We start from the raw sequence: 54,639 nt of genomic DNA on the forward strand, positions 1-54,639 counted from the left end.
CCCGGCGATGACGTACGTGACGGCCCACCCGGAGAACGCGCCCGTGGTGAGGTAGTCGCCGTGCGCGAAGTTCGCGAAGTTGAGGATGCTGTACGTGAGCGAGAGGCCGATACTCGCGAGGCCGATGACGAGGCCGATGACGAGACCGTTCCAGACGTAACTGCTGAACTGGCCGAACGGAATCGCGCCGCCGATACCCCCGGAGAGGTCGCCGACGACCGGTACGTCGCTCACCACCGGGAGCGTCGCGAGGTTGACGCTCACGCCGACGCCGGCGAGTTTCAGGATGAGGTCGACGAGGAGAAACGCGCCGAACCCGGCGACGAGCGCGCCGCCCGGGCCGCTCTTGGCGAACGCGACCCCCCGTTCGAGGGCGGACTGTCCATTGGTTTCTATACCCATGGGTGGTGTCAGGATGCGGGTGTTCAATAATGCTCCGCTCGAACCGATACTTCCCGCTGTTCGCGTGACAGGTCTCAGTTCCGGCGGACGCGCGGCGCGAACGCGGCGAACGCGAGACCGAACACGAGCAGCCAGACGCCGGGCACGAGGAGGTACCACGGCATCCCGAAGTGCATGAAGCCGGGGCTTCCGAACCCGAGCGCGGTCACGGCGAGGTAGGAGAAGGAGAGGAGGGCGGCCTGCACGACCGCGTAGCCGGCGAGCAGGCGCGCGTCGCCGTCGAGTGCGTCGATGGCCATTAGAGCGCGGTGAAGAGGAGGTAGGGCACGCCGAAGAACAGGACGGTCATGCCGGCGAGCACGAGGAGGTAGCTGACGAGGGTTCCGAGGGCGGCCGTCCACGACGGGTGGTCGAACGACTGAACGCTCATACCTCAGTGGACTCCGCGGAGGGTCTTAAAACGTGTCAGTCGAGGATGTCGGCGATGCGCCGCGGCTCCCCCGAGAGGCTGGGGTTCGGTTCGATGAGTTTGATGACGTCGTGGTCGGTCACGTCCGGGTACGGCTTCTCGGTCGCGTCCTCTATCATCTCCTTCTCCAGGCGGAACTCCGTCCCGGCGTAGACGGCGTCCACGCCCTCCTCGTCGAACGACATCGTGGTCATGTCCCGAATCAGGGTGCGCAAGAAGAAAAGCACCACGTCACGGCGATAGTTTCAAATGGATGCCCGCAGTCGATTCGGCCACGATGTCCGCTCCCAACGCATCCGCAGGACGCAGTCGGGAGCGGACAGTGCGTTCGGCCGCGTGACGCGGGCCTCACCCGCCTCGCGCGTCGGGCGCGCTCCCTTCGCTTCTCGCCGCACCGCTTACAGATCCTTCAGAGAGACAGATGTTCCCCGAAACCATCGACACCGACAGACTCGAACTGAAACGCCTCGACACCCACGTGGACGTGCTCGACTACTACGAGGTGTGCGCGCACGACCCCGCCATCGAGGAGATAACGCGGTACATGACGTGGAGTCCGCACGACACGCCGAAGGAGACGAAAGAGTACCTCGACCACGTCCGCGAGCAGTGGGAGGACGCCGAGAGCGCCCAGTACGGCATCTTCCCGACGGACGCCGACGAACTCGCGGGCGCGACCGGGCTCGGCGTGGACTGGGAGCGCGACCTGGGTACGCTCGGCTGTTGGCTCCGCAAGCCCTACTGGGGCCGCGGGTACTCGGGCGAACGCGCGGACGCCCTCCTCGAACTCGCGTTCGACACGCTCGACCTCGCCTGCGTGCAGGTGAGCCACGTCCCCGAGAACGAACAGTCGGAGCGCGCCATCACGAAGTACGTTGAGCGCCACGGCGGCCGCCGCGAAGGCCGCCTGCGGAACGCGCTCGCCGACCAGGACGGCGGCGTCCACGACGAAGTCCGGTACACCGTCACGCGCGAGGAGTACGAGACCGCGCGCGGATAGGGGGTCGGGGTCTCCGAGAGGCTTTTACCCCCTGCCGTCCAGAATCGGGGTGTGCTGGGCACGGACCCCCTCGACGAACTCTCGATTCCGGACGGAACGACGGTCGAAGAACACGACCTCGTGACGGACGGCGACGTGCTCGTCGGCGGGCAGAGCACGGTCGAGTTCGGGGTTCGCGGCCACAACGTCATCGCGGGCGAACGCGTCCAGTTCGACGGCAACATCGAGGCCGAGGGCGACTGCCGGCTCGACATGTGGTGTGAAGTCGAGGGGAACGTGCTCGTCGGCGCGGACGCCTACCTCGGCGAACGCGTGAACATCGACGGCCGCCTCGTCGTCGGCGGCGACCTCGACATCGGCGACGACGTGGACATCACGGAGGGATTCGAGGCGAACGGCTGGATCGTGATTCGGAACCCGATGCCGACCATCGTCTTCTTCATGGTCTACCTCTCCCACCTCCTCCGCATCGGCGAGGAGGAGGAAGCCCAAGACCTCGTGGACGAACTGACGGACGCGGAGGAAGCGGAGCCGGTTCGGGTGCCGCGGAGCGCGCACGTCAGCGACGACGCGTGGCGCGTCTCCACGCCGGCGACCATCGGGGACGAGTGCCGGCTCCACGGGAACGTCCGCGCGACCGAAATCGAGGTCGGGCGAGAGAACAACATCTTCGGGAGCCTGCGCGCGCAGGGCGACATCGTCGTCGGCCCCGACACGAAGATTCACGGCGACGTGACCACCAGGGGCGGCGACGTGACCATCGAGTCGGGGGCGCTCGTCCTCGGGAACGTCTCCGGGACGGACGTGGAGATTCAGCCGGAGGCCGCGGTGGACGGCTCCATTCGGGCGAGCGGCGAGACGCGGATGGCGGGCACGGACGTGGAGCGAGAGCCCGAGTAGTCAGTCGCGCGCCTGGTCGAGCGGGTCGTCGATTTCGCCCATCACCGCCTCGAACGCGTCCGTCGCCGTGACCAATCCGACGACCTCGCCGTCGCGGAGGACGAGTGCGAGTTCCTGATTCTCCGCCTGGAACTGGTCGATAGCGTCGCTGACGGTGGTGTCCGCGGAGAGCGTCATCGGCGGCGCGGCGACCTCGTCGAGCGTCATCTCGCCCGACCGGATGTCGTCGATGTGGTCGATGACCGCGGGCACGTAGACGATACCGACGAGGTCTTCGGGCGTCTCCCCGACGAGCGGGTATCGCGTGTGCGGCGACGACGTGAGGCGGTGGAGGTTCTCCTCGATGGACTCGGCGGTGGAGAGGAACACCACGTCCTCGCTATCCACCATCACGTCCGTCACCGCGGTCGTCCCCACGTCGAGCGCGTTCACGACCTCGGTGAGGCGTTCCTCGGAGAGGTCGCCGCGTTCGAGCACGGATTCGAGGCGGTTCCGGAGTTCCGCGCGACTCTCGATGACGTCCTCCTCGGTTTCGAGCCACGCGCCCGTCATCTCCACGCCGAACAACCGCAGGGTGCCCTTCGCGATACCGTCCCCGAGCGTGATGATGGGGGAGATTGCGAAGTGGAACCAGTAGAGCGGCGCCGCGCCGTACTTCGCGACGAACCGGGAGCGCTCGACGCCGAGGTAGGTCGGCGTCTGCTCGCCGTGCGTCAAGTGGAGGAGGTTGATGAGGAGGAACGCGAGCACCGCGCCCGCGCCGACGGACGCGAGGAACGTCCCGTGGAACACCGGCTCGAAGATGGCGGCGAGCGCGGGTTCGGCGACGATACCGACCGCGATGCTGGACGCCGTAATCCCCACCTGACACGTCGTCAAGTAGAGTTCGAGGTCGTTCGTCATCTCCCACGCGCGCTCCAGCGCGGGGTTCCCGTCCACGAACTCCTCCTCGGTGAACTGGCGGGCGCGCGTCAGCGCGAACTCGATAGCGACGAAGAAGCCGTTCGCGAGAATCAGCCCGAGACCCGCGACGAGACGTATCGTAATCTCAAGCGAATTCATCGTCCCGGCGATTCAGTCCGGCGACGAATAGCCCTTATGGCGATTGTCAGCAACCGAAAGCCCTTCTTCGACGCTGTGACTACTCGGGCTATGCTCTCTCTCGCGCTCGCCGGAAAGCCGAACGCCGGCAAGTCCACCTTCTACACGGCGGCGACGATGGCGGACGTGGACGTGGCGAACTACCCGTTCACGACCATCGACGCGAACCGCGGCGTGACCCACGTCCGCACCGACTGCCCCTGCCTCGAACGCGACGAGCGCTGCGGGCACGAACACTGTCACGACGGGAAGCGCTACGTCCCCGTCGAACTCCTGGACGTGGCGGGGCTCGTCCCGGGCGCGCACGAGGGGAAGGGCCTCGGGAACCAGTTCCTCGACGAGCTCACGAACGCCGACGCCATCCTGAACGTCGTGGACGCCACCGGCGGCACGAACGCCGAGGGCGAACCCGTCGAAATCGGGAGTCACGACCCCCTCGAAGACATCGACTTCATCGAGCGCGAGATGGATCTCTGGCTCGCCGGCATCATCGACCGGAACTGGGAGACCGTCGAACGCCAGTCCCGCAGTCCCGGGTTCGACATGGACGACGCGCTCACCGACCTCCTCACCGGGTTCGGCGCGACCGAACACGACGTGGCGGCCTGCCTCCGCGAACTCGACTACCCCGAGAGTCCGATGGCGTGGGAGGACGACCACCGCGAAGCCCTCGCCACCCGCGTCCGCGAGCGCACGAAACCCATCGTCGTCGTCGCGAACAAGATAGACGCCGCGCCCGCGGAGAACGTCGAAGCCCTCCGCGCGCTCGACAAGCCCGTGATTCCCGCGACCGCGCAGGGCGAACTCGCGCTCCGCCGCGGCGCGGACGCCGGCGCTATCGACTACGACCCCGGCGACTCAACGTTCGAGGTCGTCGGCGAACTTCCCGACGACCAGCGCGCGCTCCTCGACGCGCTCTCCGACACCATGGACGAGTACGGCGGCACCGGCGTCCAGCGCGCGCTCGATTACGCCGTCTACGACCTCCTCGACCACATCACCGCCTACCCCGTCCAGGACGCCTCGAAGTGGACGGACGGCCAGGGGAACGTCCTCCCGGACGCCCACCTCCTCCCCCGCGGCAGCACGCCCGTCGACCTCGCGTACGCCGTCCACTCCGACATCGGCGACGGCTACCTCCACGCCGTCGACGCCAAGACCAGCATGGAAGTCTCGGACGCCTACGAACTCGAAGAAGGCGACGTCGTCAAGATCGTCAGCACCGCGAAGTAGCTACTCGTCGACGGTCTCGACGTTCTCGCGCACCCACTGAGCGGCGCGCTCGACCTCTCCACTATCTGTGCCGGTGACTTTGATGCGGTTCGGGTCGTCGGTCGCGGGATAACTGCCCACGGTCACGTCGAACCCGTCGCGCAGGTCTTCGAGTCGGCCGGTGAGCGCGCCCTCGGGGGCGGGCGTGTAGACGGTTTCCGAGACGACATCGCCGCCGAAATCCGCGGCCATCCGCTCGAAGACGGCTTTCATCTCCGCGGGAACGCCCGGGAGGACGTACACGGACTCGACGACCGCGCCGGGGGCGAGGCCGGCGTCGTTCGGGACGACGCGCGCGCCCTCGGGCACGCTCGCCCACGCGTCGAAATCGAGGTCGAGGTCGTACGCGTCCACCAGCTCGGGGTTGTCGTCCGCGAACTGCTCCGCCGTCTCGACCACCCGTGACTTTGCGTCGTCGCTCACCACGACATCGCGGCCGACGGCGTCCGCGACCGCGTCCATCGTCACGTCGTCCGGCGTCCCGCCGAGGCCGCCCGTGACGAGCACGGCGTCGAACCGCTCGCGCCACTCCCGCGTGTATGACGCGATGGTGTCGTGGTCGTCCGGGACGACGAGCACGCGCGTGACGGTCGCGCCGCGCTCCGTGAGCCGTCGCGAGAGCCAGGACGCGTTCGTGTTCTCCGTCTCCCCCGCGAGGAGTTCGTCCCCGACCGTGAGTAACGCGACTTCCATACCACGCCGTGGGCGCGGCGGACGGGTAAGGGTTATCGCACGCGGTCGGTCGCGCGCCGCATCCGCTCGACGGCCTTCTTGATGTTCTCCACGCCGTTCGCGTACGAGAGCCGCGCGTACCCCTCGCCGCGCTCCCCGAATGCGTCACCGGGGACGGCGACGACGCCCTCGTCCATCACGGCGTCCACCCAGCCCTCCGGCACCTCGGGGAACGCGTAGAACGCGCCGGACGGCGTCGGCACGTCGAGTCCCATGTCTTCGAGGCCGTCGAGCAGGACGTTCCGGCGCTCCTCGAACGCCGCCACCATCTCGTCAACGGGAGCCTGCGGGCCGGAGAGCGCGGCTTCCGCGGCGTACTGGGCCGGCGCGCTCGCGCACGCCTGCACGTACTGGTGGACGCGCACCATGCGGTCGACGCGCCGCTCGCTCCCCGCGACCCAGCCGAGCCGCCAGCCAGTCATCGAGTACGTCTTCGAGCACGCGTTCACCACGACGACGTTGTCGGACTCCGCGAATTCGAGGGGGCTGCGGTGCTCGCCGTCGAACACGATGTGTTCGTACACTTCGTCGCTGATGCAGAGCACGTCGTGTTCGTCCGCGATACGCGCGAACTCCCGCATATCCTCGGGCGGCGACACGGCCCCCGTGGGGTTGCCGGGGCTGTTCACGACGAACGCCGCCGTGTCCTCGGTGATGTGCTCCTCGACGGTCGCGGGGTCGAGCGTGAGGTCGTCACGCAGGGGGAGCGGCACCGGCTCGCCGCCCGCGAGTTTCGTGAGCGCGTCGTACGCGACGAACCCGGGGTCGGGGAACAGCACTTCCTCGCCCGCATCGACGTGCGCTTCCAGCGCGAGGTGGAGCGCCTCGCTCCCGCCGGCGGTGGCGACGACGCCGTTCTCGGGCACCGAGACGTCGTTGTCCCGGGCGTGTTTCTCCCGAATCGCCTCCCGGAGTTCGGGAATCCCGTAGTTCGACGTGTAGCCGTCCGTCTTCCCGGCCTGAATCGCGTCCACCGCGGCGTCCCGCGCGTGCTGGGGCGTCGGGAAGTCCGGCTGGCCGATGCCGAGGTTGATGGCGTCCTCGCTCGCCGCCTCGAACACTTCCCGGATGCCGCTGATGGATATCGACTCCACGCGCTCGGAGAACTCCGTCATACCTACCGACGCGGCGAGAATCCGTATAAACCTACGGCTTCAGGAACTGCGAACAGGCGGCGACTCCCTCGGTCGTGCCGGCGTCCCCGCCGGTTTCGCGCTCCGACACGACCCCACTCGTCAACTCATGGCCGCGACTGGCCGCCCACTCACTGATAAACGTTCGCCGTCAACGAAACAGCCACCACGTGTTCTCGCGCGGAGCGCGAGATTCCCGGTTGCCTCCGGCGACCGCCCTTTTTCGTGAAGGGTTTGCCGCGAGCGGTCAGCGCGCGGCGCTGACCCGAGCGGGAAAACGGTTCATTGGAACATCCGCATCGGCTGGGCCTGACTGGATTCTTCCTCGGACGCCTGTTGCATGCGCTGGGCGAGTTTCTCTTTCTGTTCGCGGATTTCTTCGGCGCGGTCGACGAGTTCGTCGGTGTTGACATCGACGCCGGTGATGGGTTCGATGCCGTTGGTGAGGAGTTGGTTGGCGGCGGCGGGGTCGGGGAACTGGGGGTCGCTCTCCACGACGAGGCCGACGGCGTCGAGGTGGGTTTCGCCGGCGCGGTTGAGGAGTGCGCCGGTGGGGCCGCCGACGACGCCGCGTTCGGGCGGGGTGGGGATGTCGTTCTCGTCGAGGAGGGTGGCGGCGTTCCCGGTGGCGACGCCGTAGATGTCGGGGATTTCGTCGGGCGTCTGGTCTTCGATGGGGAGACCGCTGAGGTAGAGGGGGGTGGCGTCCACGTCGGTGAGCCAGTTGGTGACGCTGTCGGCGAAGTCGACGGCGGCGGTGCGGGAGACGGGAACGTCGCTCTGGAGGGCGAGGAGGTCGCGTTCCTCGTCGGCGTAGATGCGGACGGGTGGTTCGATGCCGCGGTTGCCTTCGTCGTAGATGGCGACGCGGGGGATGCCGTCGGCGTCGATGCTGGCGACGTACTCCATGTCGAACTGGTCGACGAGGAGGTCGGTCGCGATTTTCCCGACCAGTCCGACGCCGGGCAGTCCTTCCACGAGCATCGGGTCGTCGAGGGATACGTCCGTCTTCTCGCGAACTCGGGCCATACTCGGGGGGACGGGGGGCGGACACATAATTCGTGGGGCGGAGGCGAAACGCATTAGCGCGCGCTCGCCCACTCCGCTAGTAATGGAGGCTATGCGGCGGTACGAGTCGATTATCGACGACTTCGAGGCGTTCCTCGACGCGTGCGAGCGCCCGCTCCCGACGGTGGTTCGCGTGAACACGATTACGGGGAGCGTGGAGCGCGCGGTGGCGGCGTTCGAGGACGAGGGCGTGGCGGTGTCGCGCCGCGAGTGGAGCGACCGCGTGCTCGAAGTCGATACGGAGAAACCGGGGAACACGTGGCCGTACGTCCACGGCTGGGTGCACGGCCAGGAGGAGGTGTCGGCGATTCCGGCGCGCGTCCTCGACCCCCAGCCGGGCGAGGCGGTCTGGGACACCTGTGCGGCTCCGGGAAGCAAGGCGACCCAGCTCGCCGACCTGATGGACGACACGGGACTCCTGGTGGCGAACGACGACAACCTCGGGCGGCTGTCGGCGCTCCGCGGGAACGCCGACCGTCTCGGCGTGACGTGCGCGGCGGTGACGAACGCTGACGCGCGCCGGTTCGACCCGTCCGTGGTGGACGTGGACGCGTTCGACCGCGTGCTCGTGGACGCGCCCTGCACGTGCGAGGGGACGATTCGGAAGAACCTCGACGCGCTGGACGAGGCGAGTCCGGGCGCGAGCCGGAACCTCGCTCGACTTCAAGCGGACATCCTGCGGCGCGCCGTCGAACTCACGCGCGACGGCGGCACCGTCGTCTACTCGACGTGCACGTTCGCGCCCGAGGAGAACGAGGCCGTCGTGGACGAGATTCTAGGCGAGTTCGACGCGCTCTCGGTGGAGCCGTACGACATCGCGCTCGACCACGACGACGGCCTCACCGAGTGGAACGGAGAATCGTACGACGAGTCGCTGGCGAACGCGAAGCGCTTCTACCCGCACCAGAACGACACGGGCGGGTTCTTCGCGGCGAAACTCACGCTATGAGAGGAAACGACAGCACGCAGTTCGACCGCCTCCCCGAGACGGCCGCCGACCGCGAGGTCGAGGGCCGCCCCAGTCGGGAGGCAGTGGTGGAGTGGTGGACGGATCGGTTCGGGCTGGACGCGTCGATATTCGAGGGGTACACGTTCTGGGAGAAGGGCGCGGGGCGCGTGTGGGCGCTGCCGGCGAACCCGGAGCTGCCCGTTCCGGTGGAAGCGCTGGGGTTGAACGTTCTCCGGACGCGCCAGGAGCACTGGAAGCCGACGACCGCGGGCGTTCAGCGGTTCTGCCGGGACGCCACGCGGAACGTCGTGGAACTGAACCGCGAGCAGGCGGAGCGGTTCCTCGCGGGCGACGACCAGGAACTCGACTGGGACGGCGACTGGGGCTACCTCGTCGCCGCGCACGACATCGCGGACGGACTCGAACCAATCGGCGTCGGCCTGTTCACGTACGGGTCGCTTCAGTCGATGGTGCCGAAGGGCCGTCGCCGCGAGTTCTAGGCGCGACCGTCGCCGGCGCAGTGACGTATCCGGCGGCGACTCGTTCCCGGTCGCCGTCGCGCTCCCGCTCGAAGTCGCTGAACGTCGGCGGGAGCCCGGCGGCGAGGAAGAAGTTCGGAGTGTCCTGGAGCTGGTAGTGGATGTGGGGTTCCGTGGAGTTCCCGGAGTTCCCGCACGCGCCGAGGCGCTCGCCGCGCTCGACCTCGTCGCCGACGGAGACGCACACGCTGTCCTCCTGGAGGTGGGCGAGCAGGCTGTACTCGCCGTTCCCGTGGTCGAGGACGACGTGGTTCCCGCGGATGTCCCACGTCCGCCACTCCGTCCAGCCGGTGCCGGGCCGGGGGAAGTCCCGAATGCCGTCCGTCGCGCGGACGACCGTTCCGGGTGCGGGCGCGACGACAGGCTCGCCGAAGCAGTGGTAGTCCGCGCAGTCCGCGCCGTCCCCCTCGTGGGTCGCGCCGTCGCGCTCCCGGAGGAAGTCGTACGCGTAGCGTTGCGCGAGCAGCTCCCACGAGTGCGAGGTGTCGCGGGTGACGCCGCCGTTCACGGCCGTCCACGAGCCCTCGAACGGCAGGGTGAGGCGGACGGACTGCTCGTACGACTCCGCGTCAGGGAAGCGCCCGCGGTAGCGGACGAGGGGCGCGAGCTGGCCGGCGAGTTGGGCGAGCGACGCCGCGAGCCGCCACGGCAGCAGTTCGAACAGTACCTGGGAGAGCAGGAAGCGCGCGGAGCGTCCGCGGTCGCCGCCCGCGAGCAGTGGCGCGACGAGCGGCCACAACCCGAAGAGGAAGAACAGCATGAACACCTCCGGCCACTCCGGGCCGACACCGAACGCGGACGGGACGCCGAGGAATCCGAGGTAGAACAGCGACCCGGGATCGAACTTCACCATATCCTCTCCGGGACGCGACGCGGCAAAAACCCACCGCGCCACGGGAGAACGCGCGGGATACTACTTCTCGCGGAGCGTTCCGCCGCCGAGGCCCTCCCAGGCGACCCGGTAGCCGAGTTCCGCGAGCACCGCGCTCGCGTCCGACAGCCCATACCTGTCGAGCACGGCCTCGGCGTCGCTGAACGCCATCCCGGCGTCGAGGTCGTTCGCAAGTTCGTCGAGCACGCGCGGCCGGACGAGCGTCCGACCCACGCGCTCGTGGTCGGGGAAGACCACGCGCTCGATGGCGTCCTCGCTCACGCCGCGTTCGTCCGCGAGCGCCGAGAGCGTGAGCACGTCCGCGTCCGGTCGGAGTTCGTCGGGCAACTCGGCGGCCGCCGCGTCCACGAGGTCGTCCTCGTACGCACGTAGCTCTCCCACCACGTCCTTCACGCGCACCGACCCCGTGTAGGGAATCGCGCGGTGGTCGCGAACCTCGACGTCCTCGCCCGCGCCGAGCGACTCGTCCACCGCGACGAGCAGTTCCTCTTCGACCGCGTCCAACTGCTCCAGTTTCTTTTCGACGTACTCCGGCGTCCAGAACCCCATAATTTCGAAGTAGACGCGGAAGTCGGCGTGGTCGTACTCGAACGCGAAGTCGGGAATCATCACGCGGTCGCCGGCGTCGAGCAGGTCGGGTTCGCGGACGAGCGTCCAGTCGAGGTCGAGGCCTTCGAACGCCGCCGCGAACTCGCGCTCGACGCCGCTGTCGTAGGACACGTCCGTCACGGGTTCGACGCCGGGCGCGCGCAGGGGGTCGTCGCTCGACAGCGTCATTTCGCGCTCGGTGCCGCGGTCGTCGATGGTGGCGTCGAGCTGCCAGTCGTCGGCGTCCACGACCGCGCGCAGCACCCTGGCGAACCGCGTGCCGTACCGCCGGGTCGCGCGGAACAGCGCGTCCGGCCCCGTGAGGACGACCTCGCGTCCGCTGTCGGTTTTCACGATTTCGTACAGCAACCCGAGGCGCTTCACGGCGGAGACGAGTCCGCGCGGGTCGCTCGTCCGCACTCGCACCTCCGTCGCGTCGAACAGCGCGGTCTGTGCGAGCGAGAGGTTGTACTGCGCCACGAGTTCCGCGGGCGTCCAGCGGGCGTCCACGTCCGTGAGCACCTGGCGGGACTCGCGGTCGGCGTACAGCGACCGGTCGAGCGCGTCCGCGTCGGTGTCGAGGCGCTCCGCGGCCTGTGCGAGCGCCGCCTCACGCTCGCGCTCGGTGACGACGCCCACGTCCTCGGCGGCGCGGAACGCGGCGCGGCGGGCGCGCTCCGGGTCCACGTCCGCCCGCGTCTCGAACGCGCAATCGCGCTCGACGAGCGCCGCGAACCCCCGGACGAGCTTGAAGTCCTCGCTCTCGCGTTCGAGGGCGGTGAGCGCGTCGTCGAGCGCCTGCCGGGGTTCCCCGACGTGCCCCTGGTAGGTGCCGAGGACGCGCGCGGCGAGCGGTTCGCTGTCCGCGTCCGCGAACCGAGGCCGGTAGCCGCCGCCCCGCCGCGACACCCGCAGCAGGTCTTTCGTCAGCACGGTTCCGGATAGGGCGGTGGCGGGTAAAAGCCTGACAGAAAGTATTTTCCGCGGACGACGGAACCCACTCGTATGCATCGACGCGCGTTCCTCCGGCGCGGCGCGGCCGTCGGCACCGTCGCGGCGGTCGGCGGGCTCGCCGGCTGTTCGTCCGGCGGTGGCTCCGAGTTCACGCTCTCCACGCACGGCACCACCATCGTCGAACTCGACGACGGCCGCCTCGGCGTCGACGTCACGGTGACGAACACCGGCGACGCCACCCAGTCCGGAATCGTCTACGTCACCGCGGAACTGAACGGCGAGAAGTCCGTCGAACTCCGGCAGGTGACGCTCGACGCGCACGCGACCCGCACCGTCACCGTCCCCTACGACGTGCAGTACAGCGAGGTCGAGTCGTTCAGCGCGAGCGCGACCGTCCGCCGCGCCGAGGACGACTAGCGCCGCCGCGCAGCCACGCGTTCTTCCGCCGTGTCCTCGGAGACGAGTTCGTAGAGCAACGCCCGCCCGCCGTCCTCTTTCGGGCGGAGCACGCGCCCGAGCCGCTGGGTGAACTCGCGTTCGCTCCCCGACCCCGCGAACACCACCGCGACGTTCGCGTCCGGCACGTCCACGCCCTCGTCCAGCACGTTCGCCGTCACCACCCGCGAGTAGTCGCCGCGCCGGAACGCGTCGAGGACGCGCCGCCGCTCCGACGCGCCTGTCTCGTGCGTGATGGCGGGCATCAGGTAGCGCTCGCTCAACCGATAGACGAGGTCGGTCGAGGCCGTGAACACGATGACTCTGTCCCCGCGGTGGCGGTCGAGAATCCCTTCCAGCTCCCGTACCTTGTTCTCGGACTCCTGGACGATTTCGCGGGCGCGCTGTTTCGCCAACAGCGCCTCGCGGGCCGCGGGGTCGCTCCCCGAGCGCTTCACGAGTTCCTGATAGTCGCTGCCCGACCGGAACTGGATGTTCGACGCCTCCAGGTAGTCCGTGAACGTTCCCTGTGCGTCCTCGTAGCGCTCGCGCTCCTCGTCGGTGAGCGGAACCGACCGCCGCTTGATGTCGTAGTCCGCGAGGTGCGTGCCCGCCAAATCGTCCGCCGAGAGCCGGTAGACGACGGAACCGACGAGGTCTTCGATTACCTCGTGCGCGCCGTCCGGCCGCTCGAACGTCGCGGTGAGGCCGAGGCGGGCGGGCGCGGCGAACAGCCGCCCGATGTCCCGGTACCCCTCGCCGCCGAGGTGGTGAACCTCGTCCAGGACGAGCAGGCCGAAGCGGTCGCCGAGGTCGTCCGCGCGCAGGTACGCCGAATCGTAGGTCGCCACCGTGAGGTCTTCGACGACCTGCTCGCCGCCCCCGAGTTGGCCCACCGGAACGTCGAACTCGGCGTCGAGTTCCTCGCGCCACTGCACGAGCAGGTCGATGGTCGGCACGACCACCAGCGCGCTCCGCCCGACGGACTCGATGGCGTTCACGCCGATGACGGTCTTCCCCGACCCCGTCGGGAGTTCGAGCACGCCCCGGCGGTTCGCGTCCCGCCACGCCGTGACGGCCTCGCGCTGGTACTCCCGGAGCTCGTACGACGACGCCACGTCAAGCGGCGCGTCCCGGAGCACGTCGTCCTCGTACGCCGCACCCGCGTCGTCCAGGGCCTCCCGAATCGCGGCGTACCGGTACGCGGGCGCGCGGCCGGTGTCAGTTCGCTCGTCCGACTCCACGCCCGGCAGGTCGAGCGCGTCCGCGCCCGCCACGCGCACCGTGCCGTCCTCGAACGAGAGCCGAATCACTGCCCTCGTCCGGCCTCGCCCTCCCGTTCGCCGTCGCTTCGCTCCTCGTCCTCGCCCGCGACCGCCTGGGAGAACGCGAGGGAGAAGGAGATGCCCATCGCGACGCCGACGCCCATCCAGAGCGCGAGGTTGTCGAGGGCGACGCCGAGCGCGACGCCGATGGAGAGGCCGACGCCGATACCGATGCCGACGCCCGCCGCCGTGAACTCGGGTTCCGTGTCGCTCATACGCCCACTCGGGCACGCCGGCTAATGGGCCTTTCTCGTGGCGTTCTGAAATCCTTATACGGGCGGGCGGCCCAGATTCGGGGTATGAGTGACGAGGAAGCCACCAGCGCCGACGAGACGGTCGAGGCGGGCCGAGATGCGCCCGAGCCGGCGCTCGCGGAGCGCGTGGCCGAGTACGACGACGCGTTGGCCGCCGAGGTCGAGGCGCTCGAAGCGGAGGCCGACGAACTCCGCGCGGAGACCGCCGACCTCGAAGCGGAGGTCGAGGAGTTGGAGGAGCGCGCACAGCGCGTGCAGGCGGACTTCCAGAACTACAAGAAGCGCGCGAAGAAGAAGCAGGCGCAGATAGAGGAGCGCGCGACCGAAGGCCTCGTGGAGGACTTGCTGGACGTGCGGGACAACCTCGCGCGAGCGCTCGAAGAGGACACGGACGACACCGAGTCGCTCCGGGAGGGCGTGGAGATGACGCTCTCCGAGTTCGACCGCGTGCTCGAAAACGAGGGCGTCGAGGAAATCGCGCCCGACCCCGGGACGGACGTGGACGCGAACCGCCACGAGGTGATGATGCGAGTCGAGAGCGACCAGTCCGCGGGGACGGTCGTCGACCTCTATCGGCCCGGCTACGAGATGGGCGGGAAGGTGTTGCGGCCCGCGCAGGTCACCGTCGCGGACGAGTAGCCTACCGCTTCGACATAAAGGTAGTGACGGCGGGCGGCGGCGCGGCCCGAAACGCTCGTTTTCGAGGAGTACGGCGGTCGTGGTAGGCGTTCACACTAGCAAGGTTTAAACGAAACGCGCGGCTTATTCGCTACCAAGATGGCTAGCGAGAAAATTCTCGGTATCGACCTCGGTACCACGAACAGCGCGTTCGCCGTGATGGAGGGAGGCGACCCCGAAATCATCGTGAACTCTGAGGGCGACCGCACCACGCCCTCCGTCGTCGCGTTCGACGACGGCGAACGCCTCATCGGCAAACCCGCGAAGAACCAGGCCGTCCAGAACCCCGACCAGACCATCGCGTCCATCAAGCGCCACATGGGCGAGGACGACTACACGGTCGAACTCGACGGCGAGGAGTACACGCCCGAGCAGGTGTCGGCGATGATCCTCCAGAAGATAAAGCGCGACGCCGAGGACTACCTCGGCGACGACATCGAGAAAGCCGTCATCACCGTCCCCGCGTACTTCAACGACCGCCAGCGGCAGGCGACGAAGGACGCCGGCGAAATCGCGGGCTTCGAAGTCGAGCGCATCATCAACGAACCCACCGCCGCCTCGATGGCGTACGGGTTCAACGAGGGCGACGAGAAGACGATTCTCGTCTACGACCTCGGCGGCGGGACGTTCGACGTTTCGGTGCTCGAAATGGCCGAGGGCTACCACGAAGTCCTCGCGACGAACGGCGACAACGACCTCGGCGGCGACGACTGGGACGAAGCCATCATCGAGTGGCTCGCGGACGAGTTCGAGGACGAACACGGCATCGACCTCCGCGACGACCGCCAGAGCCTCCAGCGGCTGAAGGACGCGGCCGAGGAAGCGAAAATCGAACTCAGTAGTCGAAAGGAGACGACCATCAACCTCCCGTTCATCACGGCGACCGACTCCGGGCCCGTCCACCTCGAAAAAGACCTCACGCGGGCGAAGTTCGAATCCCTCACGTCCGACCTCATCGAGCGCACGGTCGGCCCGACGGAGCAGGCGCTCGCTGACGCCGACCTCACCAAGGACGACATCGACGAAGTCGTGCTCGTCGGTGGTTCGACACGGATGCCCCAGGTGCAGGAGAAGGTCGAGGAACTCGCCGGCCAGGAGCCGAAGAAGAACGTCAACCCCGACGAGGCCGTCGCGCTCGGCGCGGCCGTCCAGGGCGGCGTGCTCTCCGGCGAAGTGGACGACATCGTCTTGCTCGACGTGACGCCGCTGAGCCTCGGTATCGAGGTGAAGGGCGGGCTGTTCGAGCGCCTCATCGAGAAGAACACCACCATCCCGACCGAGGCGTCGAAGGTGTTCACCACCGCCGCCGACAACCAGACCTCCGTGCAGATTCGCGTCTTCCAGGGCGAGCGCGAAATCGCCGAGGAGAACGAACTCCTCGGAGCCTTCCAGCTCTCCGGCATCCCGCCCGCGCCCGCCGGCACGCCCCAGATCGAAGTGACGTTCAACATCGACGCCGACGGCATCGTGAACGTCGAAGCCGAAGACCAGGGCTCGGGCAACAAGGAGGACATCACCATCGAGGGCGGGGCCGGTCTCAGCGACGACGAGATCGAGCGCATGCAGGAGGAAGCCGAGAAGCACGAAGAAGAGGACGAGGAACGCCGCAAACACATCGAGGCCCGGAACGAGGCCGAGTCCGCGGTGCAGCGCGCGAACAAACTCCTCGACGAGAACGACGAACTCGTGGACGACGACACCCGCGAGGACGTCGAAGCCGCCATCTCGGACGTGGAGGACGTGCTCGACGACGAGGACGCCAGCACCGAAGACCTCGAATCCGCCACCGAAGACCTGACCGAGACACTCCAGGAAATCGGGAAGCAGGCCTACCAACAGCAGGCGCAGGCCGGCGCGGCCGGCGGCGCGGGCGCTGGTATGGGCGGCATGGGCGGTCAGGCCGGCCCCGGAGGTATGGGCGCTGAAGGCGGCGACGGCGAGGAGTTCGTCGACGCCGACTTCGAGGACGTCGAGGACGACGAACCGCAGGACGAGGACAACTAACCATCCGTTCACTCGTCAGCATCGATGACTGAGAGCTACTACGACGTGCTCGGGGTGAGTCGGGACGCCGACGAGTCCGAGATAAAGCAGGCGTACCGGGAGCAGGTGAAGAAGTATCACCCCGACGTGAGCGACGAACCCGACGCCGAGGAGCAGTTCAAGAAGCTCCAGCAGGCGAAGGAAGTCCTGACGGACGACGAGAAGCGGCAGGCGTACGACCAGCTCGGCCACGAGCGGTTCACGCAGGCGGAGAAGCGCGGCGGGTTCGACGGCCAGGGCGGCCAGGGCGGCATGGGCGGCGCTGGCGGTCCGTTCGGCGGTCAGGGCGGTGCTGGCGGGATGAACGACATCTTCGAGCAGTTCTTCGGCGGGATGGGCGGCCAGGGCGGTCGCGGCGGCCCCCAGCCCGGTCAAGACCTCCGCACCCGGCTCAGTATCGACCTGGAGGACGCCTACGAGGGCGTCGAGAAACAGGTCACCGTCCGGCGACCCGAGCAGTGTCCGGACTGCGATGGCTCCGGCCACCCCGAGGACGCCGACGTGCGGACGTGCCCGGAGTGTAACGGCCAGGGGCAGACGACGCGAACCCAGCAGACGCCGCTCGGCCGCGTCCAGCAGACCCAGACCTGCCGGCGGTGTGGCGGCGACGGTGAACTCTACAGCGAGAACTGCGACACGTGCGGCGGGCAGGGCGAAGTCGAACGCAACGCCACGCTCACCGTGAACGTCCCCGCCGGCATCCGGAGCGGCCAAACCCTCCGCATGGACGGCGAGGGCGCGCCCGGCGACCGCCGCGCGCCCAACGGCGACCTCCTCATCGAAGTGGACGTGACCGACCACCCCGACTTCGAGCGCGACGGCGACGACCTCCACCACCGCCACGCCATCAGCTTCCCCCAGGCGACCTTCGGGGACACCATCGAGGTTCCCACCGTCACCGGAAGCGCCGAGTTCGACCTCCCCAGCGGCACGCAGAGCGGCGAACGCTTCCGCCTCCAGGGCAAGGGAATGCCGCATCTCCGCGGGCGCGGCCACGGCGACCTCTACGTCACCGTCCAGGTCGTCACCCCCGACAGCCTCAACGAGGAGCAACGCGACGCCCTCGAAGCCTTCGCCGAAGCCGGCGGCGAAGAAATCGACGTCGAACAGGGCTTCTTCGAGAAACTCAAGAACTCCTTCTAACGGACGTTTTTCCTGCTCGGGTTCGGCTCTCTCGAACCAAACCGCTCGCAGCAAAAACCCACTAAAAATGGACGCGGCGAAGCCGCGCCGGACTCGCTCGAACTACCGGACTATTCGAGTCGCTCGTTCGCGCGAACACTCCGCCCGCGTCTCCCTGCGAACCTTCAAATACCATCCCGGGGCCACTCGGCGGTGTGACGTGACCGTCGTCGCGTGTGGGGTTCGCGAAATCCATCGCTCGCCCGCACGCGAATCGAGGTGAGCGATGTGGTAGCCCCCGAGTGCGTCGGATTAATCCCGAGCGACATCTACTCTCCACCATGGAGACGCTGTACGACCTCGTGAACGACCTCCCGGAGTCCGCGGCACTCCGCGCGCCGCCCCGCGAGTACAACCGCCGCGAACTCCGGCAGACGGCGTTCAAGACGGGGAATTTCCTCCGGCATCGCGGCGTCCACGAGGACGCGACGGTCGCCGTCGCGGACGACCGCGCGCCCGAAGCCGTGTTCGCGTTCCTCGGCGCGACCCTGCTCGGCGCGCGCGTCCGATTCGGCGCGACCGCCGAACTCGACGCCCGCGCGTACGTCGCACCCACCGGCCTGCTCGACGACGTGTCGCTCCCCGCGGGCGGCCAGTACGTCGGGTACGGCGAACGTCCGGACGACCCGAGTCGCGCGCACTTCGAGCGGGACGTGTGGAGCGAGAACCCCGCGTTCCCGCCGGTGTCGTTCAGCGGTGACGCGGTCGCGCTCGCCACCGACGACCGCTACACGCACGCCGTCCTGCTGGACGCGGCGCGCCGCCTCGACTACGACAGCGACGACACTGTCGCGGTGCGCGCGCCCCTCACACATCCCGGGACGGTCGTCGCGGGCGTCGTCGCGCCCCTGCTCGCCGGCGCGACGCTTCTGCTCCCCGACGGTGACGCCACCGGCACGGTCGCCGTCGCGACGAGCGACGCGCCCGAATCCCGGACGATAGCCCCCGCCCGGGTTCCCGAAGGCTTATAGCCGCTCTGTGGCTGGGTTCGCGTCCATGCCCGAGAAGACGTGGCGGGACATCCGACCGGTCGCGCTCGGCGTCCTCCGACGCGGCGACGAGGTGTTGCTCGCGCGCCACCACGACCCCGAGACCGGCGAGGCGTTCTACCGCCCCCTGGGAGGCGGGTTCGAGTTCGGCGAACACAGCCGCGACGCCGTCGTCCGTGAGTTCGCGGAGGAACTCGGCGTCGAGTTCACCGTCGAGCGACGGCTGGGGACGTTCGAGCGCGCGTTCGAGTTCGACGGCGAGCGCGGCCACGAGGTGTGGCGGCTCTACGAGGGCGAGACGGTCGAGGACTGGCCGTACGAGCGCGACGAGTTCGTGGGAGAAGAGCCGGAACTGGACGAGACGTTCCCCGTCGAGTGGGTCGAAATCGATTCGTTGGACGACCGAACCGTCTACCCGGAGAGCCTCGCGGGCGTTCTCTAGCGGGCTTCCTTCAGTTTCGCGAGCGCGTCCGGGTTCTCGATGCTGGAGAGGTCGCCGATGTCCTCGCCGGTGTACGCGCCCTCGATGGCGCGCCGGATTATCTTCCCCGATTGCGTCTTCGGGAACTCGTCCACGAACAGGATTTCGCGGGGTTTGAACGGCTTCCCGAGTTCGTCGCCGACTTGCTCGCGGAGTTCCTCGCGGAGCGCGTCCGACGGCTGGTAGCCGTCGGCGAGGATGACGTACGCGACGACGGCTTCGCCGGTGGTATCGTCGGGGACGCCGACGGCGGCCGCCTGCGTGACGGCGTCGTGGTCGATGAGCGCGCCCTCGACTTCAGCGGGGCCGACCTTCCGGCCGGCGACGTTGAGCGCGTCGTCCGCGCGCCCGTGCAGGAACCAGAACCCGTCGGCGTCCTTCTGCGCCCAGTCGCCGTGGTCCCACACGTCCTCGAAGTTGCTCCAGTACTCCTCCAGGTAGCGGTCGTCGCCGCTCCAGAGGCTCCTGGTCATCGACGGGCAGGAGGCGCGCGCGACGAGGAACCCGCGGTCGCCGGTGTCCGCTATCGAGTCGCCCTGGCTGTTCACGATGTCCACGTCCATCCCGAGGCCGGGGCCGCCGAGCGTGCAGGGTTTGAGGGGTTCGGTCGGAAGAGGCGCGAGGAAGCAGCCGAACACCTCGGTGCCGCCGGAGATGTTGATGATGGGCGCGTCGCCGCCGCCGACGTGTTCGTGGAACCACCGCCAGGATTCGGGGTCCCAGGGTTCGCCGGTGGAGCCGAGGATGCGGATGCTGGAGAGGTCGTGGACGTCCAGCCAGTCGTCGCCGTGCTTGCGGAGCGCGCGAACCGCGGTGGGGCTGACGCCGAACGTCGTCACGTCGTGGGTGTCGATGAGTTCCCAGAACCGGTCGGGTTCGGGGTGGTCGGGCGCGCCCTCGTACATCACGACCGTGCCGCCGAGCGCGTGGTTCCCGATGAGCGTCCACGGCCCCATCATCCAGCCGATGTCGCTCACCCAGAAGAAGCGGTCGCTGGGCTTGTGGTCGAAGTTGAAGTGAATCTCCTTTGCGGGCTGGACGAGGCCGCCGGCGTGCGTGTGGACGATGCCCTTCGGTTTCCCGGTCGTGCCGGACGAGTAGAGGAGCATCGACTCGTCCGCGGACGCCATCTCCCGGGTGTCGTACTCGCCGGACTGGCCGGCGACGGCCTCGCGCCACCACTCGTCGCGGTCGTCGTCCCACGGGAGGTCGTCCGTCCCGGTTCCCAGTCGGTCGAAGACGATGGTGTGCTCGACGTGTCCGGCCTGTTCGATGGCGTCGTCCGCGCCGTCCTTGAGGCGGACTTCGCTCCCGCGGCGGTAGAAGCCGTCGCCGGTGAACAGCACGCTGCACTCGGCGTCGGCGATGCGCGTGGCGGTCGCGTCCACGCCGAACCCGCTGAAGATTGGCACCGCAATCGCGCCGACCTTGAAGACGCCGTAGAGGATGGAGACGACCTCGGGCACCATCGGCATGTAGAGAGCGACGGTGTCGCCCCGGCCGACGCCGCGTTCTTCGAGCGCGTTCGCGACCTGGTTCGACTCCCGGTAGACGTCGTGGAAGGTCTGTTCGCGAACCTCGCCGTCCTCGCCCTCCCAGATGGTGGCGACGTGGTTCCGGGTGCCGGAGTCGCGGCGGGCGTGTCGGTCGACGGTGTTGTGCGCGATGTTCAGCGAGCCGCCGGGATACCAGTCCGTGAACTGGGGGCCGTCGGACGCGTCGCGAACCGCGTCGGGGCCGTCGTAGAAGTCGAGTCCGAGGTAGTCTGGGAGTTCGCCCCAGAACCAGTCGAGGTCGCGCGCGGCCTGTTCGCGGAGGTCGGCTTCGCTGTCGATGCCGTACTCCCGCATGAACGCGCGGACGTTCGTCGCGTCCGCGAACGCCTCACTGGGTTCGTGCACCACCTCGTTCACGTCGTCGAGTGACTCCATGCGCGCAAATTCTGCCGGGTCTTTCTTATACTCAGGGGGCTCGCCGGGCCGGGCGGAGGAACGCTTTTGATGCGCGGGCAGGACGTGTCGAGTATGCACGTCAGGCCCGCGGAGAAACACGAGGAGGTGTGGTTGCTGGACCGGCTGGACGAGTTCGGGATGCCGGATCCGGCCTTCCGCTCCCGGGACTACGTGTTCGCCGTGGACGAAGAAACGGGAGAGAAAGCCGGGTTCGGCCGGCTCCGCGTCCACTCGGGCGACGACACGTCCGTCTGCGAACTCACGAACATCGGCGTCCTCCCCGACTGGCGCGGCCGCGGGGTCGGCGCGCACGTCATCGAACGCCTCGTCGAGTCCGCACAAGACCAGGGGTTCGACCGCGTCTTCTCGCTCACCACCGAACCCGCGTACTTGGAGCAGTTCGGGTTCGAGCGCATCGACGAATCGACGCTCCCCGAGCCCCTGGTTCGCCGGCTCTCCGAGGTTCGGGAGACGGAGGGCGAGGACGCGGTTCCGCTCGTTCTCGACGCCGACGCGTTCTCCGTCCCGGGCCGCCTCCGCCGCCGGTTCCGCTCCGACGAGGGCGAGGACGAACCCCAGGAGACCGCCGAGGACTTCGGTATCGACGCGGACACCGCGACCTACAAGTACGACACGGGCGGCTAACGACCCAAGAATCCGCGCCGGTTCACCCTCGGTTTCTAAGCCCCAAACGGCGTAAACGGGGCGTGTCTTTCATACGCTATGGAGCGACGCGACTACCTCATCATGGTTGCGTTCGCCGCCCTCATCGTCGCCGGGGGCGCGATCGCGTCGACCGAACCGCTCGACACGTACCTCCTCACGGGCGCGGAGGACACCGTGCGAACCGCGGTGGAGATGGCGTGGATAACGTGGTGGGCGCTCGTCCTCGGGTTCGCCATCGCCGGCGGCGTCGAAGCCTGGCTCTCCGAGGAGGACATCTCCCAGCACCTCGAAGGCGCGGGCGTCCGCTCGCTCGGCACCGCGACGTTCTTCGGGTTCGTCTCCTCCTCGTGTAGCTACTCCGCCATCGCGACGTCGAAGAACCTCTTCAAGAAGGGCGCGAGCGCCGCCGCCAGTCTGGGCGCGTTCATGTTCGCCTCGACGAACCTCGTCATCGAAATCGGGTTCGTCATCTGGATTCTGCTCGGCTGGGAGTTCGTCGTCGCGGACTTCGTCGGCGGCGTCGTCCTCATCGGCTTGATGGCGGTCGGGTTCCGGTTCGTCCCCGACGAAGTCGTGGAGTCCGCGCGCGAGCACGCCTCCGACGACACCACCGTCCGCGACCCGAACTGCGGGATGGAAGTCGACCCCGACGAGACCGAGCACACCATCGAGTACGAGGGCACGACCTACTACTTCTGCTCCGAGTCCTGTAAACGCGGCTGGAACCCCGAGGAGGCCGACACCACCGTCTGGGAGCAGGCGACCTCGCTCTCCGGGTGGCGCGCGCTCGCGGACAAGCAACTCAAGGAGTGGGGGATGCTCTGGGACGAGATCGCCATCGGGTTCGTGTTCGCCGGCCTCATCGCCGGGTTCGTCCCGGACTCCGTCTGGCACGCCGTCTTCGCCGGCCCCATCGTCGGCGAGTACACGTACGTCTTCTGGACGGCAATCCTCGGCGCTGTCGTCGGTATCGCGACGTTCGTCTGCTCCGTCGGGAACGTCCCCTTTGGCGCGATTCTCTGGACGCGCGGCCTCCCGTTCGGGAGCGTGCTCTCCTACATCTACGCCGACCTCATCATTCCGCCCATCATGCAGGCCTACCGGGAGTACTACGGCACCACGTTCGCCGCCGTCCTTTCGGCGATGATATTCGTCGCCGCCGTCGTCACCGGCGTCATCGTCCACATCGCGTTCGACCTCCTCGGCCTCATCCCCGACCCCGCGAGCGCGACCGTCGAACGCATCTCCATCGAACTCAACTACAAGGCCGCGCTCAACGTCCTCGCCACCGCTGGCTTCCTCGCGCTCTACTACCTCCACCGCACCGGCGGTGACGAGGCCGACCACGGCGGGAGCGGCGGTCACGCGCACGGAAGCGACTGACCGCCCCCGGGTTCCCTAACGTACAACCATTAAGGCGACCTCGCCCGTTCTCCGAGGTATGTTCGACGACGACGACCTCGCGAGTATCCGCGAGGCGAAATCGGAGTGGGAAGCGGAGACGCTCGACCCCGTTCTCGACCGGTTCGGTGAACGGAAGGAGGAGTTCGACACGGACACGGGCGGGCAGACGGTCGAGCGCCTCTACACGCCGGACGACGTGAGCGACCTCGACTACGCGGACGACCTCGGGTTCCCGGGCGAAGACCCGTACACGCGCGGCGTCTACTCCACGGGCTACCGCGGCCGCCTCTGGACGATGCGGCAGTACGCGGGCTTCGGCACGCCCGAGGAGACGAACGAGCGATTCCGCTACCTCATCGACCAGGGCTCCTCGGGGCTGTCGATGGCGTTCGACCTCCCGACCCAGATGGGGTACGACTCGGACGCGGCGATGAGCGCGGGCGAGGTCGGGAAGTCCGGCGTCGCCATCGACACGCTCGCGGACTTCGAGAAGGTGTTCGACGGCATCCCGCTCGACGAAGTCAGCACGTCGATGACCATCAACGCGCCCGCCTCCGTGTTGCTCGCGATGTACATCGCCGTCGGCGACAAGCAGGGCGTCGACCGCGAGGAACTCCGGGGAACCATCCAGAACGACGTGCTCAAGGAGTACGTCGCGCGCAACACCTACATCTATCCGCCCGAGCCGTCGATGCGAATCATCACGGACATCTTCGAGTTCTGCGCGCGGGAGACGCCGAACTTCAACACCATCTCCATCTCCGGCTACCACATCCGCGAAGCCGGCAGTACGGCCGCCCAGGAGGTCGCGTTCACGCTCGGGAACGGCATCGAGTACGTCGAAGCCGCGCTCGACGCCGGCCTCGACGTGGACTCCTTCGCGCCCCAGCTGAGTTTCTTCTTCAACGCCCACAACAACATCCTGGAGGAGGCCGCGAAGTTCCGCGCCGCCCGCCGGATGTGGGCGCAAATCATGGAGGAGCGCTTCGACGCCGACGACCCGCAGTCGAAGCAGTTGAAGTTCCACACGCAGACCGCCGGCTCCACGCTGACCGCCCAGCAGATAGAGAACAACGTCGTCCGTGTCGCGTACCAGGCGCTCGCCGCGGTTCTCGGCGGGACGCAGAGCCTGCACACGAACGGGAAGGACGAGGCGCTGTCGCTCCCGACGGAGAAGTCGGTTCGGACGGCGCTCCGAACCCAGCAGATTCTCGCGCACGAGTCCGGCGCGGCGGACACCATCGACCCGCTCGCCGGCAGTTACTACGTCGAATCCCTCACGGACGACATCGAGGACGAAGCGTTCGACCTGCTCGACACCGTGGACGACAAGGGCGGGATGCTGTCCGCCATCCAGCAGCAGTGGGTGCAGCGCCAGATTCAGGACGTGGCGTACGAACGCCAGCAGGAGATAGAGGACGGCGAGCGCACCATCGTCGGCGTGAACGAGTTCGAGGTGGACGAGGAACCCGAAGTCGACATCGAGGAGGTCACCGAGGAGGACGAGAAACGCAAAATCGAGGGCCTCGAATCCGTGAAGGCCGAGCGGGACGACGACGCGGTGGCGGAACGCCTCGCGGCGCTCCGGGAGGCCGCGGAGGGCGACGAGAACCTCATGCCGTACATCGTGGCCGCCGTGAAGGCGTACGCGACGGTCGGCGAGATATGTAACGTCCTTCGGGACGTGTTCGGCGAGTACCAGCCCGGCACCGCACTCTAACCTTTATCGGGCCGTCGCCCGCCAGTTCGAGGTATGCGTCTCGACCACGTCGGCGTCGCCACTCAGGACGCCGTCAGCCTCGCGGAACAGTACGTCTCGCTGTTCGACGCCGACCTCGTTCACGAGGAGGCCTTCCAGGGGATGAACGTCTGTTTTCTCGACCTCGGGAACGCCTACCTCGAACTCCTCGAACCCACGGGCGAGGAGACGACTATCGGACGATACCTGGCGGAGAACGGGCCGGGGATGCATCACGTCGCGTTCGTCACGGACGACATCGAGGACGCGCTCGCGAACGCCCGCGCTGAGGGCGTCTCACTCGTGGACGAAGAACCGAGGGCGGGCGCGTGGGGGCACACGGTCGCGTTCCTCCACCCCCGCGACACGGGCGGCGTGCTCGTGGAGTACGTCGAACACTAGTCGTCGCCGGCGGCGAGGGACAGGCGCTCCGAGAGGTGGGGGCCGACCTCCGTCGGCGGCCGGGAGAACCACCGCGCGTCCTCGATGTCGGGGCCGGTCGCGATGTCCGTCTCGAACGTCTCCGCCTCGAAGAACACCCAGAGGCCGGTGACGCCCTCGCCGCCGTCCACGAGCGTGAACTCGCGCTCGATGGCGGCGAACGCGTCCACGACCGTGCACTCGATGCCGACCTGGTCGGCGACGTGCTGCGTGCCCGCGGTGGCGTGCGTGTCGTTCCGGGAGAGACTCCCCCCGGGGGCGTCCCAGGCGTCGCCGCCGTCCTCGCGGACGAGCAGGAACTCGTTTTCGTGCGAGACGAGCACGCGGACGCCACCGAGTTCGCCGTTGTCCGCGGCGTTCATGCACTCGACGTACATCTCGCGCGGCACCGGCGTGGACTCGTGGTGAACCGGAATCTCCCCGTGGACGTCTTCGAGCCGGTTCAGAACTCGTTCCACGTCGTGTTCGGGGTCGTCCATTCCAGGGTCTAGGTGGACGGACGGTCGGAGAAAACTTAAACTCGTTCCCCGCGGCTACCCGAACGACTCGATTTTCGCGTCGTCGGACTCGATGCCGCGCGCTTCGAGGAGGTCGGCGACCTCCCGCACGAACTCGCTGAACCCGTAGACGAACACCTGGCCGCCGACCGCGGAGAGCGCGGCGTCCACCGCGGGTTCCACGTCGTCCCCGACGAGGAACACGTCCGCGCCGTGGTCGGCGAGGCTCGCGAGGCGGTCGGTGTGCGCGTGCGCGTCGTCGAGGTAGACGACCGCCACGTCGCCGCCGTTCTGGAGGACGCGCTCCGCGATGCCGACCGCGGGGCCGACGCCCGGGCCGCCGACGACGAGCGTCACCGCGGGCTCGCCCTCGTAGAACGCGTGACCGAACGGGCCGTTGATACCGACGGTGTCGCCGGGTTCGAGCGCTTCGAGGTAGGGGCCGACCGTGCCGTCGGGGTCGACGCCGACCGTGACTTCGAGGAGGTCGTCCGCGTCCGGCGAGGAGAGCGTGTAGTGGCGGGCTTCCTCGTTTCCGTCAACGGTGACCGCGAGCTGTACGAACTGCCCGGGTTTCGCGTCGAAGTCCGCGGGCGCGTCCACCTGGATGGCGATGGTGTCGGGGCCGACCGCGCGAACCGCGCGAACCGTCACGTCCGTCGTGTCCATACCCGTGGTTGCCGTGGCCGGGGGAAAGCAGTTGTGTTAGTGGTTACGTCGGCCGGAGTCCGCGACTCCACCGACCGCCCCGGGCGTCGTCTCGTCGCTCGGGCCGAAACGGTATTTCGACTCGCAGACCGGCCGGAGACCGGACGGTTCGAGCGAGAAACACGAACGGGCGTTCAGTAATCGTTGTCGAATCCACACGAACCTCGTTTTCGCGACGCCCACCGGGTTCAGAAGGCTTTTTGCCGGGCGATTCGGAAGCCTACACCACATGCACGAGGACCTGAACTGGGCCATCGGCGGGGAAGCCGGCGATGGAATCGACTCCACCGGCAAGATATTCGCACAGGCGCTCTCGCGCGCCGGCCGGCACGTCTTCACCTCGAAGGACTTCGCGTCCCGCATTCGAGGTGGCTACACCGCATACAAGGTACGAACGTCCGTCGACAAGGTCCGCAGCGTCGTGGACCGCCTCGACGTCCTCATCGCGCTCACCGAACGCACCGTCGACGAGAACCTCGACGAACTCCACGACGGCAGCGTCATCATCTATGACGGCGAGCGCACCGAGTTCTCCGACTTCGAAGCCCCCGACGACGTCACGGGCCTCGACGTCCCCCTCAAGTCGCTTGCTGAGGACGCCGGCGGCGCCATCATGCGCAACATCGTCGCGCTCGGCGCGGTCTGCGAGGTCGCGGACTTCCCCATCGAGAACCTCGACGAATCCCTCGAAAAGAAGTTCGGCGGGAAGGGCGAGAAGATCGTCGAGAACAACAAGGAAGCCGCGCGTCTCGGCGCGGAGTACGTCGAGGAGGAGTTCGACCTCGCGTTCGACTTCGACCTCGAAACCACGGACAACGACTACGTCCTCCTGAACGGCGACGAAGCCATCGGGATGGGCGCGATCGCCGCCGGGTGTAAGTTCTACGCCGGCTACCCCATCACGCCCGCGACGGACGTGATGACGTACCTCAAGGGCCGCATCGAGAACTTCGGCGGGCACGTCGTCCAGGCCGAGGACGAACTCGCCGCCATCAACATGGCGCTCGGTGCCGCGCGCGCCGGCGCTCGCTCGATGACCGCGACCTCCGGCCCCGGTATCGACCTGATGACGGAGACGTTCGGACTCGTCGCCACCTCGGAGACGCCGCTCGTCATCACGAACGTCATGCGCTCCGGCCCCAGCACGGGGATGCCGACGAAGCAGGAGCAGGGCGACCTCAACCAGATGCTGTACGGCGGGCACGGCGAGATTCCGCGGTTCGTCCTCGCGCCCACCACGGTCGCGGAGTGCTTCTGGAAGACCATCGAGGCGTTCAACCTCGCGGAGAAGTACCAGACGCCCGTCTACCTCACCGCCGACCTCGCGATGGCGGTCACCGAGCAGACGTTCGAACCCGAGAAGTTCGACATGGACGCGGTCGAAATCGACCGCGGGAAGGTCGTGGACGAGGACGAGATTTCGAAGTGGCAGAACGAGAAAGACCAGTTCAAGCCCCACGCCGTCACCGCCGACGGCGTCAGCCCCCGCGCCTTCCCCGGCACGGAGGGCGGCGTGCACATGAGCACGGGCCTCGAACACGACGAACTCGGCCGCCGTACCGAGGACGTGGACGTGCGCGTCGAACAGGTCGATAAGCGCCAGCAGAAAGTCACCACCGCGGAGGAAGAAGAGGACTTCTCCTACCGCGAGTTCGGCAACCCCGACTCCGACAACCTCGTCATCTCGTGGGGGTCGAACGAGGGAACGCTCATCGAGGCGATGGACTACCTCGACCAGGAGGACGTGGACGTGCGCCTGCTCTCCGTCCCCTACATCTTCCCGCGGCCCGACCTCACCGAGGACATCGAGGCCGCCGAGGAAGTCGTCGTCGTCGAGTGTAACGCGACCGGGCAGTTCGCCGACCTCGTCGAGCACGACACGCTTACCCGCGTGAAGCGTGTGAACAAGTACAACGGCGTCCAGTTCAAGGCGGACGAACTCGCCGACGACATCCAGGAGGAACTAGCATGAGCTCCAACGTCAGATTCACCGACTTCAAGTCCGACAAGCAGCCCACCTGGTGTCCCGGGTGTGGCGACTTCGGCACGATGAACGGCATGATGAAAGCCCTCGCGAACACCGGAAACTCGCCCGACGACACGTTCGTCGTCGCGGGTATCGGGTGTTCCGGGAAGATCGGGACGTACATGCGCTCGTACGCGCTCCACGGCGTCCACGGTCGCGCGCTCCCCGTCGGCACGGGCGTCAAACTCGCCAACCCCGACCTCGAAGTGATGGTCGCGGGCGGCGACGGCGACGGCTACAGCATCGGCGTCGGCCACTTCATCCACGCCGTCCGCCGGAACATCGACATCACGTACGTCGTGATGGACAACCGCATCTACGGCCTCACCAAGGGTCAGGCGTCCCCGACCAGCCGGTCTGACTTCGAGACCGCGACCACGCCCGAAGGCTCCAAACAGCCGCCGGTCAACCCGCTCGCGCTCGCGCTGTCCGCCGGCGGGAGCTTCATCGCGCAGTCCTTCAGCAGTCACGCCCAGCGCCACACCGAAATCATCGAGGAAGCCATCAACCACGACGGCTTCAGCCTCGTGAACACGTTCAGCCCGTGCGTGACGTTCAACGACGTGGACACCTACGACTACTTCCGCGACAGCCTCGTCGACCTCGGCGAAGAGGAGGACTACGACCCGAGCGACCGCGAGCAGGCGAAGGACAAAATCCTCGACAGCGAGAAGGAGTACATGGGCGTCCTCTACCAGGACGACGACGCGCAGTCCTACGAACAGGCACACGGCGTCGAAGGCAACATGGCCGACATCGACACCGACGGCGCGCCCGACGGCGCGATGGACCTCGTCCGCGAGTTCTACTAACCCACCGTTTTACTGGAGGGAAAAAGGCCGGTCGCCTCCGGCGACCGGTGAACGGCGCATCGGAGAGCGCCGACAGACGACTCGTTCTATTCGTCTTCCAACAGCGACTCGATGGTTACTCCGGGCGAGCGCGTTCGTGGTGTCTCAGTTTAGTGGCCGCCGACGCGGCGCTACTCTTTCCAGACGACGCCCTCGAAGGAGCCGGTGAGAACTTCCTCGCCGTCAGCGTTCGTGCAGACGTTTTCGCCGCGGATGTCGTAGCGGTCGTCGCGTTCTTCCACGTCGGTGAGCGTGGTCTCACAGGTGATCGGTTCGCCCGTGTACACTGGTCTGTGGAAGTGGTTGTCCATGTGGTAGGCGAGCACGCCGAGCGCGGAGCCGATGGCGGTCGGGAGCGTCGCGGTGAGGAGTCCCTGCACCATCAGTCGCCCCTCGTCGTCGGGCACGCTGTGAACTGGCTGGTCGTCGTGCGAGAGCTCCGCGAACGACTCCACCTCCTCGGTGGTGAACGTTCGCTCGTACGTGTACGTATCCCCCTCCTCGGGCGGCAGACTCACGTCCATACGAACGAGAGGGAGTCGAGTCGGACGTTCGTGTCGGTTCTGCGAGCCGCTCGGTTCTTATAGTGCGCGTCCGCCGTAGCCGGCGATGACCTGCGCGGTGACGCCGCCCATGAGCGCCGCGATAGGCGCGAAGCAGATGACGCCGAACGTCGTCCACGCACCGTAGACGAACAGGATGTCGACGGTCTGCGTCACCGTGAACGGCGAGTTCAGCCAGAAGATGATGCCGACGACGAACACGCCGAGGAACGACCCGAGACCGACGGCGGCCGCGCCGTCAACGCCCTCTGTCTCGAACGCGCGACTGATGACGCCGACGAACGCCCCGACGGCGATGGGGGCAATCCCGTAGAGGTAGTACGGTGCGACGAGGAGGTAGAGGGCGGCGAGCGCGAACGCCTGCACCAGCGCGCCGGCGGCTATCGCCCGTCGATCCGCGACGCGCCGGTGCACCGTCATCCCGGACATGCGCCACGCTATACGTTCTCTTGTATTAACGTTTACCGACGAGAAGATTTCTCTGCGTGCGCTCACTCGCTCCTTCTGTTCTCCGGGAAACGTCGGAATACGGGCGTTCTGCGTGCGTATTCGGAAAGGTTGATTAGCGCGACGGGGATTTTTTGGGGTATGTCTGAGCGTTTCGACGTGGTAATCGCGGGGGCGGGGCCGGCGGGCGCGCAGTGCGCGCGCGACCTGGCGCAACGCGATTACGACGTTCTCGTCCTCGAAACCGAACCCGAAGACGAGTTCCCGCGACAGTCGAACAAGTCCACCGCGGGAACCTTCCCCTCCATGATGGGTGCGTTCGGGATTCCCGACGACATGGTGATGCAGTTCACCGACACCGTCGTCCTCGAATCCCCGAACGAGCACTTCGTCCAGCAACAACCCGGCGCAGTCCTGGAGTTCGCGGACTTCAAGCGCTTCCTCGTCAGGGAAGGCAGGGAGCACGGCGCGGAGTACCGCTTCGGCTCCCGGGTCTCGAAACCCATCACGGAGGACGGCGAGGTCGTGGGCGTCGAGTACAGCGGCGACGAGGAAGTCTATGCGGACATCGTCATCGACGCGACCGGCCCCGCCGCGCCGCTCGCGAAACAGCTCGGCGTCAGCGACCTGGAACGACACAACCAGGCCATCGGCATCGAGTGGGAGATGGAGGGCGTCGAGGTCGATCACCCCGACTACGCCGACCTCCACGACGCGATGATGCTCCGTCTCGACCACGACCTCGCGCCCGGCGGCTACTCCTGGATATTCCACACCGGCGAGGACACGGCGAAGGTCGGGCTGTGCTACATCCAGAACGAGTCCTACCAGGAGCGCGGGAAGGAGGGACTGAGTATCGACGGCTACCTCGACTACTGGCTCGACAACGACCCCCGGTTCGAGAACGCGACGAAACTGGAGGGCAAGCAACACCGCGGCTCCGCGCACATCCAGGAGCCCGGCCAGCTCTGCACGGACTCCTTCATGGCCATCGGGGACACCGTCCCGACCATCGACCCGCTCTGGGGCGAGGGTATCCACAAGGGCATGAAGTCCGCGCGCGCCGCCGCCATCACCGCCGACCGCTGTCTCACCGGCACCGTTGACACGTCGAAGGCGGCGATGGAGACGTACGCCGACCTCTGGCATCAGAACGTCGCGCCCCAGGCGAAGCGCCGCCTCGCGATGACGCGATTGCTCTACCTCGCGGACAACGACCGTTACGACCGCCTCCTCCGCGACGTGAAGGACGCGAACATGGACACGCTCGCGGACGCGAACGGCGGGAACCCGCTCGCCATCGCGAAACTCCTCCACTTCGACGACCTCTCCCTCCTCAAGCGCCTCGCCACCGAACACTACCTGTAGCGCCGCTACCAAAACGTCTTTTCCCGTTCCGCCACATCCAACAGATATGCCTGAATTCGACTACCCCCGGAAGAGCGGTATGCCCGTCCTCGGTATCGGCACCTGGCAGAACGAAGACCCCGCGCAGTGCGCGCAGTCAGTGCAGACCGCGCTCGACATGGGCTACCGGCACGTGGACACCGCCCAGATTTACGGGAACGAGGACGCGGTCGGCGACGGCATCGAACAGGCCGACGTGGCCCGCGACGACGTGTTCCTCGCGACGAAAATCTGGACGAGCGAACTCTCCCACGACGACGTCCTCGAAAGCTTCGAGGAAAGCCTCGACAAACTCGGCACGGACTACGTCGACCTGCTCTACGTCCACTGGCCGGCGAACGAGTACGACGCCGCGGACACCCTCTCCGCGTTCGACGAACTCTACGACGAGGGGAAGATAGAACACATCGGCGTGTCGAACTTCGAACCCCGCCACCTCGACGAGGCCCGAGAAGTCCTCGACGCGCCGCTGTTCGCGAACCAGGTCGAACTCCACCCCTTCCTCCCCCAGACGGAACTCCGGGAGTACGCCGACGAACACGACATCGAACTCGTCGGGTACAGCCCGCTCGCCCGCGGCGAAGTCTTCGACGACGACACCATCGCGGAAGTCGCGGAGAAACACGACGCGAGCGCCGCGCAGGTCGCGCTGGCGTGGGCGCGCGAAAAGGGCGTCACCACCATCCCGAAAGCTACGAGCGAAGCACACATCCGGGACAACTGGGAGAGCCTCGGCGTCAGCCTCGACCCCGAAGACGTGGAGAAGATCGACGGCATCGACCGCCTCGAACGCGAGGTCGACCCCGACTTCGCGCCCTGGAACTAGCGGGTACTCGCCTCCGGCTTTTTGTTTTTCGAGCGCCTAGCCGTCGGTATGGCAGTCGTCGAAACGCTGGCGGTCACGGCACTCGCGCTCGCCGCCGTCGTCGTCGTTCTCTTCGTCGTGTACTCGCTTCTCGGCGTCGCGCGTGAACGCTATCGGGCCGGACGGCGGGCAGTGCCGGAGTCGGAGGAAGAACGGTAGTTCGTCAGAACGGGGATTCGACGGTCTGGTCGTCGGCGTCGTCGCTCGCGTCCACCTCGACGTCTTCGGCGTTCAGCGTCTCGGCGAGGTCGCCGCGTTCGTCGAGTTCGGCGAGGATGTCGCTCCCGCCGACGAACTCGCCCTCGACGTACGTCTGGGGGATGGTCTCCCAGCCGGAGTGGTCTTCGAGCGCGGCGCGGAACGCCTCCAGGTTCTGGAGCACGTCCACGGTCTCCACGTCCTCGCGGTACTTGGTGATGAGGCCGACGGCGCGCTTCGAGAACCCGCACTGGGGCATCATCGGCGTGCCCTTCATGAACAGCACGATTTCGTTGTTCTCGATGGTTTCGTCCACGAGCTCCCGGACTTCGTCGGCGTCGAGGCCCTCGTCGGCGGGGTCGAACGTCATACCCGAGTGGTGGGTGTCGAGGGGCAAAGGCGTTGCGTCACCCCACACCCCCGCCGGCGCTCGCGGCACCTATCCTTAAGCCGATTCGTGTCGTTCGTGGACGTATGGCATACAGCGTGGATTACGAGCTGAGCGACGACGACGAGAACATCCACAACGCGTGGGACAACTCCCTCGACCCGATTCTCACCGTCGAACCCGGCGAGGTGGTGCGCTTCGAGTGCCGGGACGCCGTGGACGGCCAGGTGGACATGGAGACGACCGCCGCGGAGTTCGGCGAGGTGAGCTTCGACCCTGTCCACCCGCTCACCGGCCCCGTCTACGTCGAGGGCGCGGAACCCGGGGACGTACTGGCGGTCGAACTCCTTAACCTCGAACACAAGGGCTGGGGGTACACGGGCTTCATGCCGGGCGACATGGGCCTCGGCCTGCTCCCCGAGGACTTCGAGGAGTCCGGCTATCACGCCTGGGAGCTCGACGGCGACACCGGCCACTTCGTGAACGACATCGAAGTCCCGCTCCACCCGTTCCCGGGCACCATCGGGAACGCGCCCGCCGCAGACGGCGAACACGACACCCTCCCGCCGCGCGACGTGGGCGGGAACATGGACGTAAAACACATGACCGCCGGCTCCACCGTCTACCTCCCCGTCGAGGTCGCGGGCGCGCTGTTCTCCACCGGCGACTGTCACGCAGCGCAGGGCGACGGCGAAGTCTGCGTGACCGGCATCGAAGCCCCGATGTTCGTCACCGCGCGCTTCGACGTCCGCACGGACATGGACATCTCTCAGCCCCAGTTCGAGAGCGACCACCCGTACACGCCGACCGGCGCGGACGAACCGATGTACGCCACCACCGGCATCGCCGACGACCTCATGGTCGCCACGAAGAAGGCGATTCGACACATGATAGACCACCTCGAAGCCGAACGCGGCCTCACCCGCGGCGAGGCCTACATCCTCTGCTCCGCCATCGTCGACCTCAAAATCAGCGAGGTCGTGGACGCCCCCAACTGGACGGTCACGGCGTACGTGCCGGAGTCTATCTTCCCGTAGCGAGTCGAAAGGGACTCGTCGGGCGGGCGAGTGCTCGGGGTATGGAGTACGCGCCGGACGAGGTGGGGTCGATGTACCGGACGCTCTCGGGGGCGGTGGTGCCGCGTCCCATCGCGTGGGTGTCCTCGACGAGCGCGGACGGGGTGGACAACCTCGCGCCGTACAGTTTCTTCAACGTCGTATCGGTGGAGCCGCCGACGGTGATGTTCTCGCCGCTGGACACGGACGAGCGTTCGAAGGACACGACGCGGAACGTCCGGGAGACGGAGGAGTTCGTGGTGAACGTCGTCACGGGCGAGTCGGTGGAGGCGATGAACGAGACGAGCGCGACCCTGCGCGCCGACGAGTCCGAGTTCGAGCACGCGGGCGTGACGCGCGTCGAGTCGGAGCGCGTACGGCCGCCGCGGGTGGCGGAGTCCCCGGTGAACTTCGAGTGCTCGCTGTACGACACGCTCCGCGTCGGCGACTCCGTGCTCGTCGTCGGCGAGGTGGAGTACGTGCACGTGGACGACGCGCTCGCGCCCGACGGCGAACTGGACGTGCGCGAACTCGACGCGGTCGGCCGACTCGCGGGGAGTTTCTACTCCTACACGCGAGACCGGTTCTCGCTCGAACGCCCCCCGTAGCGGCGACACGTATTTACTCCCGGGGTCGCCCCTTCCTGTATGCAACACGCAGAGGCGGCCTCTCGACTGCGCGACGTCCTCGACGAGGTGAGCGGCGCGGTCGTCACCCGCGAGGAGTTCCTCGAACTCGTCGTCACCAGTCTCGTCGCGGACGGCCACGTCCTCCTCGAAGACGTGCCCGGCACCGGGAAGACGCTCACTGCGCGGAGTTTCGCCACCGCGCTCGGCCTCGACTTCTCCCGCATCCAGTTCACGCCCGACCTCCTCCCCGCGGACATCACGGGGTCGAACATCTACAACGAGTCCACGGGCGAGTTCTCGTTCAGCCCCGGGCCGCTGTTCGCGAACGTCGTGCTGGCGGACGAAATCAACCGCGCGCCGCCGAAGACGCAGGCCGCGCTCCTCGAAGCGATGGGCGAGGGGCAGGTGTCCGTGGACGGCACGACCCACGACCTCCCCGAGCCCTTTTTCGTCATCGCGACGCAGAATCCCGTCGAGCAGGAGGGGACGTTCGGCCTCCCCGAGGCCCAGCGCGACCGCTTCATGGTGAAGACCGACATGGGCTACCCGGACTTCGCGGGCGAGCGCGAACTCATCGACCGCCGCGCGGAGCGCGACACCCAGATTCCGACCGTCGGGCGCGTGCTCGACCCGGAGACCGTTCGGGAGATTCAGGCGACCGTCGAGACGGTAGATATGGAAGAGCGCCTCCGGGACTACGTGGTGGAACTCGGGCGGCGCACGCGCGAGGACGACCGCGTGGACGTGGGCGTCAGCCCGCGCGGCATCCAGAAGCTGTTCGAGGCGTCCCGGGGCGCGGCGGTCGTGCAGGGCCGCGACTACGTCGTGCCGGACGACGTGAAGCGGGTCGCGGGGCCCGCGCTCCAGCACCGCCTCGTCCTCACCGCGGAGGCGAACGTCCGCGGCGTCGACCGCGCGGACGTAATCACGGACGTGCTCGACGGTCTGGACGTGCCGGCGGTCGCGGACTGATTACTTGAGCGCGAACACGAGCGCGAGCAGGGCGACGCCGCTTCCGACGACGGCGACGGGGAGCGCGTTCGGGTTCGCGAAGGCCATCGCGGTGCCGTAGTTCGCGACGGCGACGGCGAGCGCCGCGGCGGCGACGCCGACGAGGAGCGTGCCGACGAGGTGGACGCCCTCGACGCCCGCGGTGGACACGTGGCGGCCGATTTCGTCCCCCAGCTGCGTAGCGTACTCGCCGGCGTCCCAGACGACGAGCGCGGCGACGACGCACGCGAGAAACCGCAGGGGCGTGACGGCGTCCGTGGTGCCGGCGAACGCGGCGGCGACGAACAGGCCGGCCGCGGCGAGCGCGGGCCCGAACGTGTCCACGGGGAGAATCCGGAGGCCGACGCCGACCCGGGCGGCGACGAGCGTCGCGGTGGCGGCGACGAGCACGACCGCGAGCAGGACGGCGGCGGCGGTGAACGTCCCGTAATAGGAGAGTATCGCGCCCGACTGCTCGCGCACCGTGCCGGCGACCGTGTACGGCACCTGGGAGAGCACGAACCCGTGGAGTTCGTCCACGAGCGGGGCGTGCACGGCGAACGTGCCGGCGACGAGCGCGCCGCCGGCGACGGTCGGCGCGTGCCGCACGGCCGCCGTTCCCGCGGACGCCCGGGCGAGCCGGCGGAACAGCCAGCCGACGAGCACGCCCGCGAGGCCCGCGACGGCCGCCGCGACGAGCGCGGTCCTGAGGACGCCGAGCGTCGTGACAGCGACCAGCGCGTCGTAGGCGGCCGCGGGGAGAACGCGCCGGAGGCGGGCCGGCGAGATGGCGAACCGGGTGAGCGTGCCCGCGACGAGCAGGACGATACCGGCGAGCGTGACCTGGTAGAGCGCGCGCCGAACCGCGGTCACCGACGCCGGGGCGTCGAGGAGTTCCGCGACGGGGAGCGAGCGGAGCGCGCCCGCGACCGTCAGGGACGAGAGAACGACGAGCGCCGCGAACGAGAACACGTGCGGCGTCCCGGCGTCGGGCGCGAGGAGTTCGCGTTCGAGCGCCGACGCGACTCCGGACGCGGCGTCGCCGACGGTTCCCTGGAGACCGCCGATTTCGGTGTGGCCGACGACGGCGAGCGCGACGAGCGCTCCAGCGGCAGCGATGGCGACGAACGCGGTGCGTCCGGCGACCTTCGAGAACCGCCGGAGGCTCGCGCGGTCTGCGAGGTCGCCGACGCTCACGGTCGCGCCGAGCGCCGCGGCGGTGAGACCGGCGACGACGGCGAGCCGGCCGAGCACGACGAGCGTCGCCTCCGCGACCTGCGCCGCGGTCGGCTGGGGGAACAGCGACCCGAACAGGGTGACGGCCGCGTACACCGCGCCGACGGTCGCGCCGACGCCGAGCGGGAGGACGGCGACGCCCGCGAGGAAGCGCGCGGCGGGCCGCCAGCGCTCCCGCTCGACGAGCCAGAGGCCGAGCGCGAACGGCACGGCCGCCGTCCACGCGAGCACTATCGAGGGTTCGAGGCCGAGCGGTCGGGCGAGCGCGGCACTGACCGCGAGCGTGCCGAGGAGCACGACCAGGGTTCCGACCCGGGTCGGTCGCCACGTGGTGTCGGTGAGTCGAGTCATTGGCTGAGGAGGTGTGAGAGTGAGGCGTCGAGCACGGTGTCGAGCGGGTCGTCGAGGCTCCAGTCCACGACGCGCGCGTCGCGCTCGCGGAGGGTTCGCGTCCGCAGGTCGCGGTGGACGCGCGCGAGGCGGCCGCCGACGGACGACTCGGACACCACGTCGGGACTGACGACGGTGACGCCGTACCCGCGGGTGGCGAGCGCGCTCGCGGCGCGCACGGGCCAGTTGTCGAGCAACGGCGACACCACGAGTACTTCGGCGCGCGGCGGGAGGCGCTCGCCGAGTTCGGGCACCCAGTCGGTCGTCGCGGCGTCCCAGGACTCGGCGTTCGGCGGCGCGGACTGCCAGGCGGCGTCCGGACTCGGGGTGTCGTCCGCGGCGGCCTCCACGGCTTCGAACACGAGGGCGGCGCTCTCCCGGCCGTCCGCGGCGTCCGCCCAGGGGAGGCCGTCCGGGCCGAGCGGCGCGCCGTGCGAGGCGTCGAGGCCGACGGCGGTCACGTCCGTGTCGATGCTCGCGGCGGTCAGCGCGCCGTGGAGCCGGCGGCCGACGTACCCCGCGAGTTCGGTTCCCGTCGGTTCGCCCGGCCCCGGCACGACCCGGGTCGGCGTGCGCGCGTCCACGACGAGCGCGGCGCGAACGGCGTGTTCCTCCCGGAACTCAACCGTCGAGAGTTCGCCCGTCTTCGCGTACTGCCGCCAGTTCAGGCGGTTCACGGGGTCGCCGTGCTGGTACTCGCGGGTCGCGTGGAATTCGAGGCCGCTCCCGCCGCGGTCGGTCGTCTGCGTGCCCGCGCGGAGCGTCGTGGAGTCCGTAATCGGCGGCGCGTCCACCGCGCGCTGGCCGACGAGTTCGGTGTCGCCGTCCGGGTCGATATCGACGGTCACCGCCGTCGAGCCGGAGAACGACCGCGCCCGAGCGACCGGCGCGTCGAACTCGTAGGTTCCGCGCTTCGCCACCACCTCGTACTCGGCCGTGGTCGCCGCGCCCGCGCTGAGCGCGGTGGACACGCGGGGCGCGCCCGAGGCGACCGCGAGTTCGTCCGGCACGCCGTCCACGACCCGGAGGTCGGGAATCGCCGAGTCACCCGTGTTCTCCACCGTGAGCGTGACCGTGACGCGCTCGCCTGGCCGTGGCGCGCTCGCGTCGAACGACCGCGCCACCCGCACCCGTCCCCGCGCCGGAACGGTCGTGAGCGCGTCGTACGCGGCGAACGCGGCCGGAATCGCCGCGGCGGCGATGACGAGCGGCGCGGTGTAGAGGAAGCCGACGCCCGCGAGCGTGAGCGCGCCGACGCCCGCGACGCTCCACCGGCCGGAGCGCTCGCGAACGCCGTCACTCATCGCGCTCCCTCCGTTCCTCGATGGCGGCGAGCGCGCGCTCCACCCGGCGCTCCCGGGCGGCCGCGGGGTCGACCCACGACCGGAGCCGGCTCAACAGCGGGTAGGAGGCGTCGTCCGCGAGGAACGCCGCCGCGACCCGGTCGTCCGTCCACGACCCCTGCGCGACCGCCGCGTCCGCGTCGTCCACGCCGTCGTCCAGTTCGAGCACGGCGACGGCGGTACTGCGGAACGCCGCCCGCGTCGTCGTGAGCGCGTCCGGCGACCCGGCCACGGCGTCCGCGACCGTGTCGTCCATCGCGGCGGCGGTTCGCGTGCGGTCGTCGCCGTACACGAACTCGGGCGGGCGCTCCCGGTACGCGGCGAACCGCGCCGCCGCCGACCCCTCGGCGGGCGTTCGCGACTGCTGGAACGGCCGCCACGCGCGGAGCGCCGCGTACAGCGTGAGGAGCGCGCCGAGTCCCGCGAGCACCGGCGTCGGTTCCACACCGCCGAGCGCGTCCTGCACGTTCGCGAGCGGCGCGACAGACTCGACGAGGCGCGGCCGGTGCGTGTAGAGGTAGGCGGCGGCGAGCGACGCCAGCCCGACGGTTCCGCCGAGCCAGGTTCGAAGCCGCATCACTCCTCACCCCCGTCGTCGCGGCGCGCCGCCTCTATCTCCCGCATCGCGTCCTCCACGGCGGGCAGTCGGTCGTCGGGGTCGCGGCGGCCGTACTCGACCGACCGGAACGCGTCCCGCACCTCACGCACCGCGTCCGCGGGCAGGTCGTCGCGCTCGACCGCGTGCGCCGCGAGTTCGCCGGGCGTGTGCCGGGACGGCCGCCGAACCGAGGTCGCGGCGAGGAAGTCCCGCCAGGCGTCCCGCAGCGTCCGCTGGGCCGCCGACACCTCCGCCTCGTCGCTCGCGTCGGTCGAGCCGAACCGGTCGCGAACGCCGCGCGCCCGGTCGGCGGCGTCCTCGCGGAGCGCGGCGACCCACGCGGCGAACGCCGCGGCGAGGTCGCGGGGCGACCGCCGGCCCCGAACGGCGTTCGCGACCGCATCGACCGCGCGCTGGACGGCCGCGACTGCCCGCCCGGCGAGCGCGACGACGAGGTTCGCCGCGCCGCGAGCGACCGCGACGGCCGCGTTCACGGCCCACGCGAACAGGGCGCGGGGCGACGTGCCGTACCGCCTGAGTCCGTAGACGCCGCCCGCGAGCACGGCGAGCAGGCCGACGGCGACGCCGCCCGCGTGCAGGAAGAGCGAGTCGAACGCCACCGTGCGCTCCTGGCCGTACGCCGACGCGCGCACCGTCGCCGCGGACGCGACCGGGAGCGACACGCGGAGCGTCCCGTCCGCGCCCGTCACGCCGACGCGCTCGCCGTCGAGGAAGACGGGCACGCCGCCGACGGGGTCGCCGCCGAGCGTCGCCGTCACCGTCGCCCCCGTCCCCGGAAGCGCGAGCGGGAGCGACGGTTCGCCCGACAGCGACAACCGCTCCAGTTCCACCGTCGCGGAACCGTTCACGGGGTCGCGTTCCACGCGAACGGTCGCGTTCCCGGGTTCCGCCGTGAGCGTCACGCGCGCCCGGCCCGTGTCGTTCGTCGTCGCCACGTGCTCGCCGTCGAGGAGCACCGCGGCGTCACGCACCGGCACGCCGTCCACGGCCGCGACCACCGTCACCTCGTTCCCGGTGACCGTCCGCCCCAGTAGGGAGACGGACGCGTTCGTCTCCACCGCGTACGTCGAGGAGTTGTTCGCCGCCGTCGCCGGGAGCGACGCGCTCCCCGACGTGAACGCGAACCCCGCCGACCGGTCTTCGGTCTCCGCGACCACCGTCTCCGTCTCCGTCCGCACCGTCAACTCCCGCGCGTACGGCACCACGCCGACCACGGTGCCGTTCTCGTCCGTCACCCCCACCGGGTCGCCGTTGAACGTCACGCCGACGCCCGCGAGCGGCCCGCCGCCGTCCCGAACCGTCACCTCCACGGCCGCGCCCGGCACCGGCGTTCGGTTCAGCGACACCGACAGCCCGCTCTCGGACTGCGAGTCGTCCGAACCCGAATCGTCCGAACCCGAGTCGGACTGCGAGCCGTCGCCCGAGTCGCCCGACCCGTCGGACGTCGTGGTGTCGTCGGTCGTGCCGTCGGGCGTCGTTGTGTCGTCAGGCGCGGTGGTTCTCTCGGGCGTCGTCGTGGTGTCGTCGGTCGGTTCCTGCGTGGTCGGCGTCGTGGTGGTCTCGTAGCCGGAGCCGGTCTGGTTCCGGAGCGCCTGGTCTTCCTGCGCGAGGCGCTCGCTCGCGGGCGTCGGGTCGAAGCGCACCCAGCCCGCGTCCGGGAAGTAGACCTCGACCCAGGCGTGGGCGTTCATCGCGCGAACCGTGTACTCGTCCTCGCCGGTCTGCTCGCCCGTCGAGTACCCGACGACGTAGCGCGCCGGGATGCCCTGCGTCCGCAGCATCGCGGTCATCGTCGTCGCGAAGTACTCGCAGTACCCCGCGTCCATCTCGAAGGCGAACTGGGTTGCGATGTCGCCGTCCAGCTCCTCGGTCACGTTCAGCGAGTACTCCTTGTTCGATTCGAGCCAGCGCTCCACGCGCGTCGCCGCGTCGTACGGCGTCTCCGCGCCCGCGGTGAGGTTGTCCACGAGCGGCGTCAGCGCCGCCCGGGACTCCGCGGGAAGCTGAGTGTAGGTCGATTCGACGCGCTCGGGGTAGTCGGTGCCGAGCGACCGCAGAACCGTGGGGTCGTCCGGCGGCCGCACGCTCGTCCCCGCGTACGTCGTGCCCGCGGGGAGACGTGAGTCCGCGACGACGGCGTTCGTCGGCGTCACCGAGAGGTCGGTGTTCGCGTCGAGCGTGCGCGGCGTCCACACCGTCGGGAGCGAGGTCGCGGCCTGCCGGAGCGTCACCCGGTAGGCGAGCGCGTCGCCGTCACCGGACGCGACCGGCGGGTCGTACGCCGTGCGCTCGCCGTCGCTCGACCACCCCGACCCCGTGTAGGTCGTGTACGCGTTCGTCCGCCAGTACGCGGACTGCGGGCTCTCCACGACGAAGTGCACCTCGTCGTTCAGCGACCGGAACGCGGAGTCGTTCGACGCGAGGTCGCCGCCGACGCGCGCCTCCGACCCGGCGTTCAGCGCGCCGAGACCGCCGCCGGACAGCCCGCCGCCCGACGACCCGCTCGACCCGGACTGCGCGGGCGGGTCGACGACGGGAAGGAGGCTGGCGAGCGGCGCGCCGCCCGCGACGGAACCGAACGCCGGCGCGACCCCAGTCGCGAGCACGACGCCGACGACCACCGCGGCCGCGAGCAACGCGCGCCCGACGCTCCGTCCCCCGTCGTCCGTGCCGAGCGACGTTCCCTCAGCCATCGGCTACCCCGTCTCGTTTCACGTACACGTCACACGTCCGCGGGCCGGCATAATTCTTCGGTCGAGACGGTGGGCTATTACGCCCGGCCGCCCTCCCCTCGCGTGATGGAGCGCTCCCGCTGGACCGTCGGCACCGGCGACGCCGTCGCGCGCGTCACCCGCGTCCTCGGCGACCACGAACGCGGCGACAACCGCGAGCGCCGCTACCGACTCGACTTCCCTGCGGACACCCCCGCGCTCGACGCCGCGACCGGCGCGACCTGCGACGACTGGACGGTCACCGTTCCCGAACCGACGCGTCTCGCCCGCGTCCGCCTCGCGTTCCCGGACGCCCACGTCTCCCTCCGCCTTCCCGGCCCCGTCCTCGGCGACGCGCTCGCGGACGCCGCCGACGGCGACCGGACGGCCGCGAAGACCGTGCTGAACGCCGTTCCGACCCCCGAATCCCTCCCGTTTCTCGCGGGGTTCGTCCTCGACCCGCCGGGCGTCGCGCGCTTGCTCGACGGCGTCACCGACGCCAGCCAGCACGCCGCGGACGCCGTGCACAGCATTCGTTACCCAGTCGTCCGGCACGCCGCCGTCGCGCGGGTCGGCCTCGCCACCGGCACCCGCCGCGCGTTCGAGTCGTTCGCCGCCAGCCTCGACGAAATCGACGCAATCGGCGACGTAGCCGTCGCGGACGCGCTCTGCGACCTCGTCTCCGTCGCGCCGGACTGGCCGACCGCCCGCGACCGCCTCCAGCGCCTCGGCTACGCGCCCGACGACGTGGCCGACCGGGACGACGGCCGGTTCCACGCGGTCGCGCTCGCCCGCATCGTCCCTGCCGCCGGACTGGAGCGCGCTCGCGAGTACGTCCGCCGCCACCGCGACACCCGGGAGGCGTACGGCGACGCGAAGTCGCGGGCGCTCGACGCCGACTACTGGGAGCGCGGGCGGGCGTGGCGGGACGCGCTCGCCGCCGCCGCGACCGAGTCCGACGACGACTTCGCGTTCGCGCTCGCGAACGCCCTCCTCTGGACGGGCGCGGTCGCGCGCACCGACGCCCGCTTCCCCGAACTCCTGCACGCCGCGGCCGCCGACGTGGCCGAGTCCATCGACCTCGACGGCGTCGCGGGCCGTGCGGCGTACGCCCGCCTGCTCGCGGTCGGCCACCGCCACCGGAGCGCGCGCAACCACGACCGCGCCGTCGCCGCGTTCGACCGCGCACGGGCGCTCGCCGCCGACCACGACTTCCTCGACGCCTGGGAACCGCTCTACAGTCGGAGCGTCGTCCGCGCGAACCAGTACGCGTCGGCGGGCCGGGACGCCCGCGCTGTCGAACTGGTGGACGACGCGCTCGACGACCTCGCGGAGTACGCGATTCCCGAAATCCGGCGGCGGGAGGCGGTCGCGCACCTCCGCGGGCAGAAGCGCGAGGCGGAAGCCTCGCTGGAGGGCGACGACCCGGGCGTGCGCCGCATCCACCTCGAAGCCGCGCGCGAACACTACGACCGCGCGGGCCTCTCCCGGTCGGTCGCGCGCGTCGAACGGAAACTCGACCGCGCCGACCGCGACGCCGAGAGCGAGGAGCGCGCGCCCGTCGAACGCGGCGACAGCGCCGACCGGGGCGGGGCGGGCGTCGGCCCCGAGTACGACCCCGAACCGGTCGGGAGCGCCGACCCCGGCGTCATCGAGGACGACGGCGACGCGTTCCCCGGACGCTGAAGTGCGTGCCGCGAGTGTCTCGCGTATGGACTTCCCGGACGTGGACGACACCGACCCCGAGGTGGACGACACGCCGACCGTGTCGTGCTCGCGGTGCGGCGAGGAGTGGGCTCTCGACTACGAACTCGACGAACTGAAGGCGGGCAACCAGGCGGTCGAGCAGTTCGCGCTCGACCACCAGCGCCACACCGGCCACTTCCCGGACGGCGTGACGCCGTACCGGGTGGAGTGCCGGCAGTGCCCGAACCGCGACTCCTTCCTCGCGGAGCGCCCGGCGACGCGGTGGGCGCGCACGCACGCCCGCCACACCGGCCACGAAGTCACGGTCTCCCACGGCGACGAGGAGACGCTCGTGGAGTGACCCGGCCGGATTTCCGGAGACCCTAGGCTCTTTGCGGGCGTGTCCGAGGAACGCGTATGACTGACGACTTCTCGGCGGAGCGGTACTACGACTACAGCGTTCCCTCGTCGCCCGCGGTGTCGCCCGACGGCGACCGGGTGGCGTTTCTCGCGACCGAGTTCGACGAGGCCGAGGACGACTCGCGCACCTCCCTGTTCGTCGCGCCGACCGACGGGAGCCGCGACCCCTACCGGCTCACGCGGGCGTCCGACGCGTCGAACCCCCAGTGGGGGCCGGACGGCGACCGCCTCGCGTTCGTCGGCGCACGCGACGAGGACGCCGAACTCGCCGTCGAAAACGAGCGCGACGACGAGGACGACTCGGGGCCGGTCGGCGGCGACGGGCCGCGGCCGCAGGTGTGGGTGTTCGACCTCGCGCGCGGCGGGGACGCCCGGCAGGTCACCGACCGCGACTACGGCGTCAGCGACTTCGACTGGGGGCCGGACGGCGACCGCCTCGTCGTGGCGGGCCGCGACCCGACAGAGGCGGACGAGGCGTACCTCGAACAGCGCGAGGACGACGGCCCGGTCGAAATCGAACGCCTCCAGCACAAGGCGAACGGCACGGGCTGGCTGGACGAGGTCGCGACCTACCTGTTCGTCGTGGACGTTGCCGACCGCACGACCGTCCGACTGGACGACGCGTTCGACGCCGAGAAGGGGTCGCGGTGGCCGCTCCAGCCGGCGTGGAGCCCCGACGGCGACCGCATCGCGTTCGTCGCGAACCAGGAGGACGACCCCGACGACACCCACGTCACCCACCTCTACACCATCCGGCCCGACGGCACCGGCCTCCGCCGGGAGACGGACGCCCACCTCCGACTGAACGCGCCCGAGTGGTCGCCCGACGGCAGTCGGCTCGCGGTCGCGGGCGGCGACCCCTACAACTGGTACAAGCCGACGGAGGCGTACGTGCTCCATCCCGGTGACGGGGAACTATCGTCCGTGTCGGGGTCGCTCGACCGCACGCTCGGCATGGACGGCGCGCCGCGCTGGCTGGACGACGACACGCTCGTCAGCCTCGTCGGCGACGAGGGGAACACCCGGCTCGTCCGGCTTGCGGCGGACCGCGACAGCCCCGAGCGCGTGTTCGACGCGCAGGGAACCGGCCGCTCGCTCTCCTTCCTCGACGTCTCCGGGGGAACCCTCGCCTTCCGCCTCGACGACCCCGCGACCGGCGCGGACGTGCACGCGCTCCCGGTGGACGCGCTCGACGACGACACCGACGACGCGCTCACCCGCATCAGCCGCGTGAACGCCGACATCGTGGACGACGCCCACACGCCCGAGTGCGTGCGCGTCGAGTGGGAGAACTCGGACGGCGTCACCATCGAGGGCCTCGCCTACCTCCCGCCCGACTTCGACCCTGACGACCCCGACCCGCACCCCGTCGTCTCCGCCGTCCACGGCGGCCCGATGGCGTACGACGACCCCGCGTTCCGCTTCGACACCCTCTTCTGGACGAACGAGGGCTACGTCGTCCTCCGCACCAACTACAGAGGCTCCACGTCGTACGGCCGCGAGTTCGCGGAACGCCTCCGCGGCACCCGCGGCGACCTCGAAGTGGACGACGTGGTCACCGGCGTCGAGGCGCTCACCGAGCGCGGCTGGGTGGACGCGGACGAACGCTACCTCACCGGCTTCTCCTACGGCGGCATCACCACCGCCGCCGCCGTCACGAAGTCGCACGCGTTCGCCGCCGCGGCCGCCGAACACGGCATCTACGACTTCCGCTCCACGTTCGGCACCGACGACAACCACCTCTGGCACGAGGACGAGTTCGGCCTCCCCTGGGAGAACGAGGACACGTACAGAGAGATCTCCACCATCGACGACGTGGGGAACGTCGAGACGCCGCTCCTCGTCACCGCGGGCGAGGAGGACTGGCGGTGTCCGCCGACCCAGGCCGAACAGCTCTACGTCAGCGTGAAGAAGCAGGGCGTGGACTCGAAGCTCGTCGTCTACCAGAACGAACACCACAACATCGGCGACCCCGACCGCGCAATCCACCGCCTGGAGACGCTCGCGGACTGGTTCGACACCCACTAGACCGGCACCCATAAATCCGACTGGGGGCTTGACACGACGCATGAATCCCCGCCGCCGTCCCGACCTCGTGTCGTTTCACGCGACCGGCGACGGCACCGTCACCGTCACGGACGACGTGACCGACGCGTCGCTCTCCCTGCAGGCTCCCGGCCCCGTCAGCCTCCGCTCCGCGCTCCCCGCGCTCTTCCCGCTACCCGTGGACGACGCCGTCGCGTTCGAAACCACCGAACTCGTCGTCGACACGCACACGAGCGCGCTCATCCGAACCGAGGACGGCACCCACCTCGGCGAGTTCAGCGACACCGAACGGTCGCTCGACGCCGGCACGTACGTCCTCGACATCGAGTGCGGAATGAAGGTGTTTCTGCGGGCGGACGGCCCGTTCACCGGCGTCTACGAGATTCGCGAGGAGAACGACGCGCCGCTCACCCTCACGTTCGACGGCGACACGACCGTCACCGTCGGCGCGCGCTCCAGGCACAACGCCCCGAACCACACCATCACCGTCCCGGACGACCCGCGCGCGCTCATGACCGCCGTGTCGTACGCGGGAACGAGCCTGAAGGAGTTCTCGCCCGAGCGCTCCTGGCCGACGCTCCGCGGCCACCCGCCCGCCCTCGAACCCGGCGACGAACTCAGGGTTCCGGACGCCCTCCGGGTGCCGGACACGGGCGTCACCATCACCGTCTCTGAGACGTACGCGGACGTGTACGAGGCCGCGCCGCTCGCGTACTACCTCGGCGCGACCGTCGAACCCGGCGACCCCGCCATCCACCTCGACAACGGCTACACGGAACGCCTCGGCCGGAACGAACCGCTCGCCGACAGCGTGGAGAGCGTGCTCGCCCGCGCAGTGTTCTTCGACACCCTCGCCCGCATCGGCGGCTACAACGCCCTCCCGCGTATCGAGTACGACGCCGTCGCCCCCGACCTCCCGTTCTACCCCGAGAACCTCTACGACGCCTCCATCCCGGACGCCCTCATCGAGTACCTCGAAGTAGACCTCGACGACATCGAGGCCGTGTTCCCGCGCTGGCCGACCGTCGGCGTCCTCCCCGACGACATCGAGGGAACGGAACTCCTCGCGCCCGTCCTCGACCGGCTCGTGCCGGTTCGCGTCCGGGATACGGAGTCCCGCCTCCCCGCCGGGCACGCGCTCGGCCACGACACCCGCCCCGGCGTCGCCCGCACGCCGCTGTCCGCGTTCGAGAACGCTCGCGCCCCCCTTCCGCCCGAAATCGAGGACACCCGCATCGTCGTCGTCAGCGACGACCCGGACAGACGCGACGCGTTCGACCGCGTCCGCGAGGACGACGCCTGGGCCGCCCTCCCCCCGGAGCGCGTCACCGTCACCGACACGCTCGACGGCGTGACGGACGCCGACGCCCTCGTGCTCGACACCGACCCCGCCCACCCCAGCCGCGACGCGCTCCGAACCGGCGCACTCACCCCGCGCGTCCTCCTCGCCCGCGACACCGAGCGCGCGCTCACCGACGCCCTCCTCGACCGCGGTCTCGTCGCCGCGCTCGCGTACGGCGACGCCCGAACGGACGCGCTCGCCCGCCTCCTCGACGCGCTCGCCATCGCGTTCCCCGTCACGGACGCCATCGACGCCGCCGCCCTCCCCCGAGAGGCCGTCCGCGTCTCCGGCGTTCCCTACGCCAGCCTCTCCCGGCGCGCCGGCGGCGGCTACCCGATACACATCGACGTGACCTCGACCGCCCCCGACGAACACCGCCTGACCGTCCGGTACCCCGTCGCCGCCCATCACGGCCTCGGCAGCGTCAGCTCCTACAACTACCCCCACCTCCCCGAGGGCTACGTGCTCGACGGCCGCACCGTCCGCCTCCCCACCACGGTCAGCACGGCCGACATCGTCGAACTCGACGCGGACATCGCGAACGCGCTCTGGGTCAACGACACCCCGTTCACGGGCACGCCGGTCACCGAGGAAGCCATCCGCGAGAACGCCCGACGCGCGCTCGCCACCCGCGAACCGACCGACACCCATCCCGACCGATACCGCTCGCCGTAAACCCTTCCGTACGCCACGCCGAACCCCAGCATATGTCCGACCGCACCGACCGCCTGCTCGCCCTCCTCGTCATTCTCCTCGCCCTCCTCGTCGTCGCCCAGACCACCACCGTCCCCCGAAACCAACTTCTCGGCACCATCGGCGTCATCACCGCCGCACTCACCATCATCTACGCACTCGCCGAACTCGTCGCCGCCTCATAACACCACACAGAACAGACTAGCGGGCGCGACGTAGCAGGACGCTCCGCGTCCTGCAGGACTCCCGCGACGTGCTCGTGTTCGCTGCGCGCGTCCTCCTTGATTCAGAATCCCGCGGTTCGCTCCGCTACTCACGTTCGTTCGTAGCAGGAGCGGGCGCGGCGGGATTTGAACCCGCGGTCTAGAAGTTAGGAACCTCTCGCCTTGTCCGCTTGGCCACGCGCCCCTATCGGGGTGAGTGGGGCGCTGGAAAAAGCCGTGTCGGTTAGTTGGTGGTCGTCTTGTCGGTGTCCGAGTCCGTGGTGGAGTCGGATTCCGTCTCGGCGGGTGCGTCGCCGTCGCGGATTTCCTGGAGTTCTTGTTCGACTTCTTCGCGACCCTTCTGGAATTCACCCATCGCCTGGCCGGTGGAGCGGGCGAGTTTCGGGATTTTGTTTGCGCCGAACAGGAGGACGGCGAGCAGGAGGATGACCGCGAACTCCATCCCGCCCGGGAGACCCCCGATGAACGCTGGTACAGTGAGCATCTCTACCCATTGGTAGCCTATACCTGATTATAGGCCTTTTGCTCGTGTGGGTGGGTGTGACCCGCGGTCTTTTTCGGCGCGGCGGTCGGACGCAGAGGTATGAGCGAAGCGAGCGGGACGCACGCGTACGACCCGAGCGAGGAGCACGCGTTCCCGGACGGGAAGGTGAACGACGTGTTGGCGTACATCGAGTCGGACGAGGAGATTCAGGCCTACCTGGAGGCGCAGAACGTGAACCCGGTGGCGCGCAAGGGCTACAACGACCACGGCGCGAAGCACATCGAAATCGTGCGGAATCGCGCGTTGCGGCTGTACGACCTCCTGAAGCGCGGTGGCGTGGCGTTCAACGGCGCGACCGACCAGGGGCTCGACGAGGCGGACGAGGCGGTCATCGTCGCGCTCGCGGCGACTCTGCACGACATCGGGCACGTCGTCCACCGCGACGACCACTCCTACTACTCGATTCCGCTCGCGGCGGACTTGCTCGACCGCCTCCTGCCCGAGTTCTACGGAACCGGGGACGCGGTGCGCGTGAAGGCGGAAGTCCTGCACGCAATCCTCTGCCATCACACGGAGGAGGAGCCGTTGACGACGGAGGCGGGCGTGATTCGGGTCGCGGACGGTCTCGACATGGAGCGCGGACGCTCGCGGATTCCGTACGAGCGCGGCGGCCGCGGCATCAATACGATTTCGAGTCAGGCGATTCGGGAGGTGACGCTCGAACCCGGCGACGACACGCCCGTGCTCGTCGAAATCAAGATGCACAACGCCGCGGGCGTCTACCAGGTGGACAACCTCCTGAAGGAGAAACTCGACCGGTCGATGCTCGAAGACAGCATCCGCATCGTCGCCATCAACACGAGCGGGGACGGCGAGCGCCTCGTCGAGCGCATCGAACTGTAGGCAAACCCCTCGCCGGACGCGTTTTTTAAGGACGGCGCGCGGGTAGCGTCGCGTACTCGTGGCCGAGTCCGAAGACCGTGGGAGTCCGCTCTCGCTCTTCAGGAACGCCGAGTTCGTCGCGCTCTCCGGCACGGCGTTCGCGCGCAGTCAGGCGTACTCGACGCTCCTCCTCGCGCTCGCGCTGTACGCCGACCTGTTCGGCACCACGGGGTTCGTCGAGGGGTTGTTCGGCGCGACGTTCGCGCTCGCGCAACTCCTCATCGTCCTCCCGCTCGGCCGCAAAATCGACACCGGGAACGCGAAGCGCTACCTCGTCGCCGGCCTCCTCGTCAACGTCCTCGTGTTCGTCGCGTTCATCTTCGTGGAGAACGCCGTGCACGTCATCCTCGTCCGCATCCTCCAGGGCGTCGGCGCGAGCGTGCTCTGGATTACGGGGTCGGCCGTCGTCGGCGAAATCAGCCCGGACGGCGAGCGCGGACGCTGGCTCGGCACCTACAACCAGGTCGCGGCGTTTTCGAGCATGGCGGGCGACCTCGTCGGCGGCTACCTCCTCTACTCGCAGGGCTTCACGTTCACGTACGTGGTTCTCTCGGCGGTGACGCTCGCCGCGACCGTGCTCGTCCTCCTGTTCCTCCGGGACAACCCCGGCGGGATGACCGACCCCGCGGACGCGACCGGCCGGGAGACGCTCGTCGCCCTCCTCGGCCGCCCGATGGTGCGCTCGCTCGTCACGTTCCGCCTCGCGTTCAGCTTCGGGAAGATGGCTGTCATCCTCTTCCTCCCCATCTACGCCCGCACCGTGTTCGGCGTGAGTTCGCTCGTCATCGGCGGCATCCTCGCCGGCGGAAAGCTCGCGAAAGCCCTCCTCCAGGGCTACATGGGCGACCTCACCGACCGCCTCGGCGGCGAACACCGCTTCGTCGTCGCGGGCGCGCTCCTCTACGCGGTCGGCACCGCGATGCTCCCGCTCGCCGCGCCCGCGAACGACCTCCTGACCACCGCGGTTCTCCCCGTCGTCGGCACCGTCACGAACGCCGGCGCGCTCGCCGTGATGTTCGGCGCGTACGCGGTGCTCGGCGTCGCGGACAGCATCCGCCTCCCCGCGAGCATGAGCCTGTTCGTCACCGAGGGTGAGCGCTTCGACTCCGTCGCGTCCAGCATGAGCCTCCGCTCCATCTCGTGGAAGGTCGGGCAGATAGTCGGCCCGCTCACCGTCGGCATCATCACCGACCTCTCCTCGATGCCCGTCGCGTTCGCGGTCGCCGCGGGCGTCATCCTCGTCGCCACCGCCGCGTTCGTCCTCATGTACCGGCGGAGCACGGTGAGCGAACGCGCGCAAGCGCTCGCCACCGACGACTAATCCACGACCACGCGAGCGGGCGCGCCGTCCGCGTCCACCGCCAGCGGGTACGCGTGCATCGTCACGCGCTCCGGGAGGCCCGCGAGGTTCGTGAGGTTCTCCAGAATCAGCCTGCCAGCGCCGAGGAGTTCGTGGTGCGCCGGGAACGCCGCGCTCCCGGCGGGGTCGACACTCGGGCAGTCCACGCCGACGTGGTAGCCCTCGCGGGCGCACCGCGCCGCCGCGTCCGGCGTGAGTGCGGGATGCTCGCGGTACTCGTCCGCCCCCCAGTGCTCGCTCCACCCGGTCGCGAACACCACCGCGTCCGCGCCGTCGGCCGCGGGCACGTCGCCCTCGCGAATCGAACCATCGCGTCCGGGGTCGCAGTGGACGACGCGCGCGTCCCAGCGGAACGCCTCGATATCGTACTCGCCGAGCGTCCGCCCGTCCGGTTCGAGGTGGCTCGGCGCGTCCAGGTGCGTCCCCGCGTGCGTGGAGAGCGCGAGCCGATGCACGCGAAACCCGTCTGCCTCCATCGTCGCCGCCGGTTCGACCGACACGGCGGGGTCGCCCGGGTAGACGGGCATTCCGTCCGTGACGGCGTGCGAACAATCGCGCATACCACCGCGAACGACCGCCGCCGCCCTAACTCCCGTGGTCGCCGAGCGGCCGTGCGCGCGTGGATTACCGCCGTACCGATATGGGTCAAATCGCTGTTTGCGCTTAGCGTGGGGCTATACCATCCCACGCCCTCTCCCAGGTATGCCCTCCTCGCTGGTCGTCGAGGCCCTCCGAACCGCCGCGTACGCGGCGTACTTCCCGCTCCTTCTGGTCGCGCTGGTGGTCGCGCCCGCGGCGCTCGTCGAACTCGGCGTGCCGCTCCTCGACGCGGTCGAGTACGCGCTCGCGGGCGTCGCCGCGGCGTACGTCGCGGGCTTGGGCGTGCTCCTCCGGTAGGGGCGCGGAAGACCTATACGGTGTCGCGTTCGAGGGCGGCGTATGAGCACCGCCGCAGGCGTCGCGCTGGTCGGTATCGCCGTCGGCCTCACGGTTCTCCTCGCGCTCATCGCGCGCGGTCACACGAGCCTCATCGCGGGCGTCGGGGCGGATACGCCGGAGCATGTGGACGACGAGGAACTCGGGCGGGGGTTCGCGCTCCGCCTGTCGCCCGCCGTCGCGGGGACGCTCGCGCTCGGCGTCCTCGAACTCGCGGGCGACACGACCGCCGCCTCCCGGGTCGGGTACGTGGTTCTCGTGCTCGCCGCGACGTTCTGGACGGTCGCCTACACCAGGCAGTTCGACGTGTAGCGCGCACGAACGCAACCCCTAACTGCCGGCTCTCCGTCCTTCCGGTGATGGACGACCGGAGCGCGTTCCTGCGGGCGACCTGGGCGAACGTCGTCGGGAACGTCCTCAAAATCGTCGTGGAGGGCGTCGTCGGAGTCACGTTCGGGAGTCTCGCGCTCGTCGCGGACGCCGCGCACTCGCTCGCCGACCTCCTCGCGAGCCTCATCGTGCTCGTCTGGGGCCGCCTCTCCTTCGAGGGTCCCGACCGCTCCCATCCGCACGGCCACGAGCGCATCGAACCGCTCACCGCGCTGTTCGTCGGCGCGACGCTCGTCGTGCTCGGCGCGCGCATCCTCTACGACGCCGGTCTCTCCGTGCTCCACGCGCCCGACGTGGTGTTCGACCCCCTGCTCGTGGCGGGGCTCGCGTTCGGCGTGCTCGACATGGTGCTCGTCTACCGGTACACCACCCTGTTGAACGAGACGCTCGAATCGCCCGCGCTCGACGCGCTCGCCGCCGACTGCTTGAACGACGTGTACACCAGCCTCGCCGCCGTGGTCGGCGTGTTCGGCGCTGCAATCGGCGAGCCGATGCTCGACCCCATCGCCGGCGCGCTCGTCAGCGTGCTCGTGATTCGCGAGGGCGTCGCCATCTCCCGGGAGAACATCGACTACCTCGTCGGGCGCGCGCCCCCCGAGGAGGAACTCGACGCGATTCGGGACGCCGTCCGCTCCCACGAGGAGGTCGCGGGAATCCACGACTTCACCGCGCACTACGTCGGCACCGAAATCGAGGTGGAGTTCCACGCGGAGGTCGCGGACGAACACACGCTCCGGGAGGCCCACGACCTCGAAACCGAACTCCGAGAGCGCGTGATGGCGCTCCCCGACGTGGGCGACGTGCACATCCACCTCGACCCCGCGGGGATGGGCGAGTGGAAGGACGCCCCCGAGAACTAGGCCGCTTCCTCGCCGCGCGCGTACACCGCCTGCACACTCTCGCGGATCGCCGAGATGTCGTCGAGGGGATTGTCGTCGAGCACGACGATGTCCGCGCGCTGTCCGGGTTCGAGCGTGCCGAGGTCGTCGTCGGGGACGGTGCGCGCCGCGACGCGCGTCCCCGCCTGAATCGCCTCCATCTCGCTCATGCCGATTTCGTTCACGAACAGTTCGGCCTCCATCGCGTTCTCGCCGTGCGGGACGAGGGCGGGGCCGAGGAAGTCCGTGCCGAGCGCTATCGGCACGCCCGCGTCGTACGCTTTCCGGACGCTCTCGCGGTGGGCGTCGTAGGCCTCGCGGGCCTTCCGGAGGCCGTGTTCGGGGACGCCGTGCTCGTCGCCGTGTTCGACGATGCGGTGCATGATGGCGAGCGTCGGGACGAACGTCGCGTCCGTCGAGAGGAGGAGGTCGATGGCCTCGTCGTCCACGTAGAAGCCGTGTTCGATGGTGTCCACGCCGTTCCGGAGCGCGCTCTTGATGCCCGCCGACCCCTGCGCGTGGCTCGCGACCGGAATGTTGACGCGGTGGGCTTCCTCCGTCATCGCCGCTATCTCCTCTTCCGTGAACTGGCTCTGGTCGGGCGCGTCGCGCTCCGAGAGCACGCCGCCCGTCGTCATGATCTTCAGGGAGTCCACGCCCTCCCGGATCTGCTTGCGCGCGGTCTTCCGGCACTCCGCCGGGCCGTCGGCGAGCGCGGAGATGCCGAG

General features: G+C 69.2%; 58 protein-coding genes and 1 tRNA gene (2 of these 59 only partly in view). 33 read left to right on the top strand and 26 right to left on the bottom strand.

Going from position 1 to position 54,639, the window contains the following annotated elements:
* The 4 genes from LI334_RS05560 to LI334_RS05570 all read right to left on the bottom strand — a co-directional run.
* A protein-coding gene (locus LI334_RS05560) for a branched-chain amino acid ABC transporter permease (RefSeq protein WP_227262177.1) crosses the window boundary here: on the bottom strand, positions 1-402 show its beginning. It extends 885 nt beyond the left edge of the window; 402 of the gene's 1,287 nt are visible here — the first part of the coding sequence; the start codon lies at positions 400-402; its stop codon lies off the left edge, out of view.
* A 74-nt stretch (positions 403-476) separates the two neighbouring features.
* Complete coding sequence (locus tag LI334_RS05565) at positions 477-701, bottom strand: hypothetical protein (RefSeq protein WP_227262178.1); 225 nt, start codon at positions 699-701, stop codon at positions 477-479.
* Positions 701-832: a hypothetical protein gene (locus LI334_RS13065; protein WP_264476822.1), complete on the bottom strand. Its 132-nt coding sequence runs from the start codon at positions 830-832 to the stop codon at positions 701-703. The genes LI334_RS05565 and LI334_RS13065 overlap by 1 nt, the downstream gene beginning before the upstream one ends.
* Before the next feature lie 35 nt (positions 833-867).
* Positions 868-1,065, bottom strand: coding sequence for a DUF5800 family protein (locus tag LI334_RS05570; RefSeq protein WP_227262179.1), 198 nt, complete (start codon positions 1,063-1,065; stop codon positions 868-870).
* A 227-nt stretch (positions 1,066-1,292) separates the two neighbouring features.
* On the opposite strand from LI334_RS05570, the gene LI334_RS05575 reads away from it, so the two are divergent.
* Both LI334_RS05575 and LI334_RS05580 read left to right on the top strand, forming a co-directional pair.
* The gene (locus LI334_RS05575; RefSeq protein ID WP_227262180.1) at positions 1,293-1,871 is read left to right on the top strand and encodes a GNAT family N-acetyltransferase; all 579 of its coding nucleotides are present in this window, start codon (positions 1,293-1,295) and stop codon (positions 1,869-1,871) included.
* Between the two features lie 51 nt (positions 1,872-1,922).
* Positions 1,923-2,771, top strand: a complete 849-nt coding sequence (locus tag LI334_RS05580) for a polymer-forming cytoskeletal protein (protein WP_227262181.1) — start codon at positions 1,923-1,925, stop codon at positions 2,769-2,771.
* Here LI334_RS05580 and LI334_RS05585 read toward each other — a convergent pair whose 3' ends face one another.
* The gene (locus LI334_RS05585; RefSeq protein WP_227262182.1) at positions 2,772-3,833 is read right to left on the bottom strand and encodes a CNNM domain-containing protein; all 1,062 of its coding nucleotides are present in this window, start codon (positions 3,831-3,833) and stop codon (positions 2,772-2,774) included.
* Between the two features lie 90 nt (positions 3,834-3,923).
* Between LI334_RS05585 and LI334_RS05590 the strand changes: the two genes are divergently transcribed.
* Positions 3,924-5,105: a redox-regulated ATPase YchF gene (locus tag LI334_RS05590; RefSeq protein WP_227262183.1), complete on the top strand. Its 1,182-nt coding sequence runs from the start codon at positions 3,924-3,926 to the stop codon at positions 5,103-5,105.
* Here the strand turns inward: LI334_RS05590 and LI334_RS05595 are convergent, their stop codons facing one another.
* From LI334_RS05595 to LI334_RS05605, 3 genes are all read right to left on the bottom strand, one after another.
* Positions 5,106-5,837, bottom strand: coding sequence for a competence/damage-inducible protein A (locus LI334_RS05595; protein WP_227262184.1), 732 nt, complete (start codon positions 5,835-5,837; stop codon positions 5,106-5,108).
* 32 nt (positions 5,838-5,869) lie between these two features.
* Positions 5,870-6,991 (bottom strand): pyridoxal phosphate-dependent aminotransferase, encoded by a 1,122-nt coding sequence (locus LI334_RS05600; protein ID WP_227262185.1) that lies wholly within the window; start codon positions 6,989-6,991, stop codon positions 5,870-5,872.
* Between the two features lie 300 nt (positions 6,992-7,291).
* Complete coding sequence (locus tag LI334_RS05605) at positions 7,292-8,038, bottom strand: proteasome assembly chaperone family protein (RefSeq protein ID WP_227262186.1); 747 nt, start codon at positions 8,036-8,038, stop codon at positions 7,292-7,294.
* 82 nt (positions 8,039-8,120) lie between these two features.
* Here LI334_RS05605 and LI334_RS05610 point away from each other — a divergent pair, with 82 nt between their 5' ends.
* Both LI334_RS05610 and LI334_RS05615 read left to right on the top strand, forming a co-directional pair.
* Positions 8,121-9,026, top strand: a complete 906-nt coding sequence (locus LI334_RS05610) for an RsmB/NOP family class I SAM-dependent RNA methyltransferase (protein WP_227262187.1) — start codon at positions 8,121-8,123, stop codon at positions 9,024-9,026.
* The gene (locus tag LI334_RS05615) at positions 9,023-9,526 is read left to right on the top strand and encodes a DUF7122 family protein (protein ID WP_227262188.1); all 504 of its coding nucleotides are present in this window, start codon (positions 9,023-9,025) and stop codon (positions 9,524-9,526) included. Before LI334_RS05610 ends, LI334_RS05615 begins: the two co-directional genes overlap by 4 nt.
* Here LI334_RS05615 and LI334_RS05620 read toward each other — a convergent pair.
* Both LI334_RS05620 and LI334_RS05625 read right to left on the bottom strand, forming a co-directional pair.
* Positions 9,471-10,418, bottom strand: a complete 948-nt coding sequence (locus tag LI334_RS05620; protein WP_227262189.1) for a M23 family metallopeptidase — start codon at positions 10,416-10,418, stop codon at positions 9,471-9,473. The two genes, LI334_RS05615 and LI334_RS05620, sit on opposite strands and share 56 nt — an antisense overlap.
* A 60-nt stretch (positions 10,419-10,478) precedes the next feature.
* Positions 10,479-11,978: a DUF790 family protein gene (locus LI334_RS05625; RefSeq protein ID WP_227262190.1), complete on the bottom strand. Its 1,500-nt coding sequence runs from the start codon at positions 11,976-11,978 to the stop codon at positions 10,479-10,481.
* Between the two features lie 72 nt (positions 11,979-12,050).
* Here LI334_RS05625 and LI334_RS05630 point away from each other — a divergent pair, with 72 nt between their 5' ends.
* A complete protein-coding gene (locus LI334_RS05630; RefSeq protein WP_227262191.1) occupies positions 12,051-12,416 on the top strand; it encodes a hypothetical protein in 366 nt (121 codons plus the stop codon).
* Here LI334_RS05630 and LI334_RS05635 read toward each other — a convergent pair.
* Both LI334_RS05635 and LI334_RS05640 read right to left on the bottom strand, forming a co-directional pair.
* Positions 12,413-13,747: a DEAD/DEAH box helicase family protein gene (locus LI334_RS05635; protein ID WP_227262192.1), complete on the bottom strand. Its 1,335-nt coding sequence runs from the start codon at positions 13,745-13,747 to the stop codon at positions 12,413-12,415. The two genes, LI334_RS05630 and LI334_RS05635, sit on opposite strands and share 4 nt — an antisense overlap.
* Positions 13,744-13,974, bottom strand: coding sequence for a hypothetical protein (locus LI334_RS05640; protein ID WP_227262193.1), 231 nt, complete (start codon positions 13,972-13,974; stop codon positions 13,744-13,746). The genes LI334_RS05635 and LI334_RS05640 overlap by 4 nt, the downstream gene beginning before the upstream one ends.
* Before the next feature lie 84 nt (positions 13,975-14,058).
* Here LI334_RS05640 and LI334_RS05645 point away from each other — a divergent pair, with 84 nt between their 5' ends.
* The 5 genes from LI334_RS05645 (at position 14,059) to LI334_RS05665 (ending at position 19,347) form a co-directional block, all read left to right on the top strand.
* The gene (locus tag LI334_RS05645; protein WP_319799824.1) at positions 14,059-14,652 is read left to right on the top strand and encodes a nucleotide exchange factor GrpE; all 594 of its coding nucleotides are present in this window, start codon (positions 14,059-14,061) and stop codon (positions 14,650-14,652) included.
* A gap of 138 nt (positions 14,653-14,790) precedes the next feature.
* Positions 14,791-16,695 (top strand): molecular chaperone DnaK, encoded by a 1,905-nt coding sequence (gene dnaK, locus LI334_RS05650; RefSeq protein ID WP_227262194.1) that lies wholly within the window; start codon positions 14,791-14,793, stop codon positions 16,693-16,695.
* A 24-nt stretch (positions 16,696-16,719) separates the two neighbouring features.
* Positions 16,720-17,877 carry a molecular chaperone DnaJ gene (gene dnaJ / locus LI334_RS05655; protein ID WP_227262195.1) on the top strand — a complete coding sequence of 386 codons (1,158 nt, stop codon included), beginning with the start codon at positions 16,720-16,722 and terminating at the stop codon, positions 17,875-17,877.
* 320 nt (positions 17,878-18,197) lie between these two features.
* Positions 18,198-18,887: an acyl-CoA synthetase family protein gene (locus tag LI334_RS05660; protein ID WP_227262196.1), complete on the top strand. Its 690-nt coding sequence runs from the start codon at positions 18,198-18,200 to the stop codon at positions 18,885-18,887.
* A gap of 25 nt (positions 18,888-18,912) precedes the next feature.
* Positions 18,913-19,347, top strand: a complete 435-nt coding sequence (locus tag LI334_RS05665; protein WP_227262197.1) for an NUDIX hydrolase — start codon at positions 18,913-18,915, stop codon at positions 19,345-19,347.
* Here LI334_RS05665 and LI334_RS05670 read toward each other — a convergent pair.
* Positions 19,344-21,317 (bottom strand): AMP-binding protein, encoded by a 1,974-nt coding sequence (locus LI334_RS05670; protein ID WP_227262198.1) that lies wholly within the window; start codon positions 21,315-21,317, stop codon positions 19,344-19,346. The genes LI334_RS05665 and LI334_RS05670 overlap by 4 nt on opposite strands.
* Positions 21,318-21,410: 93 nt before the next feature.
* On the opposite strand from LI334_RS05670, the gene LI334_RS05675 reads away from it, so the two are divergent.
* The 4 genes from LI334_RS05675 (at position 21,411) to mce (ending at position 25,548) form a co-directional block, all read left to right on the top strand.
* Entirely contained in the window at positions 21,411-21,983 is a 573-nt protein-coding gene (locus LI334_RS05675) for a GNAT family N-acetyltransferase (RefSeq protein WP_227262199.1), read from the top strand.
* Between the two features lie 78 nt (positions 21,984-22,061).
* A complete protein-coding gene (locus LI334_RS05680; RefSeq protein ID WP_227262200.1) occupies positions 22,062-23,387 on the top strand; it encodes a permease in 1,326 nt (441 codons plus the stop codon).
* Positions 23,388-23,445: 58 nt separating this feature from the next.
* Positions 23,446-25,128, top strand: a complete 1,683-nt coding sequence (locus LI334_RS05685; RefSeq protein ID WP_227262201.1) for an acyl-CoA mutase large subunit family protein — start codon at positions 23,446-23,448, stop codon at positions 25,126-25,128.
* Positions 25,129-25,161: 33 nt separating this feature from the next.
* Positions 25,162-25,548 (top strand): methylmalonyl-CoA epimerase, encoded by a 387-nt coding sequence (gene mce / locus LI334_RS05690; RefSeq protein ID WP_227262202.1) that lies wholly within the window; start codon positions 25,162-25,164, stop codon positions 25,546-25,548.
* Here the strand turns inward: mce and LI334_RS05695 are convergent.
* Entirely contained in the window at positions 25,545-26,066 is a 522-nt protein-coding gene (locus LI334_RS05695) for an NUDIX hydrolase (RefSeq protein WP_227262203.1), read from the bottom strand. The genes mce and LI334_RS05695 overlap by 4 nt on opposite strands.
* Before the next feature lie 54 nt (positions 26,067-26,120).
* Positions 26,121-26,753 carry a ferredoxin--NADP reductase gene (locus LI334_RS05700; RefSeq protein ID WP_227262204.1) on the bottom strand — a complete coding sequence of 211 codons (633 nt, stop codon included), beginning with the start codon at positions 26,751-26,753 and terminating at the stop codon, positions 26,121-26,123.
* Positions 26,754-27,021: 268 nt separating this feature from the next.
* Between LI334_RS05700 and LI334_RS05705 the strand changes: the two genes are divergently transcribed.
* Together LI334_RS05705 and LI334_RS05710 are read left to right on the top strand one after the other, a co-directional pair.
* Entirely contained in the window at positions 27,022-28,764 is a 1,743-nt protein-coding gene (locus LI334_RS05705; protein WP_227262205.1) for a 2-oxoacid:acceptor oxidoreductase subunit alpha, read from the top strand.
* Complete coding sequence (locus tag LI334_RS05710; protein ID WP_227262206.1) at positions 28,761-29,630, top strand: 2-oxoacid:ferredoxin oxidoreductase subunit beta; 870 nt, start codon at positions 28,761-28,763, stop codon at positions 29,628-29,630. Before LI334_RS05705 ends, LI334_RS05710 begins: the two co-directional genes overlap by 4 nt.
* A gap of 170 nt (positions 29,631-29,800) precedes the next feature.
* Here the strand turns inward: LI334_RS05710 and LI334_RS05715 are convergent, their stop codons facing one another.
* Together LI334_RS05715 and LI334_RS05720 are read right to left on the bottom strand one after the other, a co-directional pair.
* Complete coding sequence (locus LI334_RS05715; RefSeq protein WP_227262207.1) at positions 29,801-30,193, bottom strand: FAS1-like dehydratase domain-containing protein; 393 nt, start codon at positions 30,191-30,193, stop codon at positions 29,801-29,803.
* A 57-nt stretch (positions 30,194-30,250) separates the two neighbouring features.
* A complete protein-coding gene (locus LI334_RS05720) occupies positions 30,251-30,661 on the bottom strand; it encodes a hypothetical protein (protein ID WP_227262208.1) in 411 nt (136 codons plus the stop codon).
* A 159-nt stretch (positions 30,662-30,820) separates the two neighbouring features.
* Between LI334_RS05720 and LI334_RS05725 the strand changes: the two genes are divergently transcribed.
* Genes LI334_RS05725 through LI334_RS05735 form a run of 3 tightly spaced genes read left to right on the top strand, consistent with a single transcriptional unit; the run spans position 30,821 to position 33,110 of the window.
* The gene (locus LI334_RS05725; RefSeq protein WP_227262209.1) at positions 30,821-32,047 is read left to right on the top strand and encodes a digeranylgeranylglycerophospholipid reductase; all 1,227 of its coding nucleotides are present in this window, start codon (positions 30,821-30,823) and stop codon (positions 32,045-32,047) included.
* A 46-nt stretch (positions 32,048-32,093) separates the two neighbouring features.
* Positions 32,094-32,912 carry an aldo/keto reductase gene (locus LI334_RS05730; RefSeq protein WP_227262210.1) on the top strand — a complete coding sequence of 273 codons (819 nt, stop codon included), beginning with the start codon at positions 32,094-32,096 and terminating at the stop codon, positions 32,910-32,912.
* Between the two features lie 48 nt (positions 32,913-32,960).
* Positions 32,961-33,110: a hypothetical protein gene (locus LI334_RS05735; protein WP_227262211.1), complete on the top strand. Its 150-nt coding sequence runs from the start codon at positions 32,961-32,963 to the stop codon at positions 33,108-33,110.
* A gap of 4 nt (positions 33,111-33,114) precedes the next feature.
* Here LI334_RS05735 and LI334_RS05740 read toward each other — a convergent pair whose 3' ends face one another.
* Positions 33,115-33,519 (bottom strand): glutaredoxin family protein, encoded by a 405-nt coding sequence (locus LI334_RS05740; protein ID WP_227262212.1) that lies wholly within the window; start codon positions 33,517-33,519, stop codon positions 33,115-33,117.
* 104 nt (positions 33,520-33,623) lie between these two features.
* Between LI334_RS05740 and LI334_RS05745 the strand changes: the two genes are divergently transcribed.
* Genes LI334_RS05745 through LI334_RS05755 form a run of 3 tightly spaced genes read left to right on the top strand, consistent with a single transcriptional unit; the run spans position 33,624 to position 36,193 of the window.
* The gene (locus LI334_RS05745) at positions 33,624-34,574 is read left to right on the top strand and encodes an acetamidase/formamidase family protein (RefSeq protein ID WP_227262213.1); all 951 of its coding nucleotides are present in this window, start codon (positions 33,624-33,626) and stop codon (positions 34,572-34,574) included.
* Between the two features lie 41 nt (positions 34,575-34,615).
* Entirely contained in the window at positions 34,616-35,200 is a 585-nt protein-coding gene (locus LI334_RS05750) for a flavin reductase family protein (protein ID WP_227262214.1), read from the top strand.
* 39 nt (positions 35,201-35,239) lie between these two features.
* The gene (locus tag LI334_RS05755; RefSeq protein WP_227262215.1) at positions 35,240-36,193 is read left to right on the top strand and encodes an AAA family ATPase; all 954 of its coding nucleotides are present in this window, start codon (positions 35,240-35,242) and stop codon (positions 36,191-36,193) included.
* Here the strand turns inward: LI334_RS05755 and LI334_RS05760 are convergent, their stop codons facing one another.
* From LI334_RS05760 to LI334_RS05775, 4 genes are read right to left on the bottom strand one after another with little or no spacing between them, the layout of a single operon-like run.
* Positions 36,194-37,798 carry a DUF7519 family protein gene (locus LI334_RS05760; protein ID WP_227262216.1) on the bottom strand — a complete coding sequence of 535 codons (1,605 nt, stop codon included), beginning with the start codon at positions 37,796-37,798 and terminating at the stop codon, positions 36,194-36,196. It lies immediately after the preceding gene.
* Positions 37,795-39,141, bottom strand: coding sequence for a DUF58 domain-containing protein (locus LI334_RS05765; protein ID WP_227262217.1), 1,347 nt, complete (start codon positions 39,139-39,141; stop codon positions 37,795-37,797). The genes LI334_RS05760 and LI334_RS05765 overlap by 4 nt, the downstream gene beginning before the upstream one ends.
* Positions 39,134-39,757 carry a DUF7269 family protein gene (locus LI334_RS05770; RefSeq protein ID WP_227262218.1) on the bottom strand — a complete coding sequence of 208 codons (624 nt, stop codon included), beginning with the start codon at positions 39,755-39,757 and terminating at the stop codon, positions 39,134-39,136. Before LI334_RS05770 ends, LI334_RS05765 begins: the two co-directional genes overlap by 8 nt.
* Positions 39,757-42,492, bottom strand: coding sequence for a transglutaminase TgpA family protein (locus LI334_RS05775; protein WP_227262219.1), 2,736 nt, complete (start codon positions 42,490-42,492; stop codon positions 39,757-39,759). The genes LI334_RS05770 and LI334_RS05775 overlap by 1 nt, the downstream gene beginning before the upstream one ends.
* Before the next feature lie 105 nt (positions 42,493-42,597).
* Between LI334_RS05775 and LI334_RS05780 the strand changes: the two genes are divergently transcribed.
* From LI334_RS05780 to LI334_RS05800, 5 genes are read left to right on the top strand one after another with little or no spacing between them, the layout of a single operon-like run.
* Positions 42,598-44,196, top strand: coding sequence for a hypothetical protein (locus LI334_RS05780; RefSeq protein ID WP_227262220.1), 1,599 nt, complete (start codon positions 42,598-42,600; stop codon positions 44,194-44,196).
* Positions 44,197-44,221: 25 nt separating this feature from the next.
* Positions 44,222-44,557 (top strand): hypothetical protein, encoded by a 336-nt coding sequence (locus LI334_RS05785; protein WP_227262221.1) that lies wholly within the window; start codon positions 44,222-44,224, stop codon positions 44,555-44,557.
* 56 nt (positions 44,558-44,613) lie between these two features.
* Positions 44,614-46,644 carry a S9 family peptidase gene (locus LI334_RS05790; protein ID WP_227262222.1) on the top strand — a complete coding sequence of 677 codons (2,031 nt, stop codon included), beginning with the start codon at positions 44,614-44,616 and terminating at the stop codon, positions 46,642-46,644.
* 40 nt (positions 46,645-46,684) lie between these two features.
* On the top strand, positions 46,685-48,679 hold the full coding sequence (locus tag LI334_RS05795; protein WP_227262223.1) for a hypothetical protein: 1,995 nt from the start codon (positions 46,685-46,687) through the stop codon (positions 48,677-48,679).
* Between the two features lie 32 nt (positions 48,680-48,711).
* A complete protein-coding gene (locus tag LI334_RS05800) occupies positions 48,712-48,882 on the top strand; it encodes a hypothetical protein (RefSeq protein WP_227262224.1) in 171 nt (56 codons plus the stop codon).
* A 150-nt stretch (positions 48,883-49,032) separates the two neighbouring features.
* Here LI334_RS05800 and LI334_RS05805 read toward each other — a convergent pair.
* A tRNA-Arg gene (locus LI334_RS05805) sits at positions 49,033-49,105 on the bottom strand.
* A 39-nt stretch (positions 49,106-49,144) separates the two neighbouring features.
* Complete coding sequence (locus tag LI334_RS05810; protein ID WP_227262225.1) at positions 49,145-49,405, bottom strand: twin-arginine translocase TatA/TatE family subunit; 261 nt, start codon at positions 49,403-49,405, stop codon at positions 49,145-49,147.
* A 99-nt stretch (positions 49,406-49,504) separates the two neighbouring features.
* On the opposite strand from LI334_RS05810, the gene LI334_RS05815 reads away from it, so the two are divergent.
* A complete protein-coding gene (locus LI334_RS05815; RefSeq protein ID WP_227262226.1) occupies positions 49,505-50,308 on the top strand; it encodes an HD domain-containing protein in 804 nt (267 codons plus the stop codon).
* Between the two features lie 58 nt (positions 50,309-50,366).
* Positions 50,367-51,668, top strand: a complete 1,302-nt coding sequence (locus LI334_RS05820) for an MFS transporter (protein ID WP_227262227.1) — start codon at positions 50,367-50,369, stop codon at positions 51,666-51,668.
* Here LI334_RS05820 and LI334_RS05825 read toward each other — a convergent pair.
* Positions 51,665-52,267 (bottom strand): cyclase family protein, encoded by a 603-nt coding sequence (locus LI334_RS05825; protein ID WP_227262228.1) that lies wholly within the window; start codon positions 52,265-52,267, stop codon positions 51,665-51,667. The genes LI334_RS05820 and LI334_RS05825 overlap by 4 nt on opposite strands.
* A gap of 142 nt (positions 52,268-52,409) precedes the next feature.
* Here LI334_RS05825 and LI334_RS05830 point away from each other — a divergent pair, with 142 nt between their 5' ends.
* Genes LI334_RS05830 through LI334_RS05840 form a run of 3 tightly spaced genes read left to right on the top strand, consistent with a single transcriptional unit; the run spans position 52,410 to position 53,893 of the window.
* A complete protein-coding gene (locus LI334_RS05830; RefSeq protein ID WP_227262229.1) occupies positions 52,410-52,604 on the top strand; it encodes a hypothetical protein in 195 nt (64 codons plus the stop codon).
* A 42-nt stretch (positions 52,605-52,646) separates the two neighbouring features.
* Positions 52,647-52,955, top strand: a complete 309-nt coding sequence (locus tag LI334_RS05835) for a hypothetical protein (protein WP_227262230.1) — start codon at positions 52,647-52,649, stop codon at positions 52,953-52,955.
* Positions 52,956-53,002: 47 nt separating this feature from the next.
* The gene (locus LI334_RS05840) at positions 53,003-53,893 is read left to right on the top strand and encodes a cation diffusion facilitator family transporter (protein WP_227262231.1); all 891 of its coding nucleotides are present in this window, start codon (positions 53,003-53,005) and stop codon (positions 53,891-53,893) included.
* Here LI334_RS05840 and LI334_RS05845 read toward each other — a convergent pair.
* Positions 53,890-54,639 carry the 3' portion of a metal-dependent hydrolase family protein gene (locus tag LI334_RS05845; RefSeq protein WP_227262232.1) on the bottom strand. It continues 471 nt past the right edge of the window, so only the last 750 of its 1,221 coding nucleotides appear in the window; its start codon lies off the right edge, out of view; its stop codon occupies positions 53,890-53,892. The two genes, LI334_RS05840 and LI334_RS05845, sit on opposite strands and share 4 nt — an antisense overlap.

Source organism: Salarchaeum japonicum (genome assembly GCF_020614395.1).
In the GTDB taxonomy this organism is placed as follows: Archaea; Halobacteriota; Halobacteria; order Halobacteriales; family Halobacteriaceae; genus Salarchaeum; species Salarchaeum japonicum.

Excerpts from the sequence above, each read along its gene's own strand:
- LI334_RS05750 (WP_227262214.1), top strand. The coding sequence starts at position 34,616 with ATGGAGTACGCGCCGGACGAGGTGGGGTCGATGTACCGGACGCTCTCG.
- LI334_RS05705 (WP_227262205.1), top strand. The coding sequence starts at position 27,022 with ATGCACGAGGACCTGAACTGGGCCATCGGCGGGGAAGCCGGCGATGGA.
- LI334_RS05710 (WP_227262206.1), top strand. The coding sequence starts at position 28,761 with ATGAGCTCCAACGTCAGATTCACCGACTTCAAGTCCGACAAGCAGCCC.
- LI334_RS05645 (WP_319799824.1), top strand. The coding sequence starts at position 14,059 with ATGAGTGACGAGGAAGCCACCAGCGCCGACGAGACGGTCGAGGCGGGC.
- LI334_RS05825 (WP_227262228.1), bottom strand. The coding sequence starts at position 52,267 with ATGCGCGATTGTTCGCACGCCGTCACGGACGGAATGCCCGTCTACCCG.
- LI334_RS05795 (WP_227262223.1), top strand. The coding sequence starts at position 46,685 with ATGAATCCCCGCCGCCGTCCCGACCTCGTGTCGTTTCACGCGACCGGC.
- LI334_RS05575 (WP_227262180.1), top strand. The coding sequence starts at position 1,293 with ATGTTCCCCGAAACCATCGACACCGACAGACTCGAACTGAAACGCCTC.
- LI334_RS05640 (WP_227262193.1), bottom strand. The coding sequence starts at position 13,974 with ATGAGCGACACGGAACCCGAGTTCACGGCGGCGGGCGTCGGCATCGGT.
- LI334_RS05775 (WP_227262219.1), bottom strand. The coding sequence starts at position 42,492 with ATGGCTGAGGGAACGTCGCTCGGCACGGACGACGGGGGACGGAGCGTC.
- LI334_RS05790 (WP_227262222.1), top strand. The coding sequence starts at position 44,614 with ATGACTGACGACTTCTCGGCGGAGCGGTACTACGACTACAGCGTTCCC.
- LI334_RS05815 (WP_227262226.1), top strand. The coding sequence starts at position 49,505 with ATGAGCGAAGCGAGCGGGACGCACGCGTACGACCCGAGCGAGGAGCAC.
- LI334_RS05660 (WP_227262196.1), top strand. The coding sequence starts at position 18,198 with ATGGAGACGCTGTACGACCTCGTGAACGACCTCCCGGAGTCCGCGGCA.
- LI334_RS05715 (WP_227262207.1), bottom strand. The coding sequence starts at position 30,193 with ATGGACGTGAGTCTGCCGCCCGAGGAGGGGGATACGTACACGTACGAG.
- mce (WP_227262202.1), top strand. The coding sequence starts at position 25,162 with ATGCGTCTCGACCACGTCGGCGTCGCCACTCAGGACGCCGTCAGCCTC.
- LI334_RS05740 (WP_227262212.1), bottom strand. The coding sequence starts at position 33,519 with ATGACGTTCGACCCCGCCGACGAGGGCCTCGACGCCGACGAAGTCCGG.
- LI334_RS05595 (WP_227262184.1), bottom strand. The coding sequence starts at position 5,837 with ATGGAAGTCGCGTTACTCACGGTCGGGGACGAACTCCTCGCGGGGGAG.
- LI334_RS05830 (WP_227262229.1), top strand. The coding sequence starts at position 52,410 with ATGCCCTCCTCGCTGGTCGTCGAGGCCCTCCGAACCGCCGCGTACGCG.
- LI334_RS05695 (WP_227262203.1), bottom strand. The coding sequence starts at position 26,066 with ATGGACGACCCCGAACACGACGTGGAACGAGTTCTGAACCGGCTCGAA.
- LI334_RS05605 (WP_227262186.1), bottom strand. The coding sequence starts at position 8,038 with ATGGCCCGAGTTCGCGAGAAGACGGACGTATCCCTCGACGACCCGATG.
- LI334_RS05600 (WP_227262185.1), bottom strand. The coding sequence starts at position 6,991 with ATGACGGAGTTCTCCGAGCGCGTGGAGTCGATATCCATCAGCGGCATC.
- LI334_RS05725 (WP_227262209.1), top strand. The coding sequence starts at position 30,821 with ATGTCTGAGCGTTTCGACGTGGTAATCGCGGGGGCGGGGCCGGCGGGC.
- LI334_RS05630 (WP_227262191.1), top strand. The coding sequence starts at position 12,051 with ATGCATCGACGCGCGTTCCTCCGGCGCGGCGCGGCCGTCGGCACCGTC.
- LI334_RS05675 (WP_227262199.1), top strand. The coding sequence starts at position 21,411 with ATGCACGTCAGGCCCGCGGAGAAACACGAGGAGGTGTGGTTGCTGGAC.
- LI334_RS05780 (WP_227262220.1), top strand. The coding sequence starts at position 42,598 with ATGGAGCGCTCCCGCTGGACCGTCGGCACCGGCGACGCCGTCGCGCGC.
- LI334_RS05685 (WP_227262201.1), top strand. The coding sequence starts at position 23,446 with ATGTTCGACGACGACGACCTCGCGAGTATCCGCGAGGCGAAATCGGAG.
- LI334_RS05735 (WP_227262211.1), top strand. The coding sequence starts at position 32,961 with ATGGCAGTCGTCGAAACGCTGGCGGTCACGGCACTCGCGCTCGCCGCC.
- LI334_RS05840 (WP_227262231.1), top strand. The coding sequence starts at position 53,003 with ATGGACGACCGGAGCGCGTTCCTGCGGGCGACCTGGGCGAACGTCGTC.
- LI334_RS05755 (WP_227262215.1), top strand. The coding sequence starts at position 35,240 with ATGCAACACGCAGAGGCGGCCTCTCGACTGCGCGACGTCCTCGACGAG.
- LI334_RS05770 (WP_227262218.1), bottom strand. The coding sequence starts at position 39,757 with ATGCGGCTTCGAACCTGGCTCGGCGGAACCGTCGGGCTGGCGTCGCTC.
- LI334_RS05765 (WP_227262217.1), bottom strand. The coding sequence starts at position 39,141 with ATGAGTGACGGCGTTCGCGAGCGCTCCGGCCGGTGGAGCGTCGCGGGC.
- LI334_RS05680 (WP_227262200.1), top strand. The coding sequence starts at position 22,062 with ATGGAGCGACGCGACTACCTCATCATGGTTGCGTTCGCCGCCCTCATC.
- LI334_RS05665 (WP_227262197.1), top strand. The coding sequence starts at position 18,913 with ATGCCCGAGAAGACGTGGCGGGACATCCGACCGGTCGCGCTCGGCGTC.
- LI334_RS05590 (WP_227262183.1), top strand. The coding sequence starts at position 3,924 with ATGCTCTCTCTCGCGCTCGCCGGAAAGCCGAACGCCGGCAAGTCCACC.
- LI334_RS05745 (WP_227262213.1), top strand. The coding sequence starts at position 33,624 with ATGGCATACAGCGTGGATTACGAGCTGAGCGACGACGACGAGAACATC.
- LI334_RS05835 (WP_227262230.1), top strand. The coding sequence starts at position 52,647 with ATGAGCACCGCCGCAGGCGTCGCGCTGGTCGGTATCGCCGTCGGCCTC.
- LI334_RS13065 (WP_264476822.1), bottom strand. The coding sequence starts at position 832 with ATGAGCGTTCAGTCGTTCGACCACCCGTCGTGGACGGCCGCCCTCGGA.
- LI334_RS05610 (WP_227262187.1), top strand. The coding sequence starts at position 8,121 with ATGGAGGCTATGCGGCGGTACGAGTCGATTATCGACGACTTCGAGGCG.
- LI334_RS05700 (WP_227262204.1), bottom strand. The coding sequence starts at position 26,753 with ATGGACACGACGGACGTGACGGTTCGCGCGGTTCGCGCGGTCGGCCCC.
- LI334_RS05570 (WP_227262179.1), bottom strand. The coding sequence starts at position 1,065 with ATGACCACGATGTCGTTCGACGAGGAGGGCGTGGACGCCGTCTACGCC.
- LI334_RS05720 (WP_227262208.1), bottom strand. The coding sequence starts at position 30,661 with ATGTCCGGGATGACGGTGCACCGGCGCGTCGCGGATCGACGGGCGATA.
- dnaJ (WP_227262195.1), top strand. The coding sequence starts at position 16,720 with ATGACTGAGAGCTACTACGACGTGCTCGGGGTGAGTCGGGACGCCGAC.
- LI334_RS05800 (WP_227262224.1), top strand. The coding sequence starts at position 48,712 with ATGTCCGACCGCACCGACCGCCTGCTCGCCCTCCTCGTCATTCTCCTC.
- LI334_RS05670 (WP_227262198.1), bottom strand. The coding sequence starts at position 21,317 with ATGGAGTCACTCGACGACGTGAACGAGGTGGTGCACGAACCCAGTGAG.
- LI334_RS05565 (WP_227262178.1), bottom strand. The coding sequence starts at position 701 with ATGGCCATCGACGCACTCGACGGCGACGCGCGCCTGCTCGCCGGCTAC.
- LI334_RS05785 (WP_227262221.1), top strand. The coding sequence starts at position 44,222 with ATGGACTTCCCGGACGTGGACGACACCGACCCCGAGGTGGACGACACG.
- LI334_RS05615 (WP_227262188.1), top strand. The coding sequence starts at position 9,023 with ATGAGAGGAAACGACAGCACGCAGTTCGACCGCCTCCCCGAGACGGCC.
- LI334_RS05620 (WP_227262189.1), bottom strand. The coding sequence starts at position 10,418 with ATGGTGAAGTTCGATCCCGGGTCGCTGTTCTACCTCGGATTCCTCGGC.
- LI334_RS05760 (WP_227262216.1), bottom strand. The coding sequence starts at position 37,798 with ATGACTCGACTCACCGACACCACGTGGCGACCGACCCGGGTCGGAACC.
- LI334_RS05730 (WP_227262210.1), top strand. The coding sequence starts at position 32,094 with ATGCCTGAATTCGACTACCCCCGGAAGAGCGGTATGCCCGTCCTCGGT.
- dnaK (WP_227262194.1), top strand. The coding sequence starts at position 14,791 with ATGGCTAGCGAGAAAATTCTCGGTATCGACCTCGGTACCACGAACAGC.
- LI334_RS05585 (WP_227262182.1), bottom strand. The coding sequence starts at position 3,833 with ATGAATTCGCTTGAGATTACGATACGTCTCGTCGCGGGTCTCGGGCTG.
- LI334_RS05810 (WP_227262225.1), bottom strand. The coding sequence starts at position 49,405 with ATGCTCACTGTACCAGCGTTCATCGGGGGTCTCCCGGGCGGGATGGAG.